We start from the raw sequence: 55,124 nt of genomic DNA, 5'->3' as shown, positions 1-55,124 counted from the left end.
TCACCGAGTGCCTCGGTCGGCCGGATCTTGGTGACCCGACGTGCGGCGACCAGCGCCGCCACGATCGCGACGAGCGACGTCAGCAGCACCGCAGTCGGTGCGGCCACCGCGCCGGGCAGGATCGGGAACGACTCCGGGGCGAACCCCCGGTCCACGAGTTCACCGCGAGCCCACCGCGTCGCGAGGACGCCGAGCGGCAGCCCGAGCACCGCGCCGAGGCCACCGAGGAGCGCCGCTTCCGCGAGGATCATCCGCCGCACCTGGCCGGGTGTCGCGGCGATCGCGCGCAGCAGTGCCAGGTCACGGCGGCGGTGTCGCACCGCCAGCCCCACGGTGCCTGCCACGACGAACAGGATCAGCAGCACCACGTAACCGCCGAACGCGCCGCCGAGCTGAATCAGCAGGCCCTGCGCCTCCAGCTCCGCGGACGGCTCGGCCAGCCCCCGGTCGTCGCCGGTGTAGGCGCGGGCACCGACCTCGTCGGCCAGCGTCGTCAGGGCCGCTACCAGCGCGTCGCGGTCCGCGTCCGGCGCGGCGCGAACGCCCACGGCTGCGACGTGACCCGGCGTCGGATTGAGCGCAGCGGCCGTGGCGTCGGTGAAGAACACGGCGTCCGCGTCGTCGACGACGCCGGTCACCGTGAACCGGTGCAGCACCCCACCGATCAGCAGGTCGACGGACTCTCCGGGCCGCAGGCCCGCGTCAGAGAGCGTGCTGCCGATGACGATCTCGTTGTCAGCCGACGGGCGGACGCCAGTGGTCAAGCCGTACCGGCCGAGCGCCGCGCTGCTCCAGCCGTGGCCGAGCGAGGGCACCGACCCGGCGAAGACCGGGATCGCCGTATCACCGACCACACTCTCGACGCCCGGAAGCTTCCCGACGTTGGCGACCAACCGCTCCGGAACCGCACCACCGCCCGGCAGCCGGACGGTGCTCGTCGTCGATTCCCCATCGAACTCCTCGACCGTGCGGACGATCTCCGACCGGGCGAGGACGACGTCGGCCGCGGCGTACCGGTGCGGCTCGGCCCGATACCGCAGCCCGGACTCCACGAATGTGCCCAGGCTCATCAGGAGCGCGACGCCGGAGGCGAGCGCGACCAGCGTCGCGACCGCGCTGCCCCAGCGGTACCTCACCATGCGTGCGGCGAGCGCGATCATGAGTCGGCCCCCTGCATCGTGCGGCGTCGGCCCAGCGACCCGAGGACCTCGGCGATCCGTACGGCGCCCGGCTGCGGCAGGTCCTGCACGATCCGGCCGTCCGCGAGCACCAGCACCCGGTCGGCGTACGAGGCCGCCACCGGGTCGTGGGTCACCATGACGACGGTCTGCGCGTGGGCATCAACCAGCGACCGCAGCAGGCCCAGGACGTCGGCCGCGGTCTGGGTGTCGAGCGCGCCCGTCGGTTCGTCGCAGAAGATGACGTCCGGCCGTGTCACCAGCGCCCTGGCGATCGCCACCCGCTGCTGCTGGCCACCGGAGAGCTCGGCAGGGCGGTGCGTCAACCGCTCGGTGAGCCCGACACGGTGCACGACCTCGGCCAGCCAGGCCCGGTCGACGCGCGTGCCTGCCAGCCGGGACGGCAGCACGATGTTCTCCTCGACCGTGAGCGCGCCGAGCAGGTTGAACGCCTGGAAGATGAAGCCGATCCGGTCCCGGCGCAGCTTGGTCAGCTTCGTCTCGGAGAGGCCGGACAGCTCGGTTTCGCCGAGCCACACCCGGCCGGAGGTCGGGCGGTCGAGCCCGGCTGCGGTCTGCAGCAGCGTGCTCTTGCCCGATCCGGACGGGCCCATCACCGCGGTGAACGTGCCGCGACGGAACGCCGCGTCGACGCCGGCCAGCGCCGAAACACGCTGCCGGTCGGTGCCGTACACGCGGGTCAGCTGCTCGACCCGAACCGCGACGGGCCCGTTCTCGTACTGGCCAATAGGGACGGACATGGCTCGCCTCTCCGGAGTTCGCGCTGCTCAGCTGGTATGCCGAGAACGCTAGGAGCGGGACGAGCCGGGAACCATGAAGCCTGCGGGCGAACCGAGGTACAGCAGGCGCTACCCCGCGAAAAAAATTCCTCCCCGGCAGAGTGTCGAGAACGCGGAGCCGGCTCCGTCCCTGGTGCGTCAAGAGTCAGAACGCCACGAAGGAGAGCATCATGGCCAAGTACCTGCTGCTGAAGCACTACCGAGGCGCGCCGGCACCGGTCAACGACGTGCCGATGGAGGAGTGGACGCCGGAGGAGGTCTCCGCGCACATGCAGTACATGACCGACTTCGCCAACCGCCTTCAGAGCACCGGTGAGTTCGTGGACAGCCAAGCGCTCTCGTCGGAGGGCACGTTCGTCCGCTACGACGGGGAGGGACGGCCGCCGGTCACCGACGGGCCGTTCGCGGAGACCAAGGACCTGATCGCCGGCTGGATGATCATCGACGTGGATACCTACGAGCGGGCGCTCGAACTGGCCGCCGAGCTGTCCGCGGCTCCGGGTGCGGACGGGAAGCCGATCCACGAATGGCTCGAGATCCGTCCGTTCATGTCTGCGGCGCCCACGGTCACTGAATGAACGAGTCGCTGCTGCGGGCGCTCGTACCCGCGGTGATCGGCATCCTCGTCCGTCGTGGCGCCGACTTCTCGGCGGCCGAGGATGCCGTGCAGGACGCCCTGATCGAAGCCGTTCGCGGATGGCCGGACGATCCGCCGCGCGACCCGCAGGGCTGGCTGGTCACCGTGGCCTGGCGGAAGTTCCTCGACGCCGCCCGGGCCGACGCCTCCCGGCGGCAGCGCGAGGAGGTCGTCGATCGGGAGCCTCAGCCCGGCCCCACCGAGGCAGCGGACGACACGCTCCAGCTGTACTTCCTCTGCGCGCACCCGTCGTTGACGCCGGGGTCGGCCGTGGCGCTCACGCTGCGCGCGGTCGGCGGCCTGACCACGCGCCAGATCGCGCAGGCCTACCTGGTGCCGGAGGCGACGATGGCCCAGCGGATCAGCCGGGCCAAACGCACGGTCTCCGACGTCCGGTTCAACCAGCCGGGCGACGTCGCCACCGTCCTGCGCGTGCTGTACCTGGTCTTCAACGAGGGCTACTCCGGCGACGTCGACCTCGCCGCCGAGGCGATCCGGCTGACCCGCCGGCTGGCGGCCGTGGTCGACCACGCGGAGGTGGCGGGCCTGCTCGCGCTGATGCTGCTGCACCACGCACGCCGCCCGGCTCGGACCGGCGCCGACGGCAGGCTCGTTCCCCTCGCCGAGCAGGACCGCAGCCGGTGGAACACCGGCCTGATCGCCGAGGGCGTCGCCATCCTCCAGGCCGCGCTCGCCCGCGACCGACTGGGCGAGTTCCAGGCCCAGGCGGCGATCGCCGCGCTGCACGCCGACGCCCCGACCGCCGCGGAGACCGACTGGGTGCAGATCGTCGAGTGGTACGACGAGTTGGTGCGCCTCACCGACAGCCCGGTGGCCCGCCTCAACCGGGCCGTCGCGGTCGGCGAGGCCGACGGCCCGCGCGCCGGTCTGGCCGCCCTCGCGGACCTCGACCCCGCCCTGCCCCGCTACACCGCCGCCGCGGCCTACCTGCACGAACGCGACGGTGACCGGGTCACCGCCGCACGGCTCTACGCCGAAGCCGCCCAATCGGCCCCCAACCTCGCCGAACGCGGCCACCTCACGCGACAGGCCGCCCGGCTCAACGCTCAGCTGCGCCGTTGAGCCCTGCGAGGCTCCAACGGTGGTTAACATCGTTCGGGTGATTACCGTTACCCGGGGTGTAGCGGCGGTCGCGCTGGCCTTGACGGTGCTGGCCGGCTGCGCCGATCCGGACGCACCGTCTGGCACGGCGAGCAGGCCCGCCGCGTCGCCGTCGACCGAGCAGCACGCCACGCCGACGCCACCGGCGGCCGCTGCGCAGCAGAACCGTGCCGGGGCCGTCGCGTTCACCGAGCACTGGTTCGCGCTGCTCAGCTACGCGATCGAGACCGGAAACACCAAGCAGCTGCGCGCCGCCAGCGACCGGGCCTGCCGCGTGTGCACGCAGGCGATCACGGACATCGAGCGTGCCTACGGCGACGGTGGTTCGATCCACGGCGGCGCCTACACGGTTCGGGAAGCGACCACATTCGAGGACTTCGCCGGCCGGTTGATGACCGTCGCGGTCTTCTACGACCGCAGCCCTCGGGAGGGCATGAGCCCGCTCGGCGTCCCGCGCGGACGCCAGGAAGGCGCGGCCCTCGCGTCCTGCGACGCCCGGCTGCAGTGGAGCGGTAGCGGCTGGACGATGCGCAGCGTCGACGGCGCGCAACCCGTGTTCTGATCACCCAGCGGCCAGCACCTCACGCAGCCGCGCCGCGAACTCCGCGGGCTTGCCCGCGTACCCGAACCGGCCGTCGAGGAAGCCGCCGTGGTGGCTCGGGAACACCACGGCCTCCTGGCCGAGCAGAGCCGCGGTACCGAGAGCCGTGCGCGCGGTGTACGTCTCTCCGGTCTCCTCGCCGACCGCCACCACGATCCGCGTCGACGCAGCGGTGAGCGCCTTCGCGTCGGGCCGATAGTCGCTGATCGCCCACGAGTTCTTCGACAGCAGCGGGTCGTCGCGGGTGCCGTCATCGCCGGTCGGCATGCCGAACGCCGCCGCGTCGGGCGTGGGCTGGGCGAAGTACTCGTCGGTGAACTCGCCCTGCCAGGCGGTCATGCCGACGAACGCGGCCATGCCCGCCCCGAAGCCGTTCGCCTGGTACGCCTCGTGGAACGCGGCACGGGCCCGATCGGCGGCTGCGGCGTCGGGCAACACGGCGTTGATCGGCGGCTCGTGCGCGACCAGCGTGACGACGTCCTCGGGGTGGGTCGCGACGAGTTCCAGTCCCGTCACCGCACCACCGCTGCTCCCGAACACCTCGACCGGACCCGCGCCGAGCGCCTCGACCAACAGATGCAGATCCGCCGCCTGCTGCTGCGGCGTGTGGTCGGACCGGCCGTCGGTGCGGACGCTGCGCCCCAAGCCGCGCGGGTCGTACGTGACGACCGTGCGGTCGGGGAAGTGGGCGACGAGCGCCTCGAACCCCTCGGCCGACATCGGCTGGCCGATCAGGAGCAACGGGGGTTGCCCGTCCGCCGTCGGGAGCGGGCCGCGCACGTCGTAGACCAGATCGACGCCGGGCAGGGCAAGCGTGTGGGTCTGTGTCTCGGTCATGACGGCGAGCCTAGGGTCGGCGGCAGCCTCACTCCAGCGCGAGCTGCCGGAGGTTGGTGCCTGCCACCTCGAGCACGTCGTCGCCGGCGCCGTTGAGGATCGAGCGGCCCCGCCCACAGCGCGAGGCCGCTCCCGCAGCAGTCGGTCGAGCGTGTCCTGCTCAGGCCGACGGCCGCGCAGCGTCTGCATAACCCGATGCTGGCCGCCGTTCGTCCGGGCCGCCCCCGTGGATGCCCCTGGTGCCGCCCCTGGCCGCGGCGTCGCCGTGTCCCGGCCACCAGGCGGTGTGGCCGAGCAGTGCGGTGATGCTGGGGACGAGGAGTAGTGACATGACGAATGCGGACAGCACGATGCCGATTGAGACTGCGAAGCCCATCTCGGCGAGGAATGACACGCCGGCGAAGAGCATCGAGGCGAAGGTGCCGGCGAGGATGAGTCCGGCGGCGGCGACCGAGGGTCCGCCGTGCTGGACCGCGAGGGCGGCGGCGGTGCGGGGATCGTTGCCGGCGCGGGCTTCTTCGCGGAGCCGGGCGATCATGAGGATGTTGTAGTCGGTGCCGATCGCGACGACGAACAGGTAGAGGATGATCGGTAGCGAGAACGACAGGCCGGGGCGGTCACCGATGCCTTGGAAGGCCAGGACGGTGGCGCCGAGCGTCGCCAGGAAGCCGAGACCGACGGCGATCATCAGGTAGACCGGGGCGACCAGGCTGCGCAGGAGCAGGCCCAGGATCACCGCGATCAGTACGCCGGCGACCGGGAAGATCACCCGCAGGTCGCGGTTGTTGGCGTCGCGGATGTCGGCGAACACTGAGCTGACGCCGCCGACCAGAGCGGTCGTGCCGGGCGGGGCCTGGTCGTGGGCGGCCTTTCGCAGGTCGTCGCCGGCCAGGTCGAGTGCTTTCGTCGAGTAGGGGCTGGTGTCCAGTAGCAGGTTGATCTGAGCGGTCGTGCCGTCGGCGCTGATCGTGGCGGGTTTGCCGTCGGGTGCGGGCATCAGGCTTCCGACCCCGCGCACGCTGGTCAACGTTTGGGCGTAGCGGCCGAGCGTCGCCGGGTCGAGTCGCCGCCCGCTGTCGTCGGCTCGGACGTAGACGGTGGTGGGGTTGAGCGCACCGGCGGGGAATCCGGTCTGCAGGTCGTCGAGGGCGCGGGCGGACTCGGTGTCGGCGGGCAGCTGACCGACCTGGTCGTAGTCGACCTTGAGGCCGAACACACCCCACGCCAGTACGACCATGATCCCGGCCGAGGCGACCGCGACCAGAGCCGGTCGGTGTCCGGTCAACCGGCCCAGGCGCTGGAAGACGCTGCCGCGTGGGGTGCGCTGCCAGGACTTCGACGGCCAGAAAACCTTCGGGCCGATCAGCGAGACGATCGCCGGTACCAGCGTGACCGCGGCGACCGCCATGACGATCACCCCGATCGCCAGCCCAGGACCCAGACTCCGGAAACCGCCGAACACCGCGAGCAGCAACGCACCGAACGCGATCACGATCGCCGCCGCGGCCGACGCGATCACCTCACCGACCCGGCTGACCGCCATACCCAGCGCGTCCGTCGACGCGTCACCGGCACGCAGCCGCTCGCGGTAGCGGAACAACAGGAACACGATGTAATCGGTCCCGACGCCGTAAAGCACCACCGTGAGGATCGTCAACAACGACTGATCGACCTGCATCCCGAACGCCTTCACGAACAACGTGATCACCGCACTCGACACCGCCGACACCACACCCACAACCACGACCGGCAAAAACGCCGCCACCGGACTGCGGTAGATGACGAGGAGAAGCCCGACGACCAGCACCAACGTCACGATGCTGACGACCAACAGCGCACTATCGAACGCATCCTGGTTGTCCACGATGAAGGCGACGTCTCCGGTCACCGCGGGCGACAAGCCAGAATCATCCAATGTGGACCCTACGAGATCACGAATCGACCCGATGGCCTCGCCGAGTTCAGGATCGGCGGGGGCGCCGGTGAGCGCGATGTTGACGAGTTGCACGCGCTTGTTCGGAGAGACGGCCTGCGGCCCGGTGACCGCCGTGCCCACCCCGTCGATGTCAGCGCTCTGCAGAGCCCCGGCGAGCTCACCGACCCGCTGCGTGTCAGCTGCGGTGAGGGCCTGACCGTCGTCGCGCTTCACGACGATCGTCGCGGTCGCCTCGTCGCCGTTGCCGAACGCACGCTCCGCCAATTCCTGGGCCTGCACCGACTCGTAGCGCGAGGGCAGGAAACTGGCCTGATCGGTGCTGACCTGGTCGGCCAGCGAGGGTGCAAAGAACGAGCCGACGAGAAGCACGACCCATACGGCGATGACTTTCCATGGATTGCGGACGATGGTTCGCCCGAATCGCGTGAACATGTGGAGCCTTCCTAGGAGATCTTGCGGCGGTAGGCGGCCATGGCGCACAGGTAGGCGACGACGAGGAGCCCGCCGCACCAGCCGAGAGCGATCCAGATGTCGGAGCCGACGGGCTGCTCGGTGAACAGGTCGCGAATCGCGTTGACGATCGACGTCACCGGCTGGTGTTCGGCGAAAGCGCGCACCGGGCCGGGCATGGTCTCGGTGGGCACGAACGCCGAGCTGATGAACGGCAGGAAGATGAGCGGGTAGGCGAACGCGCTGGCACCGTCCGCGGATTTGGCGGTGAGGCCGGGAAGGACGGCCAACCAGGTCAACGCCAGCGTGAACAGGGTCAGGATGCCGAAGACCGCGAGCCAGGCCAGCACGTCAGCACTCGTGCGGAAGCCCATCACCAGCGCCACCAGCACGACCACGACGACCGAGATCAGGTTGGAGACGACCGAGGTCAGCACGTGCGCCCACAGAACGCTCGAGCGTGCGATCGGCATCGACTGGAATCGTTCGAAGATGCCCCCCTGCATGTCCAGGAAGAGCCGGAACGCGGTGTAGGCGATGCCCGAAGCGATCGTGATGAGCAAGATTCCGGGCAGCAGGTAGTCGACGTAGTTGTCGGCCCCGGATTGGATCGCGCCGCCGAACACGTAGACGAACAGCAGCATGAACGCGATCGGCATGATCGTGGTGGTGATGATCGTGTCGAGGCTGCGCGTGATGTGGCGCAGGGATCGTCCGAGCAGCACGCCGGTGTCAGCCAAAAAATGCTTGGTCATGATTGTCCCCTCTCGTCGTTTCCGACGAGCGCGAAGAAGACGTCCTCGAGCGTCGGCTGCTTCTCGACGTATTCGACCTTGGCGGGCGGGAGCAGCTGCTTGAGCTCGGTGAGCGTGCCGTTCACGATGATTCGACCCTCGTGGAGGATCGCGATCCGGTCGGCGAGATGCTCGGCTTCCTCCAGGTACTGCGTCGTGAGCAGCACGGTGGTGCCCTGGCCCGCGAGTTCCTTGACGGCCTGCCACACCTCGATGCGCGCCTGGGGGTCGAGCCCCGTCGTCGGCTCGTCGAGGAAGATGACCGGCGGGTTCCCGATGAGGCTCATCGCGATGTCGAGGCGGCGGCGCATGCCGCCCGAATACGTCGACGCCCGACGCGCGCCCGCGTCGGTCAGCGAGAAGCGTTTCAGCAGGTCATCCGCGATCTTGCCGGGGTTCCGAAGATGCCGTAACCGGGCGACCAGCACGAGGTTCTCCCGGCCGGTGAGGATCTCGTCGACGGCGGCGAACTGCCCGGTGAGGCTGATCGACTCCCGCACGTCGGTGGCCTGCGTAGCGACGTCGAAGCCGTTGACAACTGCGGCTCCCGCATCGGCTTTGGCCAGCGTCGACAGGATCCGGATGGCCGTGGTCTTGCCCGCACCGTTCGAACCGAGCAGGGCGAAGATGCTGCCGCGCGCGACGTCGAAGTCGACGCCACGCAGTACCTCCAGCTTCCCGAACGACTTCGTCAGGCCTTGCACGTGGATCGCAGGCCCCTGGGCCTGAGTGGTGCTCATCGCTCTGTCCGTTCTCTCGTCACGCGCGGTGGATGATGATGTCGCCGTAGGAGGTGCGGCCACGGACCTCGACGGTCCGGTCGGTCTCCTCGGGCCGGGTGGCGTTCTCCAGGTGATTACGCACGTGCCCGAAGCCGGTGTTGACCTCCAGCCAGGCGGCGGTGCCCTCGGCGATGCCGATCTCCAGCCCGCCCGCAGCGGTCTCCAGGACCACCGAGCCGCGGACCACCTCGCCGAGGCGGATGCTGCCGTTGGAGGTCTTGGCGTCGACGCCGGCCCCGGCCTGCTCGATGCGGATGTCACCGTTGGCCGAGCGCACTCGCACGTCGCCGGTGACCGCGCCGATCGTGGTCTCACCGTTGGAGTTCTTGACCACCGCGGTGCCGTCGACCTCGACGAGCTGGATCTTCCCGGAGCCGGTGGAGACCTCGGCGGTGCCCGCGATGGCGTCGGCGGTGATGTTCCCGAGCGTGGCCAGGCGCAGCGGGCCGGTTCGTTCGAGCCAGAAGTTCCCCACCGAGGTCTTGAGTCGGCACTCCCCGAGCCGACCCGTACTGCGGAAGTCGCCCAGCTGGGTTTGCAGGGACACCTGGGAGCCGGTGGGCAGTCCGATCGACACCTCGATCGACCTGGTCTTGCGGGAGAAGTCGAAAAGACGCTTCGGGCCGGTGATCCGTAGCGTGCCGTTCGTGTAGTCGACGCGGGTCTGCTGCGCGGCTTCCACGTCGGACTCGTCGTCGACGTCGCTCGGACGGACCTCGGCGACGGTGTCGGTCCGATCGCCGGCGCTGATCCGGACGTTGCCGACGCCGAATTCGAGCGTGACGGAAATGGGCTCGGGAGTTTCGAATTTGGGCATGGGTGTCCCCGTTACCTGAGTAGGTGGGACGTCCCCGCAGGTCAGGGACGTGGTTGAACCGGGAGGGCTAACGCACCCAACCGGTGAAGCTCTGCTGGGTCCGCTTCCCGCTGACGGGCTGTTCCTGACGCGAATCGCGGTCGGACCGCTGGAGGGCAAGGGTGGCGGCTCGAACCAGCCAGGCGTTGACCGAACGCCCATCCTTCGCCGCGGCCTCCTCTACCGCGGCCTTGAGCTGTTCGGGCAGGCGCACGTTGATTCGGGCGGCGGGGCCGTCCTCGGCGATCAGCAGATCGGCCGCCGGCGCCGTGGGTTCCTCGACGGCGGGTGCGAGCGACACCACGGGTGGCGACGCCACGACGAAGCTCGGATCGCGGCCGCGCAGCCGCAGTTCCACCGAGCCGGGAGCGAGGTCCTGGGTGATCTCGTCGGCGGCCGCCGACAGCGCGTCGAGCAGCGTCATCCGGATCGCCGACTCGAGCGGCCCGGTCAGGCGCTCGACCAGCGCACGCGTCTCCTCGCCGCCGGCCTCGGCAAGCGTCGCGAACTCGCGTCCGAGGTTGTTCACATACGACGTCAAGTCCATGGCGCCATAGTGGCACACACTTGGCATCACCGCCAGAGCCAGGTTGGCTCATCGTGGTGCCAAGGGAACGCCAGAGGGGCGCATCGCGACCGCGATGCGCCCCTCTTGGTGTCTATCGGTCAGGTCCGGATGGCTCCGGTGGTGAGCGTGAAGTTCGTGCCGCCCTGACCCTTGATGATCACCTTCCCCACGTAACTATCAGAGGAGCTGTAGTCGGGGTACGTGACGGCGCAGTCCCTCGACGATGCCAGGAGGATGTCCTTCGTCGTACGGAACTTCTCCGAGCCGTTGACCCAGATCGCGCAGACGAGCGTGCCGGTGAAGTATTTGTTCACCTGGCAGCCCCACCCGCCGAAGACCTCGACCTTTCCCGACGTCGTAGCGTCGCTCACGTGCGCCTGCGCGTCGCACGTACCGTAAAAGTTATTCTTGCCGACGCTCGACGAAGCAGCGTTCGCTCCCGATCCCGTCAAAACCAGTGCTACCACGGTGGAGAGGGCAACAATGAGCCCGTACAGAGTCTTCATGTCGTGATCGTCCCCGTGCTGAAGTAGATCTGGCCGTAGATATCGACGATCCGGATGTGCGATTTCCAGCTCTGATTTCCGCTGGGGTCGGCAACCGAACATCCAGTTTCAGAGGTCGAGACCTTGTTGAACGCGACCCCCTTGGAGCACACCTTCGTGCCGCCTTTGTAGAGGGTCACGGTCATGTTCCCGATCATCTTCTTGGACTGCGCACACGAGAACCCGCCGAAGCCCTCCACCCTTCCGGGCGACGTCGTGTCGCTCACGTACAGCAACGCGTCGCAACCTGCGGGGTTGTAGTCCTGCTGACCCGCGCCCGCGTCGGCGGCAGACGCCGGCGCAGCGGTGAAGACCGCACCCAAAATTGCTGCACCGACCGCTGCCAGTGCGAGCCGTAACCTTTTCTTCCCCACTGTCGCGCCCCTCTCTTCCGAATATTTTGACGCAGAAGAATTTGCCGATCTGGCGGCCGCGCTAATCGATCCGGATCCTGGTGCTTGCTGACGCCCGCGCAAAGGGGCCGTCCAGCAACATTGTGAGCGGCTGTGCTGCACTCTCGCTACCGGTACCAGTGGCAGTGACACTAGCGGTTATGTTTCGGAAAACCAATCATCCGCTAGATCACGAAGAGATAACGTGCGCAATCAAATGCGGTTTCTCTGAAATCCGTCTCGGAAGCTCAAAGAAAGCTCAAATTCTTCCGGAGATATTCGCCCTGACGGCGCACCAAGGCCCGAATGGGCTTTTCGCAGTCAGGCGGACGCGGGCTCGTTCTCGTCGTCGCCGAAATGCCCACGCCGCACCGGCCGCACGTCACCGCGGCGACCGACCCAGCCGACGCCGGGCTCGAGCCGGCGCAACAGCTTCGCGGGGGCACCACCGACGACGCAGTGGTCGGCGACCTCACCGCGGACCACGGAACCGGCCGCCACCACGGCGTTCCGCCCGATCGTTGTCCCGGGCAGGATGATCGCGCCGTGCCCCACCCATGAGCCCGACCCAATGCGCACGGGCTGGTGACCGCCGAACTGTTCGCCGATCGGCATGTCCGGGTCCTGGTAGCCGTGGCTGGCGTCGCAGACGAACACGTCCTGCCCGAACCACACGTCGTCGCCCAGCTCGATCAGCTCGTGCGCGACCAGGCCGGAGCGGTCACCGATCACGCAGCGGTCACCGATCACCAGGCCGCGCTCGGGCAGCCCGGGGTAGTCCGCCCCGTAGCCGACCGACAGCGTCACCTGACGCCCGACGAGGACACCCGACCCGATGTGAATCGACCGCGGGTTCATCAGAGTGGCCGCCGGGAAGCCGATGCTGGAGCTCTCCCCGAAGCTGCCGAACCCCGCTGCGGCTCGAGTGCCCGGCGTGATCCGGCCCATCCGGTCGAGCCACCGCCAACCGGCCAGCACGCCCCGGTTCAGCAACGTCTTGATGCCGATGTCCACCCACGGGAGGTTAAGCGGTCGGAGTGCCGCGTGGGCCGGAATCCCGACGTCCGGGGGTAACGGACAACCGCTCACGCTCAACCGGGACACGACAGTCCATAGTGTCGTCTAACCGACGTTGCCTGGGAACGCGCTGTGACGCTCGACATCCTCGACCGGGTTGCCGGAGAGTCCGGTGAGAAACGGGGTAAACGGATGACACGAACGCGCTCCCGAGCGGTCGCGCTGCTGGCCGTCCTGGCCGGTGCGCTGGCGGCCCTGGCGCCGTCGCCGGCCGCAGCGGCCGAGGACGACCCGCCACCGTCGCTGAGCCTGACCCGCTATCCGGACAAGTTCCGCTGGGCCGACGCGGTGATCGACTTGCCGTGGACCGGAGCCGTGCTGAAGGACGGCACCGTGTGCCCGGGCGGCCGGATCGACTTCACGCCCGATCCGGACATCCCAGCGGTCGGGGAAGCGACCGTGGGCAACTTCAACTACTCGATCCGCTTGGAGGAGTTCGGCGGCGTCACGAAGGAAAACGCGCCGGAAGCGATCGTCAAGCTCAGCTGCCAGCGGAGCGACAACTACATCGGGACGAACTTCCACTACCTTTACTACTTCAAGTGGGGCGGTTCGGCGACCACGTCCAAGGGTTCCTACCGCCCGGTGGTGCGCGACTTCATCACCTCCGGTGATGCGTCGTCCAGCTCCACGCACCTGGTGACGTTCATCGACGGCCGGCTCGGCGCGATCGACGTCCGGCACTTCCTCTACCAGCGCGGCACGTGGCTCCGGACGTTCACCTGGACCGCCGACGGGCTCGTCGCGAACGCCCCGCTGCCGTACTACCCGGAGGCCGACACGCCCCCGGTCTGATCGTGGAACGGGCCGTCTCCCGGCATCGGGAGGCGGCCCGCCGCGTCAGCTGTTCAAGTAGTGGAGCACCGCGAGGACACGGCGGTGGTCGCCCGGGTGACCGGGCAGCGCGAGCTTCGTGAAGATGTTCGTGCAGTGCTTCTCGACCGTGCGTTCGGCGATGCTCAGCCGGGACGCGATGGCCTGGTTCGTCCGCCCCTCGGCCATCAGCGCGAGCACCGCCCGCTCCCGTTCGGTGAGGCTGTTCAGCGGCGCCTCCCGGGCCTGCCGACGGCCGAGGAGGTGGTCGATGACGACCGGGTCGAACGCCGATCCGCCGCGCCCGACCTGCCGAACCGCCTCGGCCAGCTCGTCGACGTCCGACACCCGGTCCTTCAGCAGGTAGCCGACGCCGGTCGCACCGTCGGCGAGGAGTTCGGCGGCGTAGGTCTGCCGGACGTGCTGGGACAGGACCAGCACGCCGACGGCCGGGTACTGCCTCCGGATCCGCCGGGCGGCGTGCAGCCCTTCGTCGGTGCCGGTGGGCGGCAGCCGGATATCGACGATCGCCACCTCCGGACGAAGCCCGGCGACCGCCGCGAGCAGCGCCGTGGCATCTTCGACGGCCGCCTCCACGACGAAACCGGCCTCGGCGAGTAGCCGGATCAGCCCCTCCCGCAGCAGCGTGCTGTCTTCGGCGATCACGACGCGCACGGCAGCACCGCCACGAGCCTGGTACCGGCGTTCGGCGGGCTGTCGATGCTCACGGTCCCGCCGCCACGCTCGACGCGCGACCGCAGGCCATCGAGGCCGGTGCCCGCGGACGGGTCGGCGCCGCCTCGGCCGTCGTCGCTGATCTCCACGCGCAGCCGACCCTCCGCGACACCGACGACCAGGTGCACCTGGTCCGCCTCGGCATGGCGGGCCACGTTCGTGAGTCCTTCGGCGACGACGTAGTAGGCGGTCGACTCGGCCTCGGCAGGCAGCGGACCCGGCGGGACCTCGATCCGCGCGTCGACCGGCGTCGGCGACAGCGCCACCAGCTCTTTGACCGCTGCGGCGAGGCCGCGCTCGGTGAGCATCGGCGGGTGGATGCCCTGCACCAGAGCGCGCAGGTCGTCGAGAACGGCCTGGGTGCCGGACCGGGCCTCGGCGAGCAGCGGGCCGACCCGCTCCGGGCTGCGCCGCAGCACCGATCCGGCCAGCCCGAGCGTCATCAGAACCGACAGCAGACGCTGCTGCACCCCGTCGTGCAGGTCGCGTTCGATCCGGCGGCGCTCGGCCTCGGCGGCCGACAGGACGTCGTCACGCGCCTCGGCGATCTGCGTCACGCGGGCGCGCAGGTCGGCCGTCAGCCGCTCGTTGTCCAGCGCCAGCCCCACGGCGGCGGTAGCGGCGCGGATCAGCGCGGGCTCGTCGAGCAGGGAACGGTCGTGCACGAGGATCGCGAGCGGGTGCCGACCGCGGTCGACCCGGGTGGTCACCCGGTCCGGGTCGTCGGAGATCGGCAGGTCGCGGCCGTCGACGTCGACGTAGCGCTCGGTGCCGGCCATCCGGTAGCCGACCCGGAGTTCCGGATCGTGCAGCGCTCGCCGCAGTGCCTCCTCGATGCTGGTCGGCGTGCGCGTGTCGTGCAGCTTCACGACGAGGTCGGCGACCCGGCCCCGGTCGAGCCGGTGCCGGAGCAGGCTGCCCAGGTAGCCCAGCGGCACCGCGGCGAGCGCGAGCGGGAGCAGCGTCAGCAGTCCGGACGCGTCGTACCCCGCGATCCGAGCCGGCTTGAGCACGATCACCGCGAGGACGGCCACCGAGACGACCGCCACCATCGGGGTGAGGTGCCTGCGGCGGGTCGCCGGACTCTGCCGCCACGCGGTGAGCCGCAGCGCGAGGATGGCGGCCCCGCACAGGTCCACGACGACGATCGTCGCCCCGGCAGTTAACCCCTCCGAGCGTGGGCCGACGAGTTCGAGCCCGGCCAGCGTGGCCACGCTCAGGTACGTCAGCCCGACGACGAGCCGCTGCGCCGGCGTGACCAGCCTGCCGGTCGGGAACGCGACCACGAGATGTGCCAGCACCGCGGCCCAGGCGCTGACCCGCACCGCCTCCAGCCCGGCCGGTAACGCGTCCTCCGGCGGCACCTTCGCGGCCAGCCACAGCGCACCGACCGCCACCAGCAACGGGCCGACCCGGACGCGCGGCCGCAGCCACCACGAGACGGCGCCGCCCGCCACGAAGCTGGTGCCGACCACGAGCGTCTCCCACGTGACTGACACGCGATCCAGTCTGCCGGACGAAACGGTCGGCGACGGTGTGGCTACCCGCACCGTTCCGGTGCGGGATCCGCGCTCCGGACCGGGTACTGGTGCGCTTCTGCGCCGGCGCGCCGGGCGACACGCTGGAGTCGCCTGAACCGATTGGAAGGAGACCCGGTGTCCCCCGCTGCTTCTCGCCGCCCGCCCCTGCTCCTCGGCGCGCGCGCCGTCGCGCTCGTCATCGTCACGATCATGACCGTGTACTTCCTGGTCACCGACGCGGTCCGGAGCGACAACCCGTTCCTCGTCCCCGACCTGGTGCTGTCCGCCACGCTGCTCGTCTCGGCCCTGCTGCCGCAACGGCTGGCGCCGGTGGCGCTGATCTTCTCGTTCGGGTGGGCCGCCGGCGTTTACACGACGTCGATGTGCACGCACATCATCAACGGCCGGTTCCCGGTCGACCATGTGTTCCTGTTGATCTTCTGCGTCGGGGTCCCGCTGCTGTTGGCCCGCGACCTGGTCCGGCCGCGCGTTGCCGGTGCGTCCGAGCCCGCCGATCGGCCGTCCACCGTGGCGGAGTCTGCGGTTCTCGCGTAGAACGGTTGCTCCCGCGGCGGACAATACGGTCATGGACGGGCTGGCGGAGATCGGCGCGTGGGTGGTCGTCGTCGCGCTGGTCGGCGTCGGGGCCGTGTTCGCCGTGCGGGACGAACGGCGGGCACGCGCCCGGCGTCGGTCGCAAGTGGCCGGCAAGGAGATCGTCTACGGCCGTGGCGGCAGCTACCGACCTCGAGCGGGCCTGTGGGCAGGATTGCTGTTGACCTGGATGGCCGTCGGCGTCGCAGTGCCGATGCTGTTCGTCCCAGACTTACCACCGCTCTGGGGGGCCGCTGCCACCGCGGCCGCGGTCGTCGCGGCCCTGTACTTCCTGCTCGGTTACGCGTTCACCACCGTCGTGGAGGGCCGCGTGCTGGAGCGGAAGATCCTCTACAGCGGCGAGAACGACGACATCAAGAACTACTGGATCGCCGTCGACGACGGCCGCCGGACCCGGATCGCCGGCACACCGGTCAAGCGCGACGACTACGCGCGGGTGGTCGCGGGCGCGCTGGTACGGCTGCACCTGACGACGCGGGGGCGGCAGGTGAAGCGGCTGGACGTCCTCGAGCTTCCGTCCTCGGTGAACACGGCAGCGCCCGCACTCGACCGGTGGGTCACTCCCGCACACGCGGCCCGAGCGCTGGGATCGCCGGTCGAGGTCGTCCCGCTCGTGATCGATACGCCGAACACCCGGGGTTACGTCTACGTCCCGCCGGGCGTGGAGGTGGTCAACGGCACCGCGTGGCCACCGGCGCTGTACGTCACCGAGGCGTTCGACCCGGCGGCGGCCGCCGAGATCGCCCGCCGCGCCACCGAAGGCTGCCGACGCACCTGGCACCACGGCGACAAGGGCGTCTTCCAGTTCGGGATGACCTACGTGTTGACCTGGGGCAACGGTGCTCTGGTGCTGCGCGGCCACGTGGACGTCAACGAGGTCGGCCCGGTCAGCCGTCTGGCACACACGCTCGAGCCACCCCGCCCCGACCGACGCTGAGCCGGACGTCAGTTTCCACCGATCGTCAGCGGAGCATCGGGGTCGATTCGCACGCCGCCGGCGCGGAACGCCGTCTCGAACACGCTCCAGACCCAGTCGGTCAGGTGGCCCGCGAACGCGTCGCGGGTCAGCCCGCCCGGACTGTCCATCCACCGGGTCGCCGCGGCGTCCACCATCGACACCAGCCCGTACGCGAGCGGCTCGGCGATCGCGGCGTCCAGCGACTGCGCCCGGAGCACGTCCTGGATCAGCGCGCCGACGTGCGCGGCGATCCCGCTGCGCGTGACGTCGACCGGATCGGTGACGTCGGCGACGCCGACGTGAGCCCCGCGACGTTCCCCGGCCACGTCCCTGGCGGCCCGGAGCGCGTACCGATGCAGGTTCGGTCGGGTGGAGAGCCACTCCAGATGAGCGTCGACCGCCGCGCGGACCATCTCCCGCGGCGTGCCCTCCGGATGCCAGACCGGGGCGAGACCGGCTTGGTACAGCGCCAGCGCCCTGGTCATGACCGCCCGACGCAGATCGGCCGCGTCGTCGAAATGGCGGTAGAGGTGCGGTCGCGCGACGCCCGCCACCGCCGCGATCTGTCCGGCGGTGACCTCGGGCCCGTGCTCCTCGATCGCCGCGACCGCGGCGTCGACCAGTCGGGCACGCCGCTGGGCCCGGTGGGCACTCCAGCGGGCCGACCGGCCGTCGGTGCTTCTGTTGACAGTCTTCGACATCAGCTCCACGATATTACTGGTACACGCTGTACCAGATAAATCGTTCCTCCCCGAGGGAGACATCATGAGCCCCTCCGCTCCGCTACGGGACCGGGACGAGGTGGGCGCCCGGCTGCTCACCGCGTCGGCCCGCCACTCGTTCGACCCGGCCGTGGACGTCGACTGGGACGCCCCGCTGGTCGACGGCGCACCGGCGATGCCGCTCCACCGCGTCACGCTCTACGGCACGCCCCTCTGGGACGAGCTCACCGAGGAGCAGCGCATCGCGCTGTCATTCCATGAGACCGCGAGCATGCTGAGCATCGGGCTCTGGTTCGAGATCGTCCTGATGCAGCTGCTCGCCCGGTACGTGCAGCGGATGGACATCCGGCGACCGCACGCCCAGTACGCGCTCACCGAGGTCGGCGACGAGACCCGGCACTCGGTGATGTTCGCCCGCACGATCACCAAGCTGGGCTGCCCCGACTACCGGCCGGGACGCCGGCTGCAACGGCTGGGCAGCCTCTACGGCCACCTGTCCAGCGGCCCGTCGCTGTTCGCGAGCGTCCTGGTCGTGGAGGAGACCCTTGACCGGCTGCAGCGCGAGGGAATGGCCGACGAGACGGTCCAGCCGCTGTTGCGGACGGTCAGCCGGATCCACGTCGTCGAGGAGGCTCGTCACGTCAGCTACGCACGCAGCGAGGTCGCACGGACGGTGCCGAAGCTGAGCAGGTCGCAGCTCGAGCTGCACAGGCTGGTCACCGCGTCGGTCGCGGCGATCGTCGTGGACGCCTACGTCCGGCCGCGCGCCTACGCGTCGATCGGCCTGGATCCGGAACGTGCCCGCGCGGAGGCCAGGGCGAACCCACACCACCGGGAGACGCGCCGCTGGATGGCCGAGCGGATCACCGGCTTCCTCTCCGAAGTCGGGTTGATCGGCGGCCGAAGCACCCAGATCTGGCGCCGCGCCGACCTGCTCTAGGCCCGTTCGGGCAGGATTTCGGAGCGCGGACCGTCGCGGCTCGAGATAGCTCCGGAGGCGTGTCGATCCGCGGGCCGCTCGTTCGACGTGTGGGTGCGAGGGCCGAGACGCGACCCCGCCGGACGAGGAGAACGTGATGCCGAAGTACATGCTGATCATGCGGGGCACCGACGAGTCGAACGCAGCGCTGATGGCCGACATCGACGAGCTGATGGCCTCGACCCGGCAGTTCATCGAGGAGATGGTCAAGGCCGGCGTTCTGCTGGCGGCGGAGGGCCTGGACCTTCCGAGCCAGGGCGTCGTGGTCGACTTCAGCGGCGAGGCCCCGGTGGTCACGGACGGACCGTACGGCGAGACCAAGGAACTGTTCGGGGGCTATTTCCTGCTCGACGTCGTCTCGAAGCAGGAGGCGGTCGAGTGGGCCAAGCGGGTGCCGGCCGCCCGCGGGTCCAAGATCGAGGTCCGGCGGGTGGCCGGCGACGACGAGACGCCCCAGGACGCCACGGGGTCCGTCGAGGCACGGGCCGAGAGCACCGGCCGGGTCTGATGGGTACGGCCGACATCGAGGCCGTCTGGCGGATCGAGTCGGCGCGGATCGTCGCCGCGCTGACCCGGTTCACCGGCGATTTCGGGCTGGCCGAGGACGCGGCCCAGGAGGCGGTGGCCGATGCGTTGGTGTCGTGGCCGCTGGCCGCTCCGGACAATCCGGCCGGCTGGCTGATGGCCACCGCCCGGCGGCGGGCGATCGACGCGATCCGCCGCCGGGCCGCCCTCCAGGACCGATACGCCCTGCTGGCGGCCGATCCGGTGATCGGCTCAGCGGCCGACGAAGACATCGACCCCGACAGGATCGACGACGACGTCCTTGCGCTGATGTTCATCAGTTGCCACCCGGTCCTCTCCCCCGAGGCTCGGGTGGCGCTGACCCTGCGCGTGGTCGGCGGCCTGTCCAGCGAGGAGATCGCCCGCGCGTTCCTCGTCCCCGTGCCGACCGTGCAGGCCCGCATCACCCGGGGCAAAAAGACGATCGCGGCGGCCGGGGTGCCGTTCGAGCTGCCGCCGGCCGACGAACGCCGGGAGCGGCTGGGCGGCGTGCTCAGCGTCCTGTACGTGATCTTCACCGAGGGGTCGACGGCCACGTCGGGTGACCGGCTGCTGCGCCCCGACCTCGCGTACGAAGCGATTCGGCTGGTCCGCACGCTGGCCGCGCTGCAGCCGACCGAGCCGGAGGTGCACGGCCTGCTCGCGCTGTGCGAGCTGACGGCCGCGCGCTTCCCGGCCCGGACCGGCCCGGACGGTTCGCCGGTCCTGTTGGAGGACCAGGACCGGCGGCGGTGGGACTTCTCGGCGATCCACCGCGGGCTGACCGCGCTGTCCACGGCGTCGGCTCGCGGCCTCGGCCCGTACGGCCTGCAGGCCGCGATCGCCGCCGCCCACGCGTCGGCGCCCTCCGTCGAGGAGACCGACTGGGACCGGATCGTCGTGCTCTACGAGGCGCTCGGCCGGGTCGCACCCTCGCCGGTGGTCGAGCTCAACCGGGCCGTCGCGGTGGCGATGGCCTCCGGGCCGGCGCAAGCCCTGGCCATCGTGGACGAACTGATCGCGTTGGACCGGCTCCCCGGTTCGCATCTGGTCCCGACCGTACGCGGCGAGCTGCTGACCAGGCTCGGACGACGCCCGGAGGCGCGCGCCGAGCTGGAGCTGGCCGCCCGGCTCTGCGCCAACCAGCGCGAACGCTCAGTGCTGCTGCGCAAGGCGGCGGCGCTGGGCTGACACCTCCGACTCACGAGTTGAGGGCTTGACGGGTGCTGCGGCAGGCCGGTCGGGGTCCAGAACGCCTCCCGCGGCACCCGGAGGATTCGGTACCGCTCGGCGACCGTGTCACCGACCGCCCACCCGCCAGTCATGGCCGGACCGTACCAACGCCGTCCCACCCGGCGGGTTATTCGCCTATTCTGTGCGCCGTGCGACCCTCGGTACATCTCACGATCGTTGCCGGGCCACTCAGCGGCCGAACCTACCGCTACGAGGAGCGAACTACCTGCATCCTCGGCCGCGCCGATGACTGCGAACCGCAGTTGCCCAGCGACACCGAGCACCGCACGGTCTCGCGGCACCACTGTCTGATCGACATCAACCCGCCCGACGTGCGCATCCGGGACTTCGGCAGTCTCAACGGGACCTACCTCAACAGGGTCAAGATCGGGCAGCGGGCCAAGGGCCAGACACCCGAGGAGGCCGCCGGAGAGCGGTTCCCCGAGCACGACCTGTCCGACGGGGACGAGATCCGGCTCGGACGCACGACGTTCCGGGTCGGCATTCAGCGGCGAGTTGCCACCCTCGTCATGCCACGGTGCGCGCACTGTGGCCGCGACATCGCGGACGAGGTCGGCGGCCACGACGGTGAGCACGTCTGCCAGTCCTGTCGGGCCCAGCCTGCGGCGCTGGTCCGCGACGCGCTGCCCGACGCCGGCCCCGGGTTCGTGGGGTACGAGGTGGTGCGAGAGTTGGGCGCGGGTGGCATGGGCCGGGTGTACCTCGCGCGCAACACCACGACCGGCGAGGAAGTCGCGCTCAAGGTGATGCTGCCGCAGGTCGCCGCCAGCGAGGCCGACCGGGGCCGCTTCCTGCGCGAGATCGCGATCGGCCAGGCGTTACGTCACCCGAACATCGCGTCGCTGCACCACACCGGCAGCGCCGCCGGGGCGTTCTTCTTCGCGATCGAGTACTGCCGAGGCGGCAGCGTCCGCGACCTGATGCTCGCCCGCGGCGGAACCCTCCGGCCGGACGAGGCGGTGCCGCTGGCCGTGCAGGCGCTGGACGCGTTGGACTACGCCCACAGCCAGGGCATCGTGCACCGGGACGTCTCCCCGCAGAACATCCTGCTCACCGACGATCCGAAGCCGCAGGTCAAGCTCGCCGACTTCGGGCTGGCCAAAGCGTTCGACCTGGCCGGGTTGAGCGGGCTCACTCGCACCGGCGCCGCAGCGGGCAAACCGCTGTTCATGCCCTACCAGCAGGTCGTGAACTTCCGCCACGCCAAACCGGCCGTGGACGTGTGGGCGCTCGCCGCCTGCCTCTACTTCCTGCTCACCGACGAGGCGCCCCGGGACTTCCCCGCCGACCGCGACCCGTGGCAGGCGGTACTCCAGACGGCCGCCGTCCCCATCCGGCAGCGCGACCCGGCGATTCCCCGCCCGCTGGCCGACGTGTTGGACACCGCGTTACAGGACCGCCCCGCGATCGGTTTCGCCACCGCCGCGGAGCTGCGCGAGGCGCTGCTGCGTTCGACACGCTGACGCAGTCGGTCCCCGGCGGCGGATAGGCGCCCCGGCCGGCGCGGTCCGTCGAGGACGGCCGCGCCGGGCGGGAGAGGCCTACTTGGCGTCGTAGGGGTCGCGGCTACCGGACTTCGCCAGACCACGGCTGATCAGGTACCCGATCGTGAGAAGGACGATGAAGAACCAGGCCCGGTCCGCCCGGAAGTAGTCACTGTGCCCGTCGGTGGTGCCGACGACCTGGGAAGCAATGAGAACGCCGATGACGGCCGCCACGTATGCGACCAGTTCGCTCGTCTTGAACGATGCTTTCGTTTCAGTACTCAGACGCCTAGTGCGGGCTGTTCGGTCCGAAGTGTTGCCGGCCGTGTAGTCACTTGTGGGGTTAGCGGTGGTCATGATTCTCCCAAGATTGAGACGTCGTTGCGCCGCCCCGCTATACCCCGCACATCGCAGCCGATACCAAATAAAAATTTAATTTTCTCGGGGATACGTCTGCCGCTAACCGTGCGGAGTGATTGCTATCCGTTCGTCCGATTGCGCAGCTTAACGGCGGACGCCTTTTTAGCGTTTCCCCTGCTCATAGCGTCAATCAAGAGTTTTTTAGTAGTAAGGGTTCAGCCCGCCTGCTGGGGGTAACCGGCACCAGACCTCGCCCGCCCCCGGGCTGGCCGCCTGAACGGAGCCCCGATATGTCGTTCAACCCGTTGGCCGAAAAAGGCATACCCCTGGAGCAGCAGTACCGCAACTGGCGGGAGCTAAATGTCACCCCGCTCGATCCCGAGCCGCCGGATCCCTACACGACGACCCGAGTGATCGCGCTGAACGCGATCGAAGCGGAATCGATCGCCTTCAAGCACAATTTTTTCCGTCGTTGCCCGGACCAGGACGTACGTCGCACTCTGGCCGAGGTCCGGTACCTGGAGAACCAGCAGCAGCGGGTGGTGAACTGGCTGCTGCCGGGGGTCGCCAGCGTGTTGGAGACGACCCTGGGGTACGAGCAGAACGCCGTCGACCTCACCGCGTGGGTGGCCCGGATGGAGCCCGACCCGTACCTCAAGCAAGCGTACGAATTCGGGGTGCTGGAGGACTTCGACCACCTCTACCGGTACGCGAACCTGTACGAGATGGTCGAGCGCCGCAAAGCCGAAAAGATCGTCGACGGACTGACGGAGGTCATGCCGGGCCGGCCGACGATCCAGCAGCACCGCCACCCGATCGATCACGTCAATGAGCCCTACGACCGCAACACCGCGAGCCCGCTGTCGAAGCTGCACGCGCTGACGATCATGGCCGCCGAGCAGCAGGTGGCCACGTACTACATGAACGTCGGCCCGCAGTACATGGAGCCGATCGCGCGCCAGCTTTATCAGGAGATCGGTCTGATCGAGCAGCAGCACGTGACCCACTACGAGTCCCTGGTCGACCCGGGTGAGACCTGGTGGGAGCAGCTCCTCAACCACGAGCTGTGCGAGGTCTACCTGTATTACTCATTCTTCACCGAAGAGACCGATCGGCGGGTGAAGGCGATCTGGGAACTGCACCTCAACGAGGAGATCACTCACCTTCAGATCGCCGCCGACCTGCTGCGCCGCCACGACGGCCGGGAGCCCGAGGAGCTGATCGGCGACTCGTTGCCCCAGCCGGTGCGTTTCGAGTCCAACAAGGCCTATCTGCGGGAACTGATGGCCGACCAGATGGACTTGACCAAGCTCGGCTCTGGCTACGTCCGAGAGGCCCACGAGCGCTTCGAGTGGATGCAGCAGCAGATCCACGGTGGCGAGAAGCCGCCGAGCGAGCGGGTCATCGACGAGCACCGTGCCCGCTTCGGCACTGAGTACCGTCTGGAGACCGAGGGCCCCCACCCGATCGCCGGGCTGCGGGCCTCGGCGGACGAGGTCAACCGATGACCGCCCCGGTTACCGTCGAGCCGGACGTCATCGACCTCCTCCTCGCCCAACACGCGCAGATCGAACGGCTCTTCGGCGAGGTACTGCTCGCCACCGGAGACCAACAACACGATCGGTTTCACGAGCTGGTGCGGCTGCTCGCCGTCCACGAGACCGCCGAGGAGGAGGTCGTTCACCCGATGGCGCGGCGCTCCATCGACGGCGGCGCCGAAGTCATCGACGCTCGCCTTGACGAGGAACGACAAGCCAAAGAACTCCTGGCCGCACTCGACCACGACGGGCCGGACGCACCAGACTTCCGCGAACGGCTGCTCGCCCTGCGGCAAGCGGTACTGAGCCACGCCCGCTACGAAGAACGCTACGAGTTCCCCCAGCTGCGCCTGCGCCTGCAGGACGCGTCGCTGGCCGGGATGGCGAAGGCGGTCAAGGCTGCGGAAGCCGTGGCACCGACCCGTCCCCATCCCGGGGTCGAAAGTGCCACGAAGAACGTTCTCGCCGGGCCGTTGGCTGCCATCGTCGACCGGACCCGCGACGCACTCCGCTCCGCCGGCACCACCACCTGATACCGCAGCGGATGACCAGTGAGGAGGTCAGCACGGCGCTCCGGTGTCGAACGTCTCGAGGCAGGTCCAGCCCAACCGCATGGTGGCGACCGGCGTTTGGCCCGGCGGTGTGACGCCGGCGTTGGCGACGTAGCTGAACGCGATCTTGCCGTCACTGGTGTTCAGCTCGGGATGGATCACCGGCGCATAACATCCGGAAGCGCACTTCCCTGCCGGGAGTAGGCCGCTACCGGCCACCGGGTCGAAGACGCCGCTGCTGTCGGCGAGGCGGACCGCGGCCACCTCGTCGTCAGCGAAAACCGCGTACGCGACGAACAGATAGCCACCGATGTGCGCAACGGACGGTGAGCCGGAGACCTGGGTCAGGGGGTCACTGCTGGCCTTGATGACTGGCTTGGGAAGCGGCAACGTGCCGCAGGTGACGTACGGCGTCGGCGCACATCCGCTGCTGGGCAGCGCCTGCCAGGCGTCGTCGGTGTTGGCCGAGGACGCGCCCTCGGTGCGGTAGCTCCAGTTGGTGGCGGTAGCGATTCGGGTCAGCGAGCCGGACAGGTTCGTCGAGTCGACCAGCAAGCGCGCCTGGGTGCAGTCGGAGTTCTGACCGCAGGCCAGCACGTTGAGGTACTTCTGGTTGCTGCTCGGCCCGTCCGACAGGTACGCGCCGGCGCCGTAGGTGTAACCGGGCTTGTTCACGGCCCAGCTGTGGTCCCGCCACGTCCCCGGCTGGAACAGCGCGTTGGCCAGCGTGGTGGCGTGCGGCGAGGCGTCCGGACTGTGCGCGTCCCAGACGTACTGCGCCGCACCGCCGGTCTTGAACAGATACTCGAGGTCAGGGTCGGCCTGCGTCGGCAGGTGGACGCAGAAGTCCTGATAGAAGACGACCGCGGTCTCCCGCCGGGCGTCGGAGTCCGGCAGCCGGATCACGCTGCTCGGCCAGCGCGCCTGGTAGTAGTAGTTGGCTGGTTTGTTGCTTGGCGGTGGGCAGGCGGGCCGTGCTCCGTCGGTGATGAATTCGGTGAAGTACGCCGGAGCGCCGTTGACGTAGGCCACTTCGACGGGCATCGGCGGCACGGCCGGCACCGAGCCGGGCGTCACCGGTGGCACGAGGGACGCGGTGTTCGTCTTGAAGTACTGCATCTTGGCGCCGGTGTTCGCGTTCCAGGCGTCCGTGTCGCCGAACGTCCACAGATCCCGGGTGACGCTCTGGCCGGACGCGTTCGTGCCGGTCAGCCGCGCGCTGAATCCTGCGTCGCGATTCGTGTAGTAGGGCGTGTTGCCGTGGCCGGGATCCACGGCCCTGATCACGCCGAGGTCTGTGGTCTGTCCGACCTCGCAGGCAGCGAGGACGCCGACCGTGAGGACGGCGGCTAGTGCGGCTGCCGAGAGCCGTCGCGTCCGTAAAGAGATACCCATGCGCGCCCCTGAAGTGGTGTGCGATCGGGCATCAGAGTTACTGAGGAGTACGGAAGAGGCAATCGGTTTGGAAGCATCTACCCGAAGTGGTGTGTTCTTCCGCTTCGGTGTTGTCTCAGCGGTTTTTAGCCGTGGTGAGCCGATCCAGCAGGGCCTGCCGGATCGCCGGCCGGGTGCCGAAGTTGAGCAGGAACGCCGCTTCGCGCAGCAGCCGCTGCGGATGGCTGTCGACCAGCACCGAACTGCTGCCCTGCTGGACGAAGAGTGCCGCCGCGGCGCGCAGCGCGAACTCGGAGCTGACCGCCCGCCCGGCCGGGACGTCCTGCGGCGCCGCCTGCTGCAGCCGGTCGCGGACGGCAGCCAGCTCGGCGGAGAGTGCCGCGCCGTCCTCACCCATGAGCCTGATCGCGCGGTCGGCCACCCCGCGGGCGAGGGATCCGGTGAACCGCAGCGACTCGGCGTCACCCTCCAGGTACTCCGACCTCGGTTGGACGGCGGTGACCCGGTCGGCGGGCACGAAGTGGTCGTGGAACTCCAGCGTCACGGTCCGGCTGGCCTGCACTGCGATCATCTCCAGCGGCCGGACGCTCATCGAGGCGCCCTCCGTCGGGTCCACGAGCGCCCACACCAGAAGATCGTCATCCTGACGGGCCGCGACGTACAGCGTGTCGATCATGTCCCAACCGGTCACCCACGGCGCGGTGCCGTTGAACCGCCACCCGCCAGGAACGCCGGTGGCGCGCAGCATCGGCGGACCGGGACGTGCGGCCGCGCCGATCGCCATGCCTGCCCGCCGGGTACCCGCGGCGAGCGGTGCGAGGTACTCCGCGCGGACGGCCTCGTTGCTGGTCTGCCCGACCGCCGACATCGCGCCGTGATGTTGCACCCAGACGAAGGCCGTGGTGAGACACCCACCGGCGAGCAACTCGACCACCCGCTGCACCGCCGGGTAGTCCGGCAGGTCAAGAGTGGTCAGCTCCTCCGGCGCCGCGAGTCCGAAGAAGCCCTTTGCCGCAATGAGCTCCAGATGAGTTTCCGGGACGCGTTCTGCCCGGTCGACCTCGATCGCCGCGGGGAACAGGACCTGGTCGGCGATGTGCTGGGCGTCGCGCATGGACTGGGACACAGGTCCGCTCCTCCACCGGTCGGCCGGGCTCGACCATAGATCAGGCCGTGCGGCCCGCGCGACGGTACGCGGCGGCTTGCTGCACACCGTCGACCCAGACGTCCTTGCGGGTGACCAGCCCGGACTCGTCGACGTCGACCACATCGACCAGGGGGATGCGGGCGGTGAAAGTACCGCCGTCAACGTCGGGCAGTTCGATCGCCATCGTCCACTCCAGGACCCAGTGACCGTCGCCGAGCAGCAGCCGGTCGACCTCCGAGCGGTAGTTCGGAAACTCCAGGAAAATCTGTGCGAAGTGCTGCCGCAGCGCTGCCCGGCCTTGCACCCGGGCGCCGCCGCTGCGCAGGGCAAACGTGGAGTCCTCGGTGTGGAGCGCCGCGATCGCCTCGGGATCCTTCGCCTCCCAGGCCGCGTGATAGCGGTCGAACGCCTGCTGCAGCACCTGCCGGTGCACGGTGGCCTCGGTCTGAGCCAGCACTTCGGACATCGGAACCCTCCTGGACTTGCGTCGTGGACCGGGTCCGACGAAGCATACCGACTCCGAGTCGGTTTTTTACCCCGAAGGCGAAGTGAGTCCCGACAGCAGATCGCGCAGCACCTCGCCGTAGCGGGGTGCCGCGCGGTCCGGGTCCGGTGCGCGCCCGATCGCCAGCGCGGCCTCCATCACGGCACCCAGCAGCAGCCGCGTCGCCGCCGACACCCGCTCCTGGTCGGTCCCCACCGGGAGGATGGCTTCGAGGGCGGCGCGCGTCATGCCGGCGAAATGGGCGTCATCGATCTCGCGCCAGCGCTCCCAGCCCAGAACGTTCGGACCGTCGACGAGCACCAGCCGTCGCCGCGTGGGGTGGGCGGCCCGCCTCAGATAGCCCTCCAGCGCTGCGGCCAGGTCGTCGCTCGACAACGGCTCCGGTCGCCGGTCTGCCCGCAGCTCGTCGGCGATCTCACCCTGAAGCTGGTCGACGACCGCGTCCAGCAGCGCCTGTTTTGAGGAGAAGTGGTGGTAGAAGGCGCCCTTGGCCACGCGAGCCCGGGCCGTGACGTCGTCGACCGTCACTCCGGCGTACCCGGCCTCGAGCATCAATGCCCGTCCGGCCTCGAGGATCGCCGCGATCGTGCGCTCGCTGCGCTCTCGCTGGCTCACCACGACGGCATCTCCATTGATCACCACTCCCCCGCGCCCTGTGTCCCGTCACCGTAGTAGCCAACCGGATCCGGCCGCGTCTGGCTCAACGGCGCACGTGCCGCAGGTACTGCACGACGAGAACCGTCAGTTCGAGCACGGCGGCCACACCGAGCACCACCACCGGGGCAGGCCCCGCAGGCACACCGTCGACGCGCTGCACACCCATGAAGTCGAGGTGGCGCTCACCGGTGAAAACGACGATCCAGAGCAACAGGTAGACGGCCTGAAAGGTGCGCGGGCTGCGGCTCAGGGAGCCCAGGGCGAGTGCGAGGGTGGGGATGAACACGGCGCCGCCCATCCAGGCCGCCGCGCCCGCGTTGTCGCCGATGCTCAACAGGCGAATCAGCGGTCCGATCCCGACGACGACGGTGACCAGCAGCGCTGTCGTCCATTCCGCGAGCAGGCGCCGCAGCGGCGCAGGCGTCGAGGCCACGATCGGGGTCAGCTCGTGCTCGCACTGCTGGGTGCCGACCCGCGACAGGATCAGGACCGGCCAGAGCCAGGCGACCGCGAGCAGGATCGTCGTCGCCGCCAGGAGCGGGACGACGGCGCCGGCGACGATCAGGCCGAGCACGCCGATCGTCCACACGCGTGGCGTCCGGCTGAGCAGCACCCGCAGCTCGCCGATCACCAGGCGACCGAACGGCCATCCGCGCTGCGCCGGGGTCATGGCCCGCACGCTTTCCGGGTGCCGGTCCGCGTCGGGTCCCGGCCCGCCTCCGGCGTCCGCCGCCGGCGCGCCCGCACCCGGCGCGCCCGCACCCGGCGCACCCGCACCCCGCGCGCCCGCACCCGCACCCGCCGCCGGCGCGTCCGCACCCGCCGCGACGCTTGCCGCGCCATCGACCGGGCCCACCGGCGCCGCGGCCGGCCGCCGTCGTGCGGTGTCGAACCGGGCGAACCACAGCGCCGGCACCAGCGCGAACGCCAGACCGAGCGTGATGAGCACGAGCGGCTGCAGGAGCAGCCCCGCGTCGATGTCGAGCCCGGACGTCCAGGTGAACCGTTCGGGCTGCTCACTGCGGGTGACCAGGCCGATGACCAGGTATACGTCCTCGGCGCCCGGATGTTGCGCCTGCACGTCCTGGCGCATCGCGTCGGACACCGCGGTGAGGCCCAACGGGTCGAAACCGAGCCCGGGCGCGAACCGCATCAGCACCTGGCTGGCGATCGTGAGCATGCTGGCCGCGACGCCCCACACCAGGTTGCCGAACCCACCGCGCAGGCGTGGCACCGCCTCGAACAGCACCGCCGCGCCGGCCACCAGCGTGATGAGCGAGACCGGGAACAGCAGGAACGGCGTCCACAGCGCGACGAGGTCGAGGCTCGACGCCTCCCCGCGCACCCACAGCGTCACCACTGCCATGACCGCGACGACGCCGGCCATCGAGGCGAGCACCAGGAAGTTGCTCAGAAACTTGCCGAACAGGTACGTGCGGGAGGTCAACGGTGTGGCCGCGAGGATCTGACCCACGCCGGTCTGCTCGTCGCGGCTGACCGTGTTCTTCACGACGTAGAACCCGGCGACGGCCAGCCAGCCACCCGTCATCACCGCCAGCAGGGTTCCGACGTAGGCGCTGTTGTAGGTGCCCCGGAAATCACCGACCTGCATCAGCGCGTAGCCGGCCTCGGCAGGCGGCGCGGCGAGGTAGGCGAACACGAGCGTGGCCAGCAGCGTCATCCCGAACGCGGGACGGCGAACCCGATCGCGGAAGTCCGCGACGGCCAGTGCGAACAGCGCGCCCATCACGACACCACCGGGATCGGGCGGACCGCCCACAGATAAGCGTCTTCCAGGTCCGGCTCCGCCGGAGTGGCCGACGGCGTCGGCTGCTCCGCCGACAACACCCGCGCCCTGGTCCCCTCCGGCGTGCGGACAGCGCGGCTGACCAGATGCTGACCGCGGAACGTGGCGAGGCGCTCAGAGCTCACCAACGTCTCCCACACCTGCCCGCGGACATCACTCAGCAGGTCCTCCGGGCGGCCCCGACGTCGCAGCCTCCCCTGCGCGAGTATCGCGATGTCGGCGGCGACCGCTTCCACATCGGACACGATGTGTGTCGACAGGAGCACGACCCGGTCGGCCGAGAGGTCGGTGAGCACGTCGCGGATGCGGATGCGCTCCTCCGGGTCGAGCCCGGCCGTCGGTTCGTCAACGATGAGCACCTGCGGGTCGTTGAGCAGCGCCTGCGCGATGCCGACCCGCTGGCGCATCCCACCCGAATACTTGCCGAGCGGCCGTTTGCCAGCCGCCGTGAGGTTCAGCAGATCGAGCAGCTCATCGATGCGTTGCCGGGCCGACCGGCGGCCAAGCCCCTTCACGGCCGCGAGGTAGGACAGAAACTCTCGCGCGGTCAGGTGCGGGTACACCCCGAAGTCCTGGGGCAGGTAGCCGAGCACCCGGCGCAGCTCCCCCGGGTCGGCGGCGGTGTCGGTGCCGTTCCAGGTGACCCGCCCGCCCGTGGGCCTGGTCACCGTGGACAGAATGCGCATCAGCGACGACTTGCCGGCTCCGTTGGGGCCGAGCAATCCCAGGACACCTGGGCCGATGCTCATGCTCACGTCGGAGACCGCGGTCAGGTCGCCCCGATACACCTTGCTGACGTTCGCGAGTTCGAGCAGCATCGGAATCACGCTCCCGAAGCTTCGCGCAGGCCGTAGCGGGTGTGCAGCGTCCGCAGGCGCCTCGGCGCCCACCAGTTCGACCCGCCCAGCAGGCTCATGGTCGCGGGCACCAGCAGGCACCGCACGATCGTGACGTCGACCAGGACCGCGACGAACAGCCCGATGCCGATCACCTCGATGTCGCCGACCTTGGCCGCTCCGAAGCAACCGAACACGACCAGCATCAGCAACGCAGCCGAGGTGATGATGCGGCCGGTTCGCTGCAGCCCACGCCGTACCGCCGTCGCGGTGTCCACGCCGCCGTCGACGTACTCCTTGATCCGGCTCAGCAGGAACACCTGGTAGTCCATCGACAGGCCGAAGGCGAACGCAAAAACCAGCCCGATGACGAACGGGCTGAGGCCGCCGACCGTCCGGGTGTCCAGCAGGCCGGAGAGCCAGCCGTGCTGAAAGACGCCGACCAGCACTCCGAACGTCGCGCCGAGGGACACGACCGTCGTCACGATTGCCTGCAGCGGCACCACGACCGAGCCGGTCATCAAAAAAAGCAAAATGCTCATGGCGACGAGAGTGAGCAGGATCGCCCACGGCATGTTCTGGCGCAGCGTGGTCAGGGTGTCCACGAGGGAAGCCGCGCTGCCGGTGACCCAGGACTCCCCGCCCGCCGGGCGGTCCGCCCGTAGCCGTCGGACCAGGTCCTGCGCACCGTCGCCCTGCGCGTCGCCGCGCACCGCGAGCACCACGACCGACAGGTCCGGTCCCGCCGCCCGTGCGGGCTCGACCCGGATGACCTCCTGGTCGGTGCGCCACCGGGCCGCCCAGTCGTCGAGGGCGTCCGGCGACGTGCGGGCGACGACGGTGACCGCCGGCTGCACGGTACGGCCGTAACGAGCGGACAGGTCGTCCGCTACCGCGACCGACTCGATGCCGCGCGGGAACCCTTCGAGCAAAGGCTGTTTGACGACGACGCCCAGCAGCGGAGCACCGGCCGCGATCAGCGCGACGACGGTGCCGAGCATCACCAGCAGTGGCCGCCGCTGCGTCGCACCGGCCAGCCGCGCGAAGAAGCCACGTTCGGCGTCGTCGGCGCTCTCGTCCTCGCCCTCGCCGGGCGTCGCGGCGATCCGGCGCAGGGTGCGCCGCGACGGGCGGACCCACCGACCGACCGCGGCCAGCATCGCGGCCGTGAACGTGAGGGCGGTGAACATCGCCACCAGCGCCACCGAGATCCCGGCAGCCGCCATCGCCTGCAGGCTGGTGATCTTCAGCAGCAGCAGACCGCTCAACGCGGCTGCGATCGTCAGCGAGCTGAACACGACGGTGCGGCCCGCGGTGCCCCACGCACGGCGCAGCGCCGCGGCTCGGCCGGACCGGTCCGGCCGCTGCTTGCCCGCAGCCAACGCGGCGCGGTACTCGGGGATCAGCTCCTCGCGGTAACGCGCGACCAGCAGCAGGCCGTAGTCGACCGACAGGCCCAGCGAAAGCAGTGTCACGACCGTGATGACGTTGCCGTCGAGCTGCACGAACTGCGAGAACCCGAACAGCACCGCGAAAGCGCCCGCCGTGCTGGCCAGCGTTGCCAGCAGCGGTACACCGGCGATGATCAGCCCGCCGAAGACGAGCACCAGGAGGATCGCGATCAGCGGCAGCGAGGTCACTTCGGCCCTGGCCAGGTCGCCCTGAACGGCTTCGCCGACGTCGTTGTTGAGCACGGCGTTGCCGCCCACTCGGACGGTCATGCCGGGAACATCCGCGCTCGTACGGCGCAGCCGCTCGCTCACCTGCTCGACAACGACGTCGTCGTCGTCCATCCGAGACAGCGTCAGCTGGAGCGCGACCCCGCTGCTGTCGGTGGCGAGGACCGGTTCGTCCACATCCCGGACGCCGTCGATCCGCGCCACGTCATCGCTCGCGCGGGTCACCGCGTCGCGCACGTCCGGTGAGCGCGGGTCGACCCCTTCGAACAGGGCGACGATCTGATCACCGCGGTCGCCCGCGGCGTCGAGCACCTGGCCCGCCTTGACGGACTCCGGCGCATACCGCTGCTCGACGGCACCGATGTTGTCGAGTACCTGGCCCGCGGCCAGCACACCGCCCGCGAAGAGAACCAGCCATCCGCCAAGTACCCAGAAACGATATCGGAAACAGAATTGACCTATTCGACTCATCATGCGAGAAGAATGGGCGCCTATAGACGCGAAATCGTCAGTGCCCAATGCAGACTCGAATGGGTGCCAGGTACACCCCGAACCTGTTGCTAGCACCGTAGACGGCTCGTGGTCGCCGACCATACGGTTCATCCATGCAGGCGCTGGTGCCGCTCGTGACGTTCGTCCGCCGGACGTGGTCGGCGCGGGCCTGGTGGGCTACCAGCCATCTGGTCATCGGCGCGCCGATCGGCCTGTTCACGGCGGCCGTCCTGGTCGTGCTGGCCGCCCTCACTCTGACGTTGGCGGTGACCGTCGTATTGGCGGCGGTGATGCTCATGCAACTGATCATCTTCAACGGCACGTTCACGTCGTGGCAGCGATCGCGGTTCGCCGCTCTGATCGACGTCCAAATCTCGCCGTTGCCGCAGCAGAGCCGAGACCAGTCGGTCTGGCGTTGGGCGATCGCCGAAGCGCGCACGGGCAGGACCTGGCGGCAATTCGGGTACCACGTGTTCGCGGGCGTGTTCGGCCCCGGCGCAGCCGCGGCCGTGGTCGGGGCATGGTCGATCGGGCTCCTGGCGACCGGTTCGTTCGTCCTCTCCGAAGGCCTACCCGACCTGTTACCGGCCGATCTGGACGGCGTCCTCGCGCGTACGGCGCTGACGGGAGGCGGGCTGGCGCTGCTGTTCGCCGCGCCGTGGCTCGCCCGCGGGTTGGCCGCAGCGGACGCCGGGCTGGCCCACCGGCTGCTCGGGCCGAACCGCCGCGACGAGCTAGCGATGCGCGTGGAGTCGCTGACTGCGAGCCGGGCCGCGCTCGTGGAGGCGGTTGATGCCGAACGCCGACGCATCGAACGCGATATCCACGACGGGACCCAGCAGCGGCTGACGTCGCTCGCGCTGAACCTCGGCATCGCCCGCGCCACCCTCAGCGACCTGCCGGCACCGGCGCTCGAGGCGATAGTGAACGCACACGACGAGGCCAAGCAGGCATCGGCGGAGCTGCGCGAATTCGTGCGCGGCATGTACCCGGCGGTGCTGCACGACCGGGGCCTCGACGCCGCCCTGTCCGGCATCGTGGCTCGTGCGCCGCTGCCCGTGCGGCTACGGGTCAAGGTTCCGGGGCCGGTCTCGGCGGCCGTGGAGGCGGTCGCGTACTTCGTTGTCTCCGAAGCGCTGACCAACGTCGCCAAACACGCGCACGCGTCAGCCGTCGACGTGACCGTCGAGCAGGTCGGCGACCGGCTGCACGTCACCGTCCACGACGACGGGCGCGGTGGAGCCGTCGTCGGCACCGGGAGCGGTCTACGCGGTCTGGAACAACGGACCGCGTCGGTCGACGGAACGTTGCGCCTCGACAGCCCCGCCGGGGGGCCGACCACTATCGTCGCGGACCTGCCATGCGCGTCGTGATCGCCGAGGATTCCGTCCTGCTCCGCGAAGGGCTGGTGCGGCTGCTCGAGACCAGCGGCATCGACGTCGTGGCCGCGGTCGGTGATGCCGACGCTCTGGTGGCCGCCGCCGAGGCGCACCTGCCCGACTTGGTGCTGGCCGACGTGCGCATGCCCCCCACTCACACCGACGAGGGCCTGCGCGCAGCCCTCCAGCTCCGCAAGCAGCGACCCCGGATGGCGGTGCTCGTGCTGTCGCAGTTCGTGGAGGAGCGCTACGCCGTCGAACTGCTCACCGGCGAGACGGGCGGGCTCGGGTATCTGCTCAAGGACCGTGTTGCCGACGTCGCCGACTTCCTCGATGCGCTGCACCGCGTGGCCGCCGGCGGCACCGCGCTCGACCCGGAAGTCGTGTCCCAGCTCCTCGTCCGCCGGCGCAGTGATCCGCTCGACGCCCTGACCCGACGGGAGACGGACGTCCTGGCGCTGATGGCGGAGGGCCGTTCCAACAGCGCCATCGCCACGGCGCTCATGGTCAGCGACAGCTCCGTCGCCAAACACATCGCGAGCATCTTCACCAAGCTCGACATCCCGCCGGCGGACAACGACCACCGGCGCGTCCTCGCGGTGCTGCGCTTTCTCAAGGTCTGACATGGCTAGCCCGACCCGGCGCGCCTGGCGGATCACCGGAGCCTCCGCCACCTGCCTGGCCGTCCTGCTCGGCACCACCGTGCTGTGGTCGGGCGTGACCCACCTGGCCGTCGACCGGGAGACCCAGAGCGAGACCTACGACCACGCGGTCGACCGGGTCGAGCTCGACCTCGATGAAGGCGCGATCCGCATCGCCGCCGGCGCACCCGGCCAGGTGGCGGTCGAACGTCGGCTGGAATGGTCCGGCGAAAGGCCCACGGTCGAGGAGACCTGGCACGGCGACACGCTGCGGATCACCGCGCGCTGCCGGAAATCCGCCTGGAGCCGGGAGCACTGCGCGGCCGGGTACACGCTGACCGTGCCGGCCGACGTCGAGATCGACGCGCGCACCCGCACGAGCCGCATCGAGGTCCGCGGGCTGACCGGCGACCTGCGGCTCAGCGGCTCGTCGGGCGACGTCACGCTCACCGACACGAGCGGGCGAGTTCGGGTCACGACCGGCGCCGGCGCGATCACCGCCACCGGCCTGCGCGACGGCCCGGTGGAGGTCCACGCGAACTCGGGCGACGTCCATCTGCGCTTCGCCGCGGCACCCGAGACCGTGCGGGCGACCACCGCCGCCGGCAACGTCGACATCGCGGTTCCCCGCACGGACGCCTACCGGGTGTCGGTCGAGACCGCGGACGGTGATCGCGAGGTCAGCGTCCGGCAGGACAGCGCCGCTACCCGCACCATCGCAGTGCGGACCACCCGCGGCGACGTGAAGATCACCCAGAGCCGCTGACCGTTCGGATACACAGCGAGCCGGATGTCGATCGCTGCCGATCGGCTACGACTCCTCTCTGCCAGACCCGCCTCCGAGCACGAGAGAGTAGAGAGAATCGGATGAGCACCTCACCCAACAAGCAGCTGGTCGAGACCTACCTCGAGGGTTTCCGCACCAACGACCACGAGAAGATCCTGTCGTGCCTGTCCGACGACATCGCATGGACCGTCTTCGGTCACTTCCGGCTCACCGGCAAGAAGGCCTACGACGACGCCATCGAGGGACCCGGATGGGTCGGTCCTCCCCAGCTGGAGGTCGTGCGGATGGTCGAGGAGAGCGACACCGTCATGGCTGAGCTGCGAGGGTCCGCTCCCCAACAGTCCGGCGAGCCGGTGCGCATGTCGATGGCAGAGGTGTTCGTGATCCGCGACGGCAAGATCACCGAGCGCCGCGCGTGGGTGATCCCGCTCGTCGAGAACGACCACCGCTGACCGGGAGCCAGCGCTGAGGGGGTCCGCGAGCGGCTCCCTCAGCGGAGAGTCAATTGACCGATGTCGGGCCGCGCCGGGCGCCGCACAGTGTGTCTACAGGTTCAGGCACCGTGTGGAGCGGACATGATCACGATCGATCAGCGGGCAACCGCATCCCGGACACTCGTCGGCGGGCGCTACCGGCTCGACTCGCGTCTCGGCAGCGGTGCTTCCGGCACGGTCTGGCTCGCCCAGGACGAGGAACTCGGCCGCACGGTCGCCGTCAAAGAGATTCCCCGGGAGCTGGCCCCCTACCCCGGCGCCGGCCGCCTCGAGGCCCGTGCCGCCGCCCGCATCGACCACCGGGCCGTCGTCGCCGTGTACGACTTCGTGGCGCAGGACAGCGACGGCGTCGATTGGATCGTGATGGAGGCGCTCTCCGGCCGAACCCTGGCCTCGGTGCTCTACCAGTACGGACCGGTGAGCGGCGACGAAGCCCGCTACCTCGCCGAACACCTCCTGGACGCACTGGGCGCGGTCCACGGCGCCGGACTGATCCACGGCGACGTCAAGCCGGGAAACGTCCAGCTCTGCGACGACGGCCGCGTCGTGCTGCTGGACTTCGGGCTCGCGACCGTCCCCCGCCGGACGGCAGGCGCGACCGACGGACCGGTCGCCGGCAGCCTGCCCTACATCGCTCCGGAGATCCTGCGGTCCGGCGTCTACTCGCCGCAGTCGGACCTGTACGCGCTGGGCATGACCCTCTACGTCGCGCTCACCGGCGAGGCACCCGACATCGACCTGACCGCCGACCAGTACCGCGTGCCGGAGATCCCGCCGCACGCCGCAGCCTTCGCCGGTGTGCTGCGGGGCCTACTGGACCCCGACCCGGACACCCGATTCGACGCGGACGCGCTCGACCGCGCCCTCCGCCGCCTACCCCGGTGAGTCCTGGACCGCTGTGGGCGACACACAGTCGGCGACGAGACGACCTAGCGCTTCCGGAGCATTGACGTGCGCAAGGTGCCCCTGCCCTGGTAACACGTGCACGGTCGCACCCGGCGTCATCTGCGCGACCGCGTCGAACGCGGTGCCGTACGGCTCACCGCCTCGGCTGTCCTCGCCGATGATCAGGTCGACCGGCGCTTCGATCGCAGCCCACTCGAGGACCTCCGTCTCGACGCTGTATTCGCTGCCGAGCGGGCCACTGGGCGCCCGGCCCCGCCGGTTGAGAACGAGCCCTCGCGCCTGCCTAAATCCGCACACTTGGCCGGGATGACGCCGAACGAGTTGGCATGCGTGAGCACAACCTGTTTAGTGATGAGCACAGTGCCATGTGACTTGTGGGGCCGCTGTGCTCGTTGTGGCGGAGCGTGCTGGTGTGAGGTGATGAGTGGCATCGACACCGTTACCGAGTCCGGCGATGGTGCAAGCGGCTCAGGACGGCGACGTCCGGGCTATGAGGACGCTCGTCACCGCCCATCTGCCGCTGCTCTACACGCTGGTCGTCCGCGCGGCGAGTCCCACGGTCGACGTCGGCAATGTGCTGGGCCACACCGTCACGCTCGTCGCTTCCGGCATGCCAGGACTGGCCGAGCCGGATAGCTTCCGGCCGTGGCTGCTGGGCACCGCGATGCGGTTCCTCTGGGCAGCCGAGGAGGCCGGGAATCCGCGCGACACGGGCCGGCCTGCGGTCCAGGTCGATCCGCACGACCAGCGGGAAGAGGCGAACGCCGCCGTCCAATGGCTGGTCGCCGACGATCGCGCACTGCTCTCGTTCTGGTGGCTGGAGGCGTCCGGCGAACTCAACCGCGCAGAGATGATCGCCGCCTGCGGGCTCACGCCCGCGCAAGCCGAAACCCGCCTTCGGCAGGTCGAGGCCCACTTCAACGACGCCAGAACAACAATTCGGACGCTCAGCGCGGCGCCGCCGTGTCCGGAGCTGGCGGATCTGCTGCGGCATTGGGACGGCCGTCCGTCCGATCGGCAACGTCGTCAGATCACGCGGCACGCCACAAACTGCTCGACGTGTTCGGCGCGAGCGGACGACCTGATCCCGGCCGACCGTCTCATGCGCGGCAGCCCGTTGTTGGCGCCACCGCCCGCACTCGTCGAGGAACTGCTCGCGCGGTGCGACCGAACGCCGGAGCCGGCCGGCGGTTCCTGGGGTGCGGCGCTCATCGACCGAGCACGGCGCGCTGCGGAAATTCCATGGGTGGCGACGGCGGCCCGGTTCATCGCGGTCACCGGCGCCGTCGTGCTGACGATCAGCACGTTGCTGGCGTACGCCGACAGCCGGAAGACGCAACCCGAGCCCACCTCGACGCGCATCGGGCCCGCGGCCCCCTCAGCCTCCCCGTCGCCCGCGCGGGCAACGTCCGCTGCGACGACCCCGTCGGCGAGCAGTTCTCCACGCGCGCCGTCCAGTTCGACCGCGGTGGCGTCACCAGCCTCGGCGCCGCTGAGTCTGTCCGGTTCCCGGTCGCTCCGGTCGGTCGCGCACCCGGATCGGTACGTGCGGGCGGTCGACGACCTGGCCGCCGTCACCCCCGTGAGCCGATCCAGCTCCGGAGCGTCCCGGCGGGAGGCGACGTTCACCGTGGTGAGAGGCCTTAGCGACCCCTCGTGCCGGTCATTCCGCGACGCCTCGGGCCGCTATCTGCGGCACTTCGCGTTTCGCGTCCGGCTCGACCACGACGACCGATCCGAAATCTTCCGGCAGGACGTCACGTTCTGCGCTCGTACGGGCGCCACGCGCCGATCGGTGTCGTTCCAATCGACGAACTACCCGGACCGATACCTCCACCTGCGTGGCGACGAACTCTGGATCGACCGGCCGGACAGCAGCCCGGCGTTCCGCGCCGCGGCCTCGTTCGAGGTCTCCGCGCCCTTGGCGTGAGCCGTGTGCGTGCGCTTGACTGATTATCAGTCAAGAGCTGGAAGGAGCGGATATGACGATGAAGCCGCGACACGCTCCACTCGACGGGACGCGCATCCTGGTAACCGGCGCCTCGAGCGGAATCGGACGCGCCCTGGCCTTGCAGTTGGCAGACGCCGGGGCTCGCCTCGCTCTGTCGGCGCGCAGAGTGGAGCTACTCGAAGAGCTTGCGGCCGAGATCGCAGCCGGCGGCCACCCTGCCCCGATCCTGCTCCCGGACGACCTCGCGGTGCCTGGCTCCGCCGCGCGCCTGGGTCAGAGCTGCCTCCATGCGTTCGAGGGAAGCATTGACATCCTGGTCAACAACGCCGGGACAAGTCTCACCGGCGCGTTGAGTCACCACGCCGATGACGCCGCAGCCAGAGCGGTGTTCGAACTCAACCTGTGGGCGCCGATCGCGCTGAGCGCCGCGGTGGTCCCGGCCATGCGCGCTGCCGGGTCCGGCACGATCGTGAACGTCACCTCGACGCTTCAAGCAGTGCCGTTGCCGCTGCTGGGGTACTACGCGGCATCGAAGGCTGCCCTGGCACAGGCCACCCGGTCCCTTCGATTGGAGTTGTCGAACACACCGGTGCGCGTACTCGAAGTGGTGCCCGGCGGGACAGACACGGCGCTCCGCGACATCGACGACCTGCCTTGGCAGGGCGCACCACCCAGAACACTTCCGCCGATCTCGGCGCAGTCCATGGCAGCACGAATCGTGCGCTCGTTGCGTCGCGGGGACACACGGCTCGTCTATCCGCCCTACTCGCTGCTCCCACTAGAATTCCCCATGGTCGGACGGGCGGTAGCGCGGCTGGCCGGCGGCCGTGTCGACACAGCCGCCGCGATCGATCCGCTCGGCTAGCGTCACCTGACGATGACCTCCATCGACCAGAGCCAGGACCGCCGCCGACGGCTGCTCACCGCCGCACGCACGTTGTTCGCCGCGCGTCCGTACGAGAAGGTCACCACTACCGAGATCGCCAAACGGGCAGGTGTCGCGTACGGCCTGATCGCCCATCATTTTGAGAACAAACACGGCCTCTACCTCGCCGTCATGAAAGAAATCGGCGCCGAACTCGCCGCCGAGCAAGACGCCCCACTCACGGGTGACACGCTGGAGGACCAGCTACGCGAGGCGCTCGGGCGGCACGTCCGTTACATCGACCAGAACGCCGCCGGCTTCACCGCCATGATGCGCGGCGGCCTCGGAACCGACCCGGAGTTCCGTTCGATGTTGGAGACGTTGCGGTGGGTAGGTGCCGCGCGCATCCTTCACCGCCTCGGCGTGCCCGACCCGCCGCCCGCGACGCTGCGGAGTGCCATGCGCGCCTGGGTGGCCTACTTCGACGAGCTCATGCTCGACCGCATCGAAACTCAGGCTCTCGACCTCGGCGATCTTGTCGAACTCGCGGCGGCGGCGCTGAAGTCCACTGTTGCGGCGACGCTCGAGCTCGATCCGGAGATTCGAGTGCGCTCCGACGTTCACCAGCTGCTCCACAGCCGACCAGCGACCGGAAGTCGACTCCCGGCCCGGTCGTGAGACCCGACCCATCCGAGGCTGCGTGCCGCGTTCTACCAGCGGCTCGGCACGGCGTTGAGCCCTTTCGCTCGTTCCGTGCTGTGGCGCGGGAGGCGTGGTGCTCAGCCGGCGTTGCGACGGGTGCGGCGGGTGTAGGAGTGGGTGGCGATCGCCAGCCCGCCGACCCAGATGAGGAATTGACCAATTCCGTAGATCCCGGTGCGGGCGTCGAAGATGGCGTCCGGGTTGTTCCACTGGAGCGGCATCAGGACGGCGGCGAACACGGTGTAGGCGAACAGCGCGACCGACAGCGCGACGCCGGGTGCGATAAGGAGTATTCGCGGGACCTGACGGCCGCTGAAGGCCGGTACCCAGCGGGGGAAAACCAGGCCCCAAGGGCGAACCAGAGCAATGGCCAGCACGGCCGGCAGCAGGGCCAGCAGGTTGAGCGTCAGCAGGTACACAGCGCCGCCGTCCTCGTACCAGGGACGGAACAGCTCGGGGTCGGCGAAGAGCGGAATGCCCAGCGCCCAGATCGCATGCAGCGGGATGAAGCCGATGGTGGCCGCGGCGGCCGCCGCGTAAGCGGCCCTCACCGCGTATCGCGGAGGCGGCGCCACCACGTGGGCCTGGGCACCCGTGGGCAGACGATCCGCGATGGCGGTATCCAGTGACATGAGGCCTCCTCGGCTGTCCGCCCGCTCGGGCGGCGTGTCTCCAGGATCTCGGCTCAGCACCCCGTCGAACATCTGCCGATCGGCAGATAGCGGAGGCGAGTCCGGTCACTTCGACCCGCCGCCCGGGTGGGTGAGGTTGAGCCGGGCAAGCCGGCCGGGGTCGGACAGGATGTCGATCGCGGCGATCTTGCCGTCGGAGACCGTGAAGCTCATGACGGAGATCAGCTGATCATCGACGGTGTTGACCAGGCCGGCGAGGCCGTTGACGCGCGCCGGATACGTGGCGGCGCTGGAGGCCATGCGCTGGAAGGTGGCGAGCTGCCCGGAGACAGCCGCGGCGCCCCGGATTGCCTTCATGCCGCCGGTGAGCACCCCGCCGTCGGCGCGAAGCACCACGTCCGGATCGAGAATCGACACCAGCGCTTCGAGGTCGCCGCCGCGCGCGGCGGCGAGGAAAGCCTCCACCACGCGGCGCTGGCCGCTCAGATCGGCGTCGGGCTCCGGGGCCGCGCCGCGGACTCGCTGGCGCGCCCGGCTGGCGAGCTTCTTGGCCGCCGAGGGGGTCCGATCCACGATCGGCGCTATCTGCTCGAACGGCAATCCGAACATGTCATGGAGCACGAGCGCCAGCCGTTCGGCCGGGGGCAAGGAGTCCAGCACGACCAACAGCGCTAGGCCCACCGAATCGGCCAGCAACACCTCCTGCTCCGGATCGGAGGCGTCCTCACGGCCGACCACCGGATCGGGCAGCCAATCCTCCAGCGACTCCTCGCGTCGAGCCTTACGACTCCGCAGCATGTCCAGGCAGACTCGGCCGACCACGGTGGTCAGCCAGCCACCCAGATTGTCGATGGCACCGGAGTCCGAACGCGCCAGCCGCAGCCAAGCTTCCTGCACCGCGTCGTCGGCCTCGCTCAGCGACCCGAGCATGCGGTAGGCGACCGCTCTCAGGTGCGAGCGGTGTCCCTCGAACTGGACGGCCAGAAAATCCTGAGGCGTCACGGCGGCGTTCCTTCTCTCTCGGCAGCGTCGTACCGCTGACGCGGCGAACCGCCCAAAGGTGACCACGCAACGCCCCGGTGAGATCCAACGCCGCACCGGTCACCTTCCCGCCGACCGATCCGTCGAAGCAATGCAACCCCGAATCGCAGAAGGGAAAGCCCACCGTGAACACCACCGAGTCGCGCCTGCCCAACCCCGCCGTCCTGGTTCCCGAGCTCAAGGACATCGGCGGCGCCCTGTTCAAGGCGACTGCCAACGGGACGATCCCGCAGACCACCATCGGTCTGGTGCAGCTACGCGCCGGCCAGATCGTCGGCAGCACGTACCTGACGATGCTGCACACCGGCAACCTCCGGAAGGCCGGCATCAGCGAAGAAAGCATCACCGCCGTGGCGTCCTGGCGAGACGCGCCCTACTTCACCGCTGCCGAACGGGTCGCGCTGGAGCTGGTCGAGGCTGTGCTCACCGTCAGCCCGTCGGGAGAGCGCGTCCCCGACCAGCTGTACACCCGAGCGTCCGAGCAGTACGACGACAAGGCGCTCGCCACCTTGATCATGGCCATCGGCCAGGTCTGCTTCTTCCTCCCGCTGGCCCTGATTGGCAAGCCGCTCCCCGGTGTATCGCCGACGGAGCAGTGGAGGCAGTAACGAACTGCTGCGCCTGCATCCGGACGCCTGACCGGTCCCGGGGCGGCGGGGTTCTCAGCCCTGCCGCCCCGGCGAGTGTCTGATCCACCTTGGGGTCGAAATCCCCTTGAGGTCTCGACTTTATCGAACGCATGTACGTATCCTGTCGGGCATGGCTCGTGGCTTGCGTACCCCTGCCGAATACGGCTTCGGTCTCACCATCGATGACGCGACCTACCCGATCCGGATGTTCGGCCGCGGCGAGGACGACGTCCGGGCCAAGGTCGAGGTCAACTTCGGGCGTCGGGTGCCGCGGTACCACCGGTGCCTGGACGAAGATCGGCCCGCGGTGCGGATCGAATGGGGCCAGGTCAAGGAGTGGTCGATCTCGACGCCGACGCTGCTGCAACAGCGGGCGCCCAGCTCACCGCAGACCAGCGACTGAGCCTGCGTAGGAATCTGATTGCGTGATCAGAGATGGCCCGGCAGGTTCGCGGTGTGCATCCGGGTCAGCTTTCGGTACCGACGGACGTTGTCGGCAGGCTTGTCGCCGCCCAATTTCCTCGGTGGGCCGGGCTGCCGGTCAATCCGGTGGCGAGTACCGGCACAGTGAACGCGTTGTTCAGGCTCGGCGATCGTTTCGTAGCGCGGTTTCCGCTCGCGCCCGGCGACCCCGAGGCAATGCGACACCAGCTGGAAGCCGAGGCGCGAGCCGCCGGGGAGTTGACCGGCCGGACGCGGTTCCCGACGCCGGAGCCGCTGGCGCTGGGCGAACCCGGCTTGGGCTATCCCTTGCCCTGGTCGGTCCAGACGTGGATCCCGGGGACCACCGCGATCGACGACGATCCTGGGATGTCGGACAAGTTCGCGGAAGATCTCGCTGAGTTCATTCTCGGAGTCCGGCGCCTCGACATCCGCGGCCGGACGTTCAGCGGGCCCGGCCGCGGCGGCGACCTGCGGGCATCGGACGCCTGGATGGAGACCTGTTTCCGCCAGAGCCAATCACTGCTGGACGTCGAGCGGCTGCGCTCGATGTGGACAACCTGGCGCCGTCTGCCTCGGTATCGGCCCGACACGATGAGCCACCGCGACCTGATTCCCGGCAATGTGCTTGTCGCCTCCGGTCGGCTGGTCGGCGTCCTGGACGTCGGAGGGCTCGGCCCAGCCGATCCGGCGCTCGATCTCGTCTCGGCCTGGCATCTGCTCGGCACCGGGCCGCGGGAGGTACTCCGCGCGGCGCTGGCCTGCGACGACCTGGACTGGGCCCGCGGCCGGGCCTGGGCGTTCGAACAGGCGATGGGCCTCGTCTGGTACTACGCCCGGACCAACCCGACGATGAGCGCGCTGGGCCGCCGCACCCTTCACCGAATAGCTGCGTCCTAGACACCCCCACCCAGCAGCCTGGTCGTGCGAAGCGCGGTGATCCGTAAGGCATGCTCAGCACGTGAGCAGGCGTCGGCCGTGGAGGCGCACGTGGGGGCAGTGCCCGGCATGCGCTCATCCGTGGTCTGAGCATCAGTTGCCCGCGTCCCGGCCACGGCCGATGACCGGGTGGAGCAGGACTCGGGGGTGGTCAGGGTCATCGGCGACGGCCGCGTACCGGTTCATTAGAACCGGTTCGAACCCGAGCACATCCACGATCTGACCGCTTCGCCCGTCGAGGACGACCGATCGCTTTTCGCGCGTGCCGTACAGAGCGCCGTTCCAGGCCATTGTGATCAACGGCGCCCGTGTACCGGTCGCCCGCCACCGCGCCTGAAAAGTTTCGACGTCGTAGCCGACCGCGAGCGCATATTCCGGAGCAGTCTCGTCATGCGTGGCGCAGACGATCGTCTCCCGCTGATCGAAGACACACTGGTCCAGCCGATCGTCGATATCCATCGATCGGACCGAGGCGCCGGTGGCGGCGCGGAGGAACGAGACGAAGTAGTCCTCGTCGAACCAGTCGCCGTGCACGTAGATCAACCCGTTGCCCAGCGACTCCACTTGGAGGCTGTGGCCTTGCGGCCCGTCCGACCACAGGCGGGTGCCGTCGCTGGTCCGCAGGCCGACGACCTGGCTCCGGCCTTCCGGAGCGTCGATCTTCGCGAGAACTACCGGTCCGTCGACGAGCATCGCCTCGACGCCGCGCACCGCCCATCGCAGGCGATGGTTACGGGTATCGACCGCGTAGGTGATGGGCCCGTCGGCTCTGTTCTGCCGGAAAACGAGCGTGTCATCATCCACGCCGACCAACGTGACGGCGTGACCGGTGGAGCCGGGCGGTACGTCGACCCGCGTGGACCACCTCCGCGCACCGGTGGCGGGGTCGAGAGCCAGCAGATGCACCGCGTCGCGGCGTTGCGGGCCCGGCAGCAGCACGAACGCCGCCGCGTACACGGTCGGCGCGGTACCCGGAGCGCCGAGGACCAGGTCAGCGAAGTTCACCGGCCCGCCCGCGCGCAGGTCGCTCTCCCGAACGGTCCATCGGCGTTCTCCGGTGACGGCATCGACCGCCACAACGCCGGACTCGTCGACATAGGCGAACGACCGACCGATCAACACACCGGGATTCTCAGAGCCCTCCACCACCGCAACCAGGACGGCCGGACCGAAGCGAAGACGAGAAGCGGCGTCCCCTGATAACAGCAACATGCCGGCCACGGCGAGACAGACCGGAACCGCGAACCTGAATCGACGTCGGTTCCGCACGTCAGCGCCTACTTCCTCTCGCTCACGACTCGTCAGTCACCTACCGATCAACCAGCACGGATACCTGGCGATCAGCTGATATCCGGTCGGCTCCGGCCGGGGCGACGCGCTCACCCTTCCATGACCCAGGCCGGACGGGCTTGCCCGGTGGCGCCTCTTCGACGGCATTCCCATTCGTCGGGAACAACGTCCGACGCCGCGCGCGAGAACGGTAAAAAGCCCAGGTGGTCAAGGTGATACCTCAGCTGGATGCCGTCTACTGCGAGGGTTGGGATCCCGTTACACGGGGCGTGGTCGGTGTGCTCGACCCGGCCGTGGCGCGCGCCCGGGACAGCCGCGGCGAGCAGTACGCCGTGCTCCTGCTGGTCGGCGACGTTCCGTTCGCACTCATGGAGATCGCCTGGGCGTATCGGGCGTGCACGGTCTGGCACTTCGACGACGAGTTGCGACGCTGGCTCAAGCACGACTTACGACGCTTGGCCGACGACGACCTCTTCCTCATCGAAGCCGTCGAGTGGACCTACTTCGATCCCGCCCACGACGAGTTCGACCCGTCCGCCACTCAGGAGACCGAGGAGTATGCGCCCGACGGGAACGACGCCGGGTGGGCGCACCATCCGATGCCGCAGTTCGGCGACTGGTCGTCGCTAGCGGCGCTGCACGACGACGGGTTGAGATGCCTCGCCTGCGTCGACGCTGCCGCGCTGCCCGAACAGGTTGCGCCCTCGCCGCTGGCCGAGCCGCCGTGGCGACCACCTCAGCCGCTACAGCCGGATCTGGATGCCGTACTGCAGAACGGCGGCCGTCTGAGGCTGGCCTACGAGGACGCAACTGAAGACTCGATCGTCGAGCTCCGCGAAGCCGGTGAACTGCGCATGCCTACCGGACGCCTGGTCGCGGCGGACCCGTATCCGCTGGAGTTCGGCAACAAGCCCTTCACCGAAACCGTTCCACCTGGTTCGTATCCGGTGATCATCAGCTATCTACCGGACTCAGGCACCACCGCAGCGGCCCGCCTCGTCATCCGCGACGAACCTGTCGAACGATGGGAGTTGGCGCTATGCGCCGGCCAGGACACCATCGCCCTCGGCGACGGTGAGTTCTACGGATTCGGGGTGGACACCGGGACCGCGTGTTTCGTCGACGCGGCCGGCGCCGACGCGCTTCCGGCTCTGCTCGAGCCCCGCTGGATCGAGTTCCACGACCGCGAGCACGGTCCGACGCAGACGGTCGATCTCGGCGAAAGCGGCGCGAACGTCATCTCCTGGGCCAGTGGCTACGGCGACGGCTCGTACCCGACCTGGATCGGCCGCACGAAGGGCGGCGAGATCGCCTGCTTCGTGGCAGACATGCTGATGTAGCTCGTTTGGCAGTCGCGGGATGCGTGGGTGGCGGGAAGCGCGTGACGCGCTTGCCGTTGGGTAGTGGCGTCCCTACGCTCAGCGCATCACTGGCGCCAACGGGGAGTCGTTGTGAAGCGTGGGTGGGACGAGCTGATCGAGATCGGCGGGCATCCGCCCAGTGGGCGGCCATAGGGACCCGGTTCAGCCACGTGTTTCTGCCTCGGGGTGCGCGCGCAGCGCTGCGCTGAGCCATCCCACGACTGGCTGCAAGGATGGCATTTCCGGTACGCCGTTGACGCGTGCCAACAGTTGGAAGTACCGCTCGGCGTGTGGATCACCGCCGATCTCGATTCGGGTCACCAGAGCGGCCCGGTAGGCGGCGGTGTCGCTGGTGCCGAATTCCGCGACGTAGCGGGCCACGATGCCGTCGATCACCGGCTGGGCCTCGGGCGATCGTGGGTCGGTTCCGGCGGCGATGGCGTCTTCCACACGCGCGCGAACATCGTCGGTCAAAGCCCCGTGCAGCCCGGTCTGGTCGCCGGCTGCTCGTTCTGCTGCCTGGTGCTCGGCGGCCCGTCGCGCGCTGGCTCGGAACTGTGGGTTCTGGATCAACTCAGCCAACGCCACCCATCCGTCGAGTTGCGAAGGGCTGGGGTCTGTCGGCAGTTCCGGGAGCGCTGCGCGCATCATCGCGACGAACTCGGGGTTGGCGTCAAGGTCTGCGAACGTCTCGTCGATGAAGGTCGTGACGAGACGTTCGCGTTCGGCGGCGGAGAGGCGGGCGAGTCGGTTCATCAGGGGTGCCTCCGAGGGCTCGGTGCCGCGCGCGGCGATGAGGGTGAGGACGGCGTGCTGGACGCGGAGCGTCTGGATCTGGACGGCCAGCGCGTCGGCGTGGGCGGCTGCGACGTCAGCGAGTGAGACGTGCCGTTGCAGCACGCGTTGGATCGTTGCCAGGTCCAGCCCTAGGTCACGCAGGGTGCGGACGAGATCGAGGCGGCCCAGCGCGGTAGCGTCGTAGCGTCGGTGTCCGGCTGGGCTGCGGGCGGTCGGTGGCGTCACGCCCGCGTCGGAGTAGAACCGGATCGTGCGCACCGAGAGACCGGTGTGATGGGCTAGGTCACCGATCGAGTAGAGGTCGTCCACGCCGATCAGCTTGCTCTCTCCAGTAGGTGGAGGTTCAAGCCCAATTGCCCGGGCAAGCCCCCGCCGTCGCGCACCACCGCTAGGCCGCGGTGGTGCTGGCCTCGGCGTCGGCGGGGGCCTTCACCGGGTGCGGCTTGAGCAGCTTGAGCCCCACGATGCAGCCGATGATGCCGATCAGAAAGACGAGCTTGAGCGGGCTGGCGGTCTCGTGGCCGGTCGCCATGGCCCATGCGACCGTCAGCGCAGCGCCGGCGCCGCTCCAGATCGCGTAGGCGACGCTCATCGGGATGTGCTTGGCCACGTAGGCCAGGGTCGCCATGCTGAGAGCCAGCGTCGCGAAGAAAATGATGGTGGGTGTGGCCTTGCTGAAGCCGTCGCTGGCGCCCAGGGCCGTAGCCCAGACCGCTTCGAGTGCGGCACTGATGAACAGCACGATCCACGGCATCATGCCACCGCCTTGAGTCCGACGACGCAGCCGATCAAGCCGACGAGAAGGGCTGCGCGCACGAGAGTGAGGGTCTCGGTCCTACGAGCGACCGCGATCAGGAGCGTCAGCACCGCGCCAATCCCGACCCACACGGAGTACGCAGTGCCGGTCGGCACCGAGTTCATCGCGTAGGCCAGGCCGGCCATGCTCAGCACCAGAGCAACAACAAAAACCACGGTCGGGCCACGCCGCCGGAAACCCTTCGAGTCACCGATCGCGGTCGCCCAGACGGCCTCCAATACCCCTGACCCGATCAACACCAGCCACGCCATCGTGAACCTCTCCTACCGTTTCCGTACGAGTGTGCCAAAACAGGTATAGCACGTTTCCGCACAGTCGTGCGAGAATGTGTGGCATGCCTCGCACTCTCGACGCCGACGAACGCAACCGCGTGGTTTCCGAAGCCGCCTGGAGAGTGCTGGTGCGCGACGGCATACCGGCTCTATCGGTGCGCAAGATCGCCGCCGAAGCAGGACTGCCTGCCAGTTCGCTGCGCTACACCTTCCCGACGCAGGCGAGCGTGCGCGCGCGGGCTTTCGAGCTGGTCGTCGAGCGCCTAGCCGCCCGGGTGGCCGCAATCCCCCCTGGCGACGGCTGGGCCACGGCAGCGCTGATGGAACTGCTGCCACTCGACGAGACGCGGCGCCTGGAGATGGAGGTCGGCCTAGCGCTGGGCACCGCGGCGATGACCGACCCATCGCTGCGGACCATTCACCACGCGGTCCATCAGGCCATCCGCGACATCTGCGAGCAGGTGGTGACGCGGTACGTCCCACTCGCCGAGCGGACGGTGGAGGCGCAGCGCCTACACGCGCTGACGGACGGTCTCGCGCTGCACATCGTCCGGCAAGAACCGCACGAGAGCACCGACTGGGCGGTCAGCGTCCTCGACCTTCATCTCACCAGCCTGACCAACCGGGGGCGAAGGATCTGAAGGCCTCAGCGGTCGACCATCATCACTTCGGACTTGGAGGTCTTGCAGACGACCTCGCCTTTGAAGTCGTCGTCCACGTCGAGCCCGTTGGTGCGGATGTAGTAGTCGAGCTGATGGACCGGCACATAGTTGTGCACGCCTCATGGGTCGCCGGGGCCGATCCGGGCGACGGTGCCGTGCCACGCGGGATCGTGGAACTTCACGATCTGCTCCAGCCGGATCGCACCCTCGGGCTGGTCGTAGCCGATCACCGAGTCCGAGGGCAGCGTCAGCAGGCAGTCGCGCAACTGGGCGACGTTGAGCATCTCGCGGGCTCCGCTGTGCGCCGGTGAGAGCAGGAACAACCCGGTTGCGAGCGCCGACAGCGCCAGGCCCATCCTGCGTCGGACGGCGCTGATCTCCGTGAACCGACTGAGTATGAGGATGACCGCGACGGTGACCAGGTAGACCGCCGGCGCGGGGTAGTAGCCGCCGCTGCGCCACGGCAGCAGCGTCGCGGAGTAGCCGAGACCACCGAGCAGATGCCGTACCAGAGCGCGCCGTTCGCGAGAACCGCGAGGCCGGCCCACGCCCCGACCGCGAACCGCAGCCGGTGGTCGACGGGCAGGTTACGCCGGGCGGCGAGTACCAGGCCGAGGACCGCCGGCGCCAGGAACACCACCCGGAGCGCGTGCGCCGGTCCGACCGGCTACAGCGGTGGGGAGTCGCCGTCGCCGCTCCACGCGTCGAGGGCCTCGTCGGCGGTGGGGAACATCGGGAGGACCAGGTCGAGGCCGACGACGCCGAGCAGGTAGCGGGTGCGTGCGGGCACCGCGGACAGGACGAAGACACCGTGGGCCTGCGCGGCGTAGGCGTGCGCCGCGAGGAGTGAGCCGATGCCGGAGGAGTCGCAGAAGGTCACCCCGCTCATGTCGATCGTCAGTTGCTGGCCATCGGTGAGCCGCAACTCCAGGAGCGCGGCGTGGACCTGCGGAGCGGTCGCGTGATCGAGCTCCCCGGCGAGGCTCAGCACGGGGCCGGCCGTGGTGGTGCGGGTATCGGTCGTGAGGTGGGCCTTCACGGGTGCCGCGCTTCGGTTTCCCGGGCGGGCACGCTCAACGCGAGGAGGGCGGTGTCGTCGTCGACGCCGTCCCCGAGAACGTCGAGCAGCGTGGTCACCGCGTCGACGGCGTCCGTCGCGGTGGTCGGTGCCAGGGAGATGGCGAAGTCCAGGAGCGCTGCCTCGCCGTAGCGGTGGGCGCCGGCCCGAGCGGTGTGGGCCTCGGTGAGGCCGTCGGTGTAGAGCAGGAGGGTGTCCCCCGGGGCCAGCCGTACGGTCGTGGTGACGATTTGCGGGTCGGCCAGGACGCCGATCAGCTGACCACCGGGGGTGTGCAGAGCCTGGGCGGTGCCATCCGCGCGCATCAGCAGCGCTGGCGGGTGGCCTCCGGCGGCCAGCGTGAGCGAGAACGTCCCGTCGGCTCCGGCCGGGGTGAGGATGCCGAACACCACCGTGCAGAACTGTGGCACCCGCCCCTGATGGTCGTAGCGGAGCACAGTGTTGAGGTTGCGCAGGACCGTGGCCGGATCGTTGTCGTAGACCGCGGCGGCCCGCAGCGTGTACCGGGCCAGGGACGTGATCGCGGCGGCTTGGGCACCCTTGCCGCACACGTCGCCCAGAAAGAGCCCCCACTGGCCCTCGGCCAGGGGAAACAAGTCGTAGAAGTCGCCGCCGACCTCCTCCACGGATGCCGCGTGATAGGCCGCGGCGACGTCCAGGCCGGGAACCGGGATCAGCGTCGGCGGCAGCAGGGTCTTCTGAAGTGTGGCGGCGAGTTCGGCCAGCCGGGCCCGTTCGGCCTCGACGGCCGCCTGCGCGGCTTCCGCTCGCGCCTGCGCCGCTTCGGCCTTCGCCTGCGCTGCTTCGGCCTGCTCCTGGGCCGCCTGTGCGGCCTGGCTGGCGCGCAAGAGCTCGACCTCGTACGCGCGCCGATCACGGGCGTCGACGATGGTGGTCCGGATCAGCAGCGGCTGCCCGTCACCGCCGGTCTTGACCACGGAGGTGACCAGCACCGGCAGCCGGTCGCCGTCGGCGGTCTGCAGCTCCAGAGCGATGCCGTTGACCTGACCCTGCATCTGTAGCAGCGGTGCCACGTGCGTCTCGTTGAACATCCGGCCGCCGATGGTCAGCAGGTCGGCGAATCCGCGGCGCCCGACCAACTCGTCCCGGGTGTAGCCGAGCCACCGCAGCAGCGTGGCGTTGACCTTGGCGATCCGCCCGTCCAGCAGCGTCGACAGGTAGCCGCAGGGTGCGTTGTCGTACAGATCCTCTGCGCTGTCCTCGAGCAGAGCGGAGAATCGGGCGCGCTCGTCAGATTTCGCGACAGCCTCCTCGGGCTTGCTTGCCATGCCGTGACCGCCTTCGCCGCCAGATCGACCTGGCCCGCCGAGTAGATCATCCCGGCCCCGGGTCCGCGACCTGGGAAATCGATGCCCAGCGGACGGCCGGATCCGAGGGGAGGTCAAGCCCCGCTGTGGCCGGTGACGCCGTCCGCGGCGCGCACCGGAGCCAGGGCGGCGGCGAGACGGGTGTCGGCGGCGACGCACCGTCGCGCATCGCGACGACCCGGTCGGCGACCGCGGCGATACGGGCGTCGTGCGTGACGACGACGAGCGTCTGCCCGCCCGCGCGGATCTCCTCGAACAGCCGCAGCACCTCCAGCGGGTCGTTGCTCAGTGCGCGGGCGATCGCGACCCGTTGCCGCTGACCACCGGAGAGCGCGGACGGCAAGTGCGTGGCGCGGTCGGCAAGCCCGACCTGATCCAGCAGGTGCAGCGCGCGCTGCCGCGCCCGGCGGGGCGGCCGGCCAGCAATGCGGCCAGCTCGACGTTCTCCACTGCGGTCAGATCGTCCATCAGGTGGAACGACTGGAACACAAAGCCGATGTGGGCGCGCCGCAGCCGGGCCAGCGCCCGTTCGCTCATCGTGTCGAGACGGTGGTCGGCCAGCCATACCTCCCCGCCGGTGGGGCGTTGCAGCCCGCCGAGCAGGTGCAGCAGCGTGGACTCCCGCAACCGCTCGGGCCCACGATCGCGAGCGCCTCCCCGACGGGCACGTCCAGATCGACGTCGTCCACCGCGCGGACCAGCGTGTTTCCCCGGCCGTACCACCTGGCGAGGCCTCGCGCGCGCAGCGCCACCGATCCGCTCACTTCTCCGCCTTTCGCCATGCCTGGGTCTCTCGGGCGGCCTGGGTCTCGGGCGGCCTCGGTTTTTCGGGCGGCCTCGGTTTTTCGGGCGGCCTCGGTTTTTCGGGCGGCCTCGGTCCAGGTGCGTTCGCACGCGTCCAGCCACTCCAGGTCGGCGCGCAGGCGCAGGACGACGCCTTCGCCGCGACGATGGCGCACCGGCCAGTAGCGTCGGCGGCGCGGATTGGCCAGGTGGCCCGGTTGCGTCGTGGGCGAGGGCCCAGTGGTCGGCGAGGGCCCAGGGTTCAGCGACGGCCCTCTGCGTCCTTCGCGTCGAGTTCGGCGAGCAGCGCGTCGAGCGGATCGATCTCCTCGGTCGGCGCGCCGACCGAGGCGGGCGAGGGCGGGGCGGTCGGTACTGGCTGAGCCGGGCGCACCGCCAGCCGCCAGTTCGTCGGACACCGGTAGATGGGATAACCATCCGGATCGGTGACCGCGCTGGTCAACTTGTACTCGAGGATGCCGCCGGTCACCCCGACCTCGACCGTCGCCGGAAGCTGGTGACGGTTGTCGCGGTAGACCGGCACGGTTGTGTAGCCGGCCGGGCCGCCGCGTAACTCGACTCGGACCTCAGTCAACTTGTCGCTCCCATCGCGCTTGCCCACGGCAGATCACCCGAACGGTCAAAATCGGCGAACCAGCGCCCTGCTCCGAGTCTCTGCCTCGGACAGCTTGACCGAACCCGTCCCCGCACCCCCACGCCGCCCCTCGACCACCAAGTGTTGCTGGGCACCGGTGATCATTCAGCGCTCCGTCGGCGGGAAGACGCGGATCCACTCCTGCCCTGGCGCCAGCTGGTTGCGGGCCTCGGTGAGTGTTGCAGGCAGCGAGGTCCGCATGCCTGACCACCGATCCGCCATCCACCCACGCAGCCTAGAACATGCGTTCGATCACAGGTTGTATCTAGCTGCGCGTGTCGCGCACACGCCTGACCCAACCGGCGCCGCGATCAACGCCGCCGCGTGCATGTCGGCGCTGCGCGGCTTGATCAGGTATCCCGCCGCTGATCCGCGGGGCCGCTTCAGGCGTGGGATCCCGCCAGCTCCTCGATCAGATCCATCTGTCCCTGCACGCCCGCCTCCATACCGGAGCTCATGATCATGTCGCGGAGGTCCTTGGTGGGGCACTGGACCAGCAGCCGGAGCAACGTCCCCTCGCCGTCGGGGTCGAACGTCACGGTGTTCGTCGGCACCTCGCCGGGCGCACCGTCGGGCGCACCTCCCGGCACCTCTCCGGGCGCCTCGAAGACCTCGGTGTAGACGATCGTGCGGTCCGGAACGATATCGAGGTACTGGCCGTGGAAGGCGACCTGCGAACCGTCCTCGGCAACCATGACGTAGCGCCAGCGGCCGCCGATCGTGAAGTCCATCTCCACCGAGGTCGTGGCGCCCTGGTCGCCGCTCCACCACTGTCGCACCAGTTCGGGAGTGCTCCACACCCGGAAGACGCGCGCCGGGGACGCGGCGAAGTACCGGGTGATGAGGATCTGCTCGTCCGTGGGCAGGGTGATCTCGGCGGCACTCTTGGTCTCGCTCATGCGCACTCCTCGGTCGTGGTGAGTGAGAGTGGGTCGGGCCGCACGAGTCAGCTGTCGTCGTCCGGCATCTCGGCCAGCACCTGGTCCATCCGATCGAAGCGCTGGTTCCACAGATGCTCGAACTGCGACGCCCACTGGTGCACCGGCCGAAGCGCCGCTCCGTTGACCCGGTAGAGGCGTTGCCGGCCCGCATCCCGCACGGTCACGATCCCGACGTCCCTGAGCACCCGTAGGTGCTTGGACACCTGCGGCTGGCTCTGGCCGAGCGCAGCGACCAACCCGCCCACGGCGAGCTCGCCCCGGGCGAGGCACTCGATGATGTCGCGGCGTCGGGGTTCGGCGATCGCGTTGAACGCATCTGTGGTCGTTGCTGCTCGTGCCATGGCAAAATCGTATGCCTATATAGGCATACGAGTCAACGGGTGAGAGGTGCTCGCCATGTCCACGGGATGTGTTCTGACCCGAGCGCTCTCTGTGGCACGACACCGGCGCCGCGCACAGGCCTACCCTCTGTGCGGCTACTTATTCAATGGGCGGTAGGACGGTGCCCGGCGGGGTAGCGTCCAGGCGCCCGGTCCGTCGCTCCCACTGCGGCTGCCCACGCGGGTC

61 protein-coding genes and 1 pseudogene (1 of these 62 running past the window's edge) are annotated in these 55,124 nt (G+C 69.5%); 25 read left to right on the top strand and 37 right to left on the bottom strand.

The window, feature by feature from the left end:
- Positions 1-1,160, bottom strand: the 5' end (the start) of a protein-coding gene (locus tag BUB75_RS38805) for an ABC transporter permease (protein WP_073264854.1). 1,324 nt of this gene lie to the left of the window's left edge; the window shows 1,160 of its 2,484 coding nt (coding positions 1-1,160); the start codon lies at positions 1,158-1,160; the stop codon falls past the left edge of the window.
- Positions 1,157-1,939: an ABC transporter ATP-binding protein gene (locus BUB75_RS38800; RefSeq protein ID WP_073264853.1), complete on the bottom strand. Its 783-nt coding sequence runs from the start codon at positions 1,937-1,939 to the stop codon at positions 1,157-1,159. Before BUB75_RS38800 ends, BUB75_RS38805 begins: the two co-directional genes overlap by 4 nt.
- 209 nt (positions 1,940-2,148) lie before the next feature.
- Here BUB75_RS38800 and BUB75_RS38795 point away from each other — a divergent pair, with 209 nt between their 5' ends.
- The 3 genes from BUB75_RS38795 to BUB75_RS38785 are packed head-to-tail and all read left to right on the top strand — an operon-like array spanning position 2,149 to position 4,299.
- Complete coding sequence (locus BUB75_RS38795) at positions 2,149-2,556, top strand: YciI family protein (RefSeq protein ID WP_143175697.1); 408 nt, start codon at positions 2,149-2,151, stop codon at positions 2,554-2,556.
- Positions 2,553-3,698, top strand: a complete 1,146-nt coding sequence (locus BUB75_RS38790; protein ID WP_073264852.1) for an RNA polymerase sigma factor — start codon at positions 2,553-2,555, stop codon at positions 3,696-3,698. Before BUB75_RS38795 ends, BUB75_RS38790 begins: the two co-directional genes overlap by 4 nt.
- A gap of 37 nt (positions 3,699-3,735) precedes the next feature.
- Entirely contained in the window at positions 3,736-4,299 is a 564-nt protein-coding gene (locus tag BUB75_RS38785; protein ID WP_143175696.1) for a DUF6318 family protein, read from the top strand.
- Here BUB75_RS38785 and BUB75_RS38780 read toward each other — a convergent pair whose 3' ends face one another.
- The 9 genes from BUB75_RS38780 to BUB75_RS38740 all read right to left on the bottom strand — a co-directional run bounded on the left by BUB75_RS38780 (position 4,300) and on the right by BUB75_RS38740 (position 12,512).
- Positions 4,300-5,175, bottom strand: a complete 876-nt coding sequence (locus tag BUB75_RS38780) for an alpha/beta fold hydrolase (protein WP_073264850.1) — start codon at positions 5,173-5,175, stop codon at positions 4,300-4,302. It lies immediately after the preceding gene.
- A 160-nt stretch (positions 5,176-5,335) separates the two neighbouring features.
- The gene (locus BUB75_RS48325; protein ID WP_073264848.1) at positions 5,336-7,543 is read right to left on the bottom strand and encodes an MMPL family transporter; all 2,208 of its coding nucleotides are present in this window, start codon (positions 7,541-7,543) and stop codon (positions 5,336-5,338) included.
- Between the two features lie 11 nt (positions 7,544-7,554).
- Entirely contained in the window at positions 7,555-8,316 is a 762-nt protein-coding gene (locus tag BUB75_RS38770) for an ABC transporter permease (protein ID WP_073264846.1), read from the bottom strand.
- Positions 8,313-9,095 carry an ABC transporter ATP-binding protein gene (locus tag BUB75_RS38765; protein WP_073264844.1) on the bottom strand — a complete coding sequence of 261 codons (783 nt, stop codon included), beginning with the start codon at positions 9,093-9,095 and terminating at the stop codon, positions 8,313-8,315. Before BUB75_RS38765 ends, BUB75_RS38770 begins: the two co-directional genes overlap by 4 nt.
- Positions 9,096-9,114: 19 nt before the next feature.
- Positions 9,115-9,954 carry a DUF4097 family beta strand repeat-containing protein gene (locus BUB75_RS38760; RefSeq protein ID WP_073264842.1) on the bottom strand — a complete coding sequence of 280 codons (840 nt, stop codon included), beginning with the start codon at positions 9,952-9,954 and terminating at the stop codon, positions 9,115-9,117.
- A 67-nt stretch (positions 9,955-10,021) separates the two neighbouring features.
- A complete protein-coding gene (locus tag BUB75_RS38755; RefSeq protein WP_073264840.1) occupies positions 10,022-10,540 on the bottom strand; it encodes a YlcI/YnfO family protein in 519 nt (172 codons plus the stop codon).
- 119 nt (positions 10,541-10,659) lie between these two features.
- Positions 10,660-11,067: a hypothetical protein gene (locus BUB75_RS38750; protein WP_143175695.1), complete on the bottom strand. Its 408-nt coding sequence runs from the start codon at positions 11,065-11,067 to the stop codon at positions 10,660-10,662.
- Positions 11,064-11,480, bottom strand: coding sequence for a hypothetical protein (locus tag BUB75_RS38745; RefSeq protein ID WP_143175694.1), 417 nt, complete (start codon positions 11,478-11,480; stop codon positions 11,064-11,066). The genes BUB75_RS38750 and BUB75_RS38745 overlap by 4 nt, the downstream gene beginning before the upstream one ends.
- A 339-nt stretch (positions 11,481-11,819) precedes the next feature.
- Complete coding sequence (locus BUB75_RS38740) at positions 11,820-12,512, bottom strand: acyltransferase (protein ID WP_218618038.1); 693 nt, start codon at positions 12,510-12,512, stop codon at positions 11,820-11,822.
- A 195-nt stretch (positions 12,513-12,707) separates the two neighbouring features.
- Between BUB75_RS38740 and BUB75_RS38735 the strand changes: the two genes are divergently transcribed.
- Positions 12,708-13,370 (top strand): hypothetical protein, encoded by a 663-nt coding sequence (locus tag BUB75_RS38735; RefSeq protein ID WP_143175693.1) that lies wholly within the window; start codon positions 12,708-12,710, stop codon positions 13,368-13,370.
- A gap of 45 nt (positions 13,371-13,415) precedes the next feature.
- On the opposite strand, the gene BUB75_RS38730 is transcribed toward BUB75_RS38735, so the two are convergent.
- Together BUB75_RS38730 and BUB75_RS38725 are read right to left on the bottom strand one after the other, a co-directional pair.
- Positions 13,416-14,063, bottom strand: coding sequence for a LuxR C-terminal-related transcriptional regulator (locus BUB75_RS38730; RefSeq protein WP_073264824.1), 648 nt, complete (start codon positions 14,061-14,063; stop codon positions 13,416-13,418).
- Positions 14,051-15,622 carry a sensor histidine kinase gene (locus BUB75_RS38725; protein ID WP_073264822.1) on the bottom strand — a complete coding sequence of 524 codons (1,572 nt, stop codon included), beginning with the start codon at positions 15,620-15,622 and terminating at the stop codon, positions 14,051-14,053. The genes BUB75_RS38730 and BUB75_RS38725 overlap by 13 nt, the downstream gene beginning before the upstream one ends.
- Positions 15,623-15,778: 156 nt before the next feature.
- Between BUB75_RS38725 and BUB75_RS38720 the strand changes: the two genes are divergently transcribed.
- Positions 15,779-16,198 (top strand): hypothetical protein, encoded by a 420-nt coding sequence (locus tag BUB75_RS38720; RefSeq protein ID WP_073264820.1) that lies wholly within the window; start codon positions 15,779-15,781, stop codon positions 16,196-16,198.
- A 31-nt stretch (positions 16,199-16,229) separates the two neighbouring features.
- Positions 16,230-17,195, top strand: a complete 966-nt coding sequence (locus BUB75_RS38715; RefSeq protein ID WP_073264818.1) for a hypothetical protein — start codon at positions 16,230-16,232, stop codon at positions 17,193-17,195.
- A gap of 8 nt (positions 17,196-17,203) precedes the next feature.
- Here BUB75_RS38715 and BUB75_RS38710 read toward each other — a convergent pair whose 3' ends face one another.
- Positions 17,204-17,917, bottom strand: coding sequence for a TetR/AcrR family transcriptional regulator (locus tag BUB75_RS38710; RefSeq protein WP_073264939.1), 714 nt, complete (start codon positions 17,915-17,917; stop codon positions 17,204-17,206).
- 64 nt (positions 17,918-17,981) lie between these two features.
- Here BUB75_RS38710 and BUB75_RS38705 point away from each other — a divergent pair, with 64 nt between their 5' ends.
- The 4 genes from BUB75_RS38705 to BUB75_RS38690 all read left to right on the top strand — a co-directional run bounded on the left by BUB75_RS38705 (position 17,982) and on the right by BUB75_RS38690 (position 22,177).
- Positions 17,982-18,878: an AurF N-oxygenase family protein gene (locus BUB75_RS38705; protein ID WP_073264816.1), complete on the top strand. Its 897-nt coding sequence runs from the start codon at positions 17,982-17,984 to the stop codon at positions 18,876-18,878.
- A gap of 136 nt (positions 18,879-19,014) precedes the next feature.
- Positions 19,015-19,425: a YciI family protein gene (locus BUB75_RS38700; protein ID WP_073264815.1), complete on the top strand. Its 411-nt coding sequence runs from the start codon at positions 19,015-19,017 to the stop codon at positions 19,423-19,425.
- Positions 19,425-20,651, top strand: coding sequence for an RNA polymerase sigma factor (locus BUB75_RS38695; RefSeq protein WP_178380092.1), 1,227 nt, complete (start codon positions 19,425-19,427; stop codon positions 20,649-20,651). Before BUB75_RS38700 ends, BUB75_RS38695 begins: the two co-directional genes overlap by 1 nt.
- Before the next feature lie 191 nt (positions 20,652-20,842).
- Entirely contained in the window at positions 20,843-22,177 is a 1,335-nt protein-coding gene (locus BUB75_RS38690; protein WP_073264814.1) for a protein kinase domain-containing protein, read from the top strand.
- Between the two features lie 78 nt (positions 22,178-22,255).
- Here BUB75_RS38690 and BUB75_RS48955 read toward each other — a convergent pair whose 3' ends face one another.
- Positions 22,256-22,432, bottom strand: coding sequence for a hypothetical protein (locus tag BUB75_RS48955; protein ID WP_218618037.1), 177 nt, complete (start codon positions 22,430-22,432; stop codon positions 22,256-22,258).
- Between the two features lie 416 nt (positions 22,433-22,848).
- On the opposite strand from BUB75_RS48955, the gene BUB75_RS38680 reads away from it, so the two are divergent.
- Positions 22,849-24,066: a hypothetical protein gene (locus tag BUB75_RS38680; RefSeq protein ID WP_073264812.1), complete on the top strand. Its 1,218-nt coding sequence runs from the start codon at positions 22,849-22,851 to the stop codon at positions 24,064-24,066.
- A complete protein-coding gene (locus tag BUB75_RS38675) occupies positions 24,063-24,629 on the top strand; it encodes a hemerythrin domain-containing protein (RefSeq protein ID WP_073264811.1) in 567 nt (188 codons plus the stop codon). Before BUB75_RS38680 ends, BUB75_RS38675 begins: the two co-directional genes overlap by 4 nt.
- 27 nt (positions 24,630-24,656) lie before the next feature.
- Here BUB75_RS38675 and BUB75_RS38670 read toward each other — a convergent pair whose 3' ends face one another.
- From BUB75_RS38670 to BUB75_RS38640, 7 genes are all read right to left on the bottom strand, one after another.
- Positions 24,657-26,042: a hypothetical protein gene (locus tag BUB75_RS38670; protein WP_143175692.1), complete on the bottom strand. Its 1,386-nt coding sequence runs from the start codon at positions 26,040-26,042 to the stop codon at positions 24,657-24,659.
- A gap of 115 nt (positions 26,043-26,157) precedes the next feature.
- Positions 26,158-27,168 carry an acyl-CoA dehydrogenase family protein gene (locus tag BUB75_RS38665; RefSeq protein ID WP_218618036.1) on the bottom strand — a complete coding sequence of 337 codons (1,011 nt, stop codon included), beginning with the start codon at positions 27,166-27,168 and terminating at the stop codon, positions 26,158-26,160.
- Between the two features lie 40 nt (positions 27,169-27,208).
- Positions 27,209-27,655 (bottom strand): nuclear transport factor 2 family protein, encoded by a 447-nt coding sequence (locus BUB75_RS38660; RefSeq protein ID WP_084742236.1) that lies wholly within the window; start codon positions 27,653-27,655, stop codon positions 27,209-27,211.
- Positions 27,656-27,721: 66 nt separating this feature from the next.
- Positions 27,722-28,312, bottom strand: coding sequence for a TetR/AcrR family transcriptional regulator (locus BUB75_RS38655; RefSeq protein ID WP_073264808.1), 591 nt, complete (start codon positions 28,310-28,312; stop codon positions 27,722-27,724).
- A gap of 82 nt (positions 28,313-28,394) precedes the next feature.
- Positions 28,395-30,098 (bottom strand): hypothetical protein, encoded by a 1,704-nt coding sequence (locus BUB75_RS46770; RefSeq protein ID WP_073264919.1) that lies wholly within the window; start codon positions 30,096-30,098, stop codon positions 28,395-28,397.
- A complete protein-coding gene (locus tag BUB75_RS38645) occupies positions 30,098-30,973 on the bottom strand; it encodes an ATP-binding cassette domain-containing protein (protein WP_073264918.1) in 876 nt (291 codons plus the stop codon). The genes BUB75_RS46770 and BUB75_RS38645 overlap by 1 nt, the downstream gene beginning before the upstream one ends.
- Before the next feature lie 8 nt (positions 30,974-30,981).
- On the bottom strand, positions 30,982-33,147 hold the full coding sequence (locus BUB75_RS38640) for an MMPL family transporter (RefSeq protein WP_073264807.1): 2,166 nt from the start codon (positions 33,145-33,147) through the stop codon (positions 30,982-30,984).
- A gap of 131 nt (positions 33,148-33,278) precedes the next feature.
- Here BUB75_RS38640 and BUB75_RS38635 point away from each other — a divergent pair, with 131 nt between their 5' ends.
- The 5 genes from BUB75_RS38635 (at position 33,279) to BUB75_RS38615 (ending at position 37,351) form a co-directional block, all read left to right on the top strand.
- Entirely contained in the window at positions 33,279-34,538 is a 1,260-nt protein-coding gene (locus tag BUB75_RS38635) for a sensor histidine kinase (protein ID WP_073264806.1), read from the top strand.
- Positions 34,526-35,167 carry a response regulator transcription factor gene (locus tag BUB75_RS38630; RefSeq protein WP_073264805.1) on the top strand — a complete coding sequence of 214 codons (642 nt, stop codon included), beginning with the start codon at positions 34,526-34,528 and terminating at the stop codon, positions 35,165-35,167. Before BUB75_RS38635 ends, BUB75_RS38630 begins: the two co-directional genes overlap by 13 nt.
- A 1-nt stretch (position 35,168) precedes the next feature.
- Positions 35,169-35,951, top strand: a complete 783-nt coding sequence (locus BUB75_RS38625) for a DUF4097 family beta strand repeat-containing protein (RefSeq protein ID WP_073264804.1) — start codon at positions 35,169-35,171, stop codon at positions 35,949-35,951.
- Positions 35,952-36,052: 101 nt separating this feature from the next.
- Positions 36,053-36,424, top strand: a complete 372-nt coding sequence (locus BUB75_RS38620; RefSeq protein ID WP_073264803.1) for a nuclear transport factor 2 family protein — start codon at positions 36,053-36,055, stop codon at positions 36,422-36,424.
- 123 nt (positions 36,425-36,547) lie between these two features.
- Positions 36,548-37,351, top strand: a complete 804-nt coding sequence (locus BUB75_RS38615) for a serine/threonine-protein kinase (protein ID WP_073264802.1) — start codon at positions 36,548-36,550, stop codon at positions 37,349-37,351.
- Here BUB75_RS38615 and BUB75_RS38610 read toward each other — a convergent pair.
- Positions 37,340-37,669, bottom strand: a complete 330-nt coding sequence (locus BUB75_RS38610) for an alpha/beta fold hydrolase (RefSeq protein WP_073264801.1) — start codon at positions 37,667-37,669, stop codon at positions 37,340-37,342. The two genes, BUB75_RS38615 and BUB75_RS38610, sit on opposite strands and share 12 nt — an antisense overlap.
- A gap of 157 nt (positions 37,670-37,826) precedes the next feature.
- Between BUB75_RS38610 and BUB75_RS38605 the strand changes: the two genes are divergently transcribed.
- Genes BUB75_RS38605 through BUB75_RS38595 form a run of 3 tightly spaced genes read left to right on the top strand, consistent with a single transcriptional unit; the run spans position 37,827 to position 40,866 of the window.
- On the top strand, positions 37,827-39,302 hold the full coding sequence (locus tag BUB75_RS38605; protein ID WP_084742233.1) for an AbfB domain-containing protein: 1,476 nt from the start codon (positions 37,827-37,829) through the stop codon (positions 39,300-39,302).
- 52 nt (positions 39,303-39,354) lie between these two features.
- A complete protein-coding gene (locus BUB75_RS38600; RefSeq protein WP_218618034.1) occupies positions 39,355-40,188 on the top strand; it encodes an SDR family NAD(P)-dependent oxidoreductase in 834 nt (277 codons plus the stop codon).
- Between the two features lie 12 nt (positions 40,189-40,200).
- Positions 40,201-40,866: a TetR/AcrR family transcriptional regulator gene (locus BUB75_RS38595; protein ID WP_073264799.1), complete on the top strand. Its 666-nt coding sequence runs from the start codon at positions 40,201-40,203 to the stop codon at positions 40,864-40,866.
- Positions 40,867-40,967: 101 nt separating this feature from the next.
- Here the strand turns inward: BUB75_RS38595 and BUB75_RS38590 are convergent, their stop codons facing one another.
- Positions 40,968-41,522 (bottom strand): hypothetical protein, encoded by a 555-nt coding sequence (locus BUB75_RS38590; RefSeq protein ID WP_073264798.1) that lies wholly within the window; start codon positions 41,520-41,522, stop codon positions 40,968-40,970.
- Positions 41,523-41,627: 105 nt separating this feature from the next.
- Entirely contained in the window at positions 41,628-42,524 is an 897-nt protein-coding gene (sigJ, locus tag BUB75_RS38585) for an RNA polymerase sigma factor SigJ (RefSeq protein WP_073264797.1), read from the bottom strand.
- A 164-nt stretch (positions 42,525-42,688) separates the two neighbouring features.
- Here sigJ and BUB75_RS38580 point away from each other — a divergent pair, with 164 nt between their 5' ends.
- From BUB75_RS38580 to BUB75_RS38570, 3 genes are all read left to right on the top strand, one after another.
- Positions 42,689-43,171: a carboxymuconolactone decarboxylase family protein gene (locus BUB75_RS38580; protein WP_073264916.1), complete on the top strand. Its 483-nt coding sequence runs from the start codon at positions 42,689-42,691 to the stop codon at positions 43,169-43,171.
- Between the two features lie 151 nt (positions 43,172-43,322).
- Positions 43,323-43,595 (top strand): hypothetical protein, encoded by a 273-nt coding sequence (locus BUB75_RS38575; RefSeq protein ID WP_073264796.1) that lies wholly within the window; start codon positions 43,323-43,325, stop codon positions 43,593-43,595.
- A 32-nt stretch (positions 43,596-43,627) separates the two neighbouring features.
- Positions 43,628-44,533 (top strand): aminoglycoside phosphotransferase family protein, encoded by a 906-nt coding sequence (locus BUB75_RS38570; RefSeq protein WP_073264795.1) that lies wholly within the window; start codon positions 43,628-43,630, stop codon positions 44,531-44,533.
- 132 nt (positions 44,534-44,665) lie between these two features.
- Here BUB75_RS38570 and BUB75_RS38565 read toward each other — a convergent pair whose 3' ends face one another.
- Positions 44,666-45,784, bottom strand: coding sequence for an outer membrane protein assembly factor BamB family protein (locus BUB75_RS38565; protein ID WP_245806375.1), 1,119 nt, complete (start codon positions 45,782-45,784; stop codon positions 44,666-44,668).
- Between the two features lie 290 nt (positions 45,785-46,074).
- On the opposite strand from BUB75_RS38565, the gene BUB75_RS38560 reads away from it, so the two are divergent.
- A complete protein-coding gene (locus tag BUB75_RS38560; protein ID WP_218618032.1) occupies positions 46,075-47,202 on the top strand; it encodes a DUF4241 domain-containing protein in 1,128 nt (375 codons plus the stop codon).
- Positions 47,203-47,385: 183 nt separating this feature from the next.
- Here the strand turns inward: BUB75_RS38560 and BUB75_RS38555 are convergent, their stop codons facing one another.
- The 3 genes from BUB75_RS38555 to BUB75_RS38545 form a co-directional block, all read right to left on the bottom strand.
- Positions 47,386-48,330, bottom strand: coding sequence for a MerR family transcriptional regulator (locus BUB75_RS38555; protein ID WP_073264792.1), 945 nt, complete (start codon positions 48,328-48,330; stop codon positions 47,386-47,388).
- A 79-nt stretch (positions 48,331-48,409) separates the two neighbouring features.
- Positions 48,410-48,778, bottom strand: coding sequence for a DMT family transporter (locus tag BUB75_RS38550; protein ID WP_218618030.1), 369 nt, complete (start codon positions 48,776-48,778; stop codon positions 48,410-48,412).
- Complete coding sequence (locus BUB75_RS38545; RefSeq protein ID WP_073264788.1) at positions 48,775-49,089, bottom strand: DMT family transporter; 315 nt, start codon at positions 49,087-49,089, stop codon at positions 48,775-48,777. The genes BUB75_RS38550 and BUB75_RS38545 overlap by 4 nt, the downstream gene beginning before the upstream one ends.
- Positions 49,090-49,172: 83 nt before the next feature.
- Between BUB75_RS38545 and BUB75_RS38540 the strand changes: the two genes are divergently transcribed.
- Positions 49,173-49,751 (top strand): TetR/AcrR family transcriptional regulator, encoded by a 579-nt coding sequence (locus BUB75_RS38540; protein WP_073264786.1) that lies wholly within the window; start codon positions 49,173-49,175, stop codon positions 49,749-49,751.
- A 5-nt stretch (positions 49,752-49,756) separates the two neighbouring features.
- On the opposite strand, the gene BUB75_RS48320 is transcribed toward BUB75_RS38540, so the two are convergent.
- The 8 genes and pseudogenes from BUB75_RS48320 to BUB75_RS38505 all read right to left on the bottom strand — a co-directional run bounded on the left by BUB75_RS48320 (position 49,757) and on the right by BUB75_RS38505 (position 54,898).
- Positions 49,757-49,888 carry a hypothetical protein gene (locus BUB75_RS48320; RefSeq protein ID WP_281248441.1) on the bottom strand — a complete coding sequence of 44 codons (132 nt, stop codon included), beginning with the start codon at positions 49,886-49,888 and terminating at the stop codon, positions 49,757-49,759.
- A gap of 3 nt (positions 49,889-49,891) precedes the next feature.
- Positions 49,892-50,320, bottom strand: a complete 429-nt coding sequence (locus tag BUB75_RS38535; RefSeq protein WP_073264784.1) for a hypothetical protein — start codon at positions 50,318-50,320, stop codon at positions 49,892-49,894.
- 119 nt (positions 50,321-50,439) lie between these two features.
- A complete protein-coding gene (locus BUB75_RS38530) occupies positions 50,440-50,811 on the bottom strand; it encodes an STAS domain-containing protein (RefSeq protein WP_073264782.1) in 372 nt (123 codons plus the stop codon).
- Positions 50,808-52,139, bottom strand: a complete 1,332-nt coding sequence (locus BUB75_RS38525; protein ID WP_073264780.1) for a PP2C family protein-serine/threonine phosphatase — start codon at positions 52,137-52,139, stop codon at positions 50,808-50,810. Before BUB75_RS38525 ends, BUB75_RS38530 begins: the two co-directional genes overlap by 4 nt.
- A 196-nt stretch (positions 52,140-52,335) precedes the next feature.
- Positions 52,336-52,960: pseudogene (locus BUB75_RS48950) on the bottom strand (ABC transporter ATP-binding protein); the annotation flags it as partial.
- A gap of 263 nt (positions 52,961-53,223) precedes the next feature.
- Positions 53,224-53,556 (bottom strand): hypothetical protein, encoded by a 333-nt coding sequence (locus tag BUB75_RS38515; protein ID WP_143175689.1) that lies wholly within the window; start codon positions 53,554-53,556, stop codon positions 53,224-53,226.
- Positions 53,557-53,999: 443 nt separating this feature from the next.
- On the bottom strand, positions 54,000-54,515 hold the full coding sequence (locus BUB75_RS38510; RefSeq protein WP_073264774.1) for an SRPBCC family protein: 516 nt from the start codon (positions 54,513-54,515) through the stop codon (positions 54,000-54,002).
- Between the two features lie 47 nt (positions 54,516-54,562).
- Positions 54,563-54,898, bottom strand: a complete 336-nt coding sequence (locus BUB75_RS38505; protein ID WP_073264772.1) for an ArsR/SmtB family transcription factor — start codon at positions 54,896-54,898, stop codon at positions 54,563-54,565.
- Positions 54,899-55,124 lie beyond the last annotated feature (226 nt).

Origin of the sequence: Cryptosporangium aurantiacum, from assembly GCF_900143005.1 — a bacterium.
Classification (GTDB): domain Bacteria; phylum Actinomycetota; class Actinomycetes; order Mycobacteriales; family Cryptosporangiaceae; genus Cryptosporangium; species Cryptosporangium aurantiacum.
This window is presented reverse-complemented; position numbering and strand designations above follow the sequence as displayed.

Excerpts from the sequence above, each read along its gene's own strand:
- BUB75_RS38800 (WP_073264853.1), bottom strand. The coding sequence starts at position 1,939 with ATGTCCGTCCCTATTGGCCAGTACGAGAACGGGCCCGTCGCGGTTCGG.
- BUB75_RS38795 (WP_143175697.1), top strand. The coding sequence starts at position 2,149 with ATGGCCAAGTACCTGCTGCTGAAGCACTACCGAGGCGCGCCGGCACCG.
- BUB75_RS38790 (WP_073264852.1), top strand. The coding sequence starts at position 2,553 with ATGAACGAGTCGCTGCTGCGGGCGCTCGTACCCGCGGTGATCGGCATC.
- BUB75_RS38780 (WP_073264850.1), bottom strand. The coding sequence starts at position 5,175 with ATGACCGAGACACAGACCCACACGCTTGCCCTGCCCGGCGTCGATCTG.
- BUB75_RS48325 (WP_073264848.1), bottom strand. The coding sequence starts at position 7,543 with ATGTTCACGCGATTCGGGCGAACCATCGTCCGCAATCCATGGAAAGTC.
- BUB75_RS38770 (WP_073264846.1), bottom strand. The coding sequence starts at position 8,316 with ATGACCAAGCATTTTTTGGCTGACACCGGCGTGCTGCTCGGACGATCC.
- BUB75_RS38765 (WP_073264844.1), bottom strand. The coding sequence starts at position 9,095 with ATGAGCACCACTCAGGCCCAGGGGCCTGCGATCCACGTGCAAGGCCTG.
- BUB75_RS38760 (WP_073264842.1), bottom strand. The coding sequence starts at position 9,954 with ATGCCCAAATTCGAAACTCCCGAGCCCATTTCCGTCACGCTCGAATTC.
- BUB75_RS38755 (WP_073264840.1), bottom strand. The coding sequence starts at position 10,540 with ATGGACTTGACGTCGTATGTGAACAACCTCGGACGCGAGTTCGCGACG.
- BUB75_RS38750 (WP_143175695.1), bottom strand. The coding sequence starts at position 11,067 with ATGAAGACTCTGTACGGGCTCATTGTTGCCCTCTCCACCGTGGTAGCA.
- BUB75_RS38735 (WP_143175693.1), top strand. The coding sequence starts at position 12,708 with ATGACACGAACGCGCTCCCGAGCGGTCGCGCTGCTGGCCGTCCTGGCC.
- BUB75_RS38715 (WP_073264818.1), top strand. The coding sequence starts at position 16,230 with ATGGACGGGCTGGCGGAGATCGGCGCGTGGGTGGTCGTCGTCGCGCTG.
- BUB75_RS38710 (WP_073264939.1), bottom strand. The coding sequence starts at position 17,917 with ATGTCGAAGACTGTCAACAGAAGCACCGACGGCCGGTCGGCCCGCTGG.
- BUB75_RS38705 (WP_073264816.1), top strand. The coding sequence starts at position 17,982 with ATGAGCCCCTCCGCTCCGCTACGGGACCGGGACGAGGTGGGCGCCCGG.
- BUB75_RS38700 (WP_073264815.1), top strand. The coding sequence starts at position 19,015 with ATGCCGAAGTACATGCTGATCATGCGGGGCACCGACGAGTCGAACGCA.
- BUB75_RS38695 (WP_178380092.1), top strand. The coding sequence starts at position 19,425 with ATGGGTACGGCCGACATCGAGGCCGTCTGGCGGATCGAGTCGGCGCGG.
- BUB75_RS38680 (WP_073264812.1), top strand. The coding sequence starts at position 22,849 with ATGTCGTTCAACCCGTTGGCCGAAAAAGGCATACCCCTGGAGCAGCAG.
- BUB75_RS38675 (WP_073264811.1), top strand. The coding sequence starts at position 24,063 with ATGACCGCCCCGGTTACCGTCGAGCCGGACGTCATCGACCTCCTCCTC.
- BUB75_RS38670 (WP_143175692.1), bottom strand. The coding sequence starts at position 26,042 with ATGGGTATCTCTTTACGGACGCGACGGCTCTCGGCAGCCGCACTAGCC.
- BUB75_RS38660 (WP_084742236.1), bottom strand. The coding sequence starts at position 27,655 with ATGTCCGAAGTGCTGGCTCAGACCGAGGCCACCGTGCACCGGCAGGTG.
- BUB75_RS46770 (WP_073264919.1), bottom strand. The coding sequence starts at position 30,098 with ATGGGCGCGCTGTTCGCACTGGCCGTCGCGGACTTCCGCGATCGGGTT.
- BUB75_RS38640 (WP_073264807.1), bottom strand. The coding sequence starts at position 33,147 with ATGATGAGTCGAATAGGTCAATTCTGTTTCCGATATCGTTTCTGGGTA.
- BUB75_RS38635 (WP_073264806.1), top strand. The coding sequence starts at position 33,279 with ATGCAGGCGCTGGTGCCGCTCGTGACGTTCGTCCGCCGGACGTGGTCG.
- BUB75_RS38630 (WP_073264805.1), top strand. The coding sequence starts at position 34,526 with ATGCGCGTCGTGATCGCCGAGGATTCCGTCCTGCTCCGCGAAGGGCTG.
- BUB75_RS38625 (WP_073264804.1), top strand. The coding sequence starts at position 35,169 with ATGGCTAGCCCGACCCGGCGCGCCTGGCGGATCACCGGAGCCTCCGCC.
- BUB75_RS38620 (WP_073264803.1), top strand. The coding sequence starts at position 36,053 with ATGAGCACCTCACCCAACAAGCAGCTGGTCGAGACCTACCTCGAGGGT.
- BUB75_RS38615 (WP_073264802.1), top strand. The coding sequence starts at position 36,548 with ATGATCACGATCGATCAGCGGGCAACCGCATCCCGGACACTCGTCGGC.
- BUB75_RS38605 (WP_084742233.1), top strand. The coding sequence starts at position 37,827 with ATGGTGCAAGCGGCTCAGGACGGCGACGTCCGGGCTATGAGGACGCTC.
- BUB75_RS38600 (WP_218618034.1), top strand. The coding sequence starts at position 39,355 with ATGACGATGAAGCCGCGACACGCTCCACTCGACGGGACGCGCATCCTG.
- BUB75_RS38595 (WP_073264799.1), top strand. The coding sequence starts at position 40,201 with ATGACCTCCATCGACCAGAGCCAGGACCGCCGCCGACGGCTGCTCACC.
- BUB75_RS38590 (WP_073264798.1), bottom strand. The coding sequence starts at position 41,522 with ATGTCACTGGATACCGCCATCGCGGATCGTCTGCCCACGGGTGCCCAG.
- BUB75_RS38575 (WP_073264796.1), top strand. The coding sequence starts at position 43,323 with ATGGCTCGTGGCTTGCGTACCCCTGCCGAATACGGCTTCGGTCTCACC.
- BUB75_RS38570 (WP_073264795.1), top strand. The coding sequence starts at position 43,628 with ATGGCCCGGCAGGTTCGCGGTGTGCATCCGGGTCAGCTTTCGGTACCG.
- BUB75_RS38565 (WP_245806375.1), bottom strand. The coding sequence starts at position 45,784 with ATGTTGCTGTTATCAGGGGACGCCGCTTCTCGTCTTCGCTTCGGTCCG.
- BUB75_RS38550 (WP_218618030.1), bottom strand. The coding sequence starts at position 48,778 with ATGATGCCGTGGATCGTGCTGTTCATCAGTGCCGCACTCGAAGCGGTC.
- BUB75_RS38545 (WP_073264788.1), bottom strand. The coding sequence starts at position 49,089 with ATGGCGTGGCTGGTGTTGATCGGGTCAGGGGTATTGGAGGCCGTCTGG.
- BUB75_RS38540 (WP_073264786.1), top strand. The coding sequence starts at position 49,173 with ATGCCTCGCACTCTCGACGCCGACGAACGCAACCGCGTGGTTTCCGAA.
- BUB75_RS38525 (WP_073264780.1), bottom strand. The coding sequence starts at position 52,139 with ATGGCAAGCAAGCCCGAGGAGGCTGTCGCGAAATCTGACGAGCGCGCC.
- BUB75_RS38510 (WP_073264774.1), bottom strand. The coding sequence starts at position 54,515 with ATGAGCGAGACCAAGAGTGCCGCCGAGATCACCCTGCCCACGGACGAG.
- BUB75_RS38505 (WP_073264772.1), bottom strand. The coding sequence starts at position 54,898 with ATGGCACGAGCAGCAACGACCACAGATGCGTTCAACGCGATCGCCGAA.